This window comes from Chitinophaga dinghuensis (assembly GCF_003259435.1).
Lineage (GTDB): Bacteria > Bacteroidota > Bacteroidia > Chitinophagales > Chitinophagaceae > Chitinophaga > Chitinophaga dinghuensis.
Map to the genome: position 1 here is coordinate 461,374 of NZ_QLMA01000004.1, position 57,671 is coordinate 519,044.

The following is a 57,671-nucleotide window of genomic DNA, read 5'->3' on the forward strand; positions in this document are numbered from 1 at the left end:
TATGTAGTAACACCTGATTTTTCTTCAGCACGATGAGCGGCGGCAGATTGCGGAGGTCCGCTACTTCTTTAATCACGGTACCCGGCAGGTTTTTATCCAGGAAACACTTTACATATAAAGGAATCTGCTTGTTTTGCAGCGGCTTGATCGTTTTAGGGTGGATGACCTGCGCGCCATAGAATGCCATTTCAATCACCTCGCCATAACTGATCTCCGGAATATTCACGGTATTCTTAAAAAGCTTGGGATCAGCATTTTTCAGACCTTCCACATCTTTCCAGATGGTCTGGCTTTCCGCATTCAGCATATTCGCAAAAACAGCTGCGGAATAGTCACTCCCTTCTCTGCCCAGGGTAACGCTTTCATTCTGATCGGTAGCGCCAATAAAGCCCTGTGCGATGATAATACCGGTTTCATTGAACATAGGCATTACCTTCTCTGTCACCTGACGCTGGGTATATGCCCAGTCAATATTACCATCCCTGAAGTTATCATCTGTACGGAAAATGTCTCTGACATCCAGCCAGGTATTGTGAATACCTACGGTATTGAAATAGGCGCTCACAATGGCAGTACTGAGCAATTCGCCCATACTTACCAGCTGATCGTAGTAATAATCATATGCCCGCATAGGTTTCTCGCCGAGGGTCCATTCTGCTTCAGTGAAGAACTGCTGGAGCTGTACAAACAGAGGATTTTCCCGGGTGCCCAGCAATAATTCCGCTATTTGTATGTGCTGCTGCTCAATGTTATAAAGCAACTGTGCAGCGATTTCCCGCTTCCGCAGATAAAAGTTCTGTGCAACTTTTTCCAGCTCATTGGTCGTTTTACCCATGGCAGAAATAACGATCAACAGCTTGTCATCTGGGTAAGACTGTATAATCTGCCCTACCTGGCGAATACGTTCAACACTTTCTAAACTTGCGCCTCCGAACTTGAAAACCTTCATATGATAGTTTAAATTCTATTAAAAAAATATTCGGCAAAGTAAGGCAAGTTTAGAATTGTTTTAAAATCTGTTTACAGAGAAATGACAGTTTCATTAAAATAAAATCCATTTGCTGTAAATTCGCCCGGAAACATAGTTAGTAGCGTTATGAATCACAAGGAAAGAGTAATGACCTTGGATGAGTTCACCATCCAGGAATTACGAAATTATCCCGGTGCAACCGGTCAGCTCTCCGGTTTATTGCGAGATATAGGTCTCGCTGCCAAAAGGGTGAATGTGGAAGTAAACAAAGCCGGAATAGCGGATATTCTCGGCGAAGTAGGAAAAACCAATGTCCAGGGCGAATCTGTGAAGAAGCTGGACGAATTTGCGAACGATCAGTTTATTGCTTCTCTCAGAACCAGCATTTACTGCTGTGGCGTGGCCTCCGAAGAGGAAGAGAACTTCATCGCATTCACAGACGAACACTCCAGGAAATCCAAATATGTTGTTTTAATGGACCCCCTCGATGGCTCCAGCAACATTGATGTAAACGTTTCCATCGGTACTATTTTCTCCGTTTACCGCCGTTTATCACCGGAAGGAGAGGAATGTAACCTGGAAGACTTCCTGCAACCTGGTACGCAGCAAATCGCTGCTGGTTATATCATCTACGGTTCTTCTACCATGATGGTATATGCCACCCGTCGTAGCGTGCAGGGCTTTACACTGGACCCTTCCATCGGAGAGTTCTGCCTGTCCCACCCAAATCTGAAATGTCCTCCTGAAAGCGATATTTTCTCTGTAAACATGGGGTATTATCACCTCTATGATGAGAATATCAGGCATTCTATTGACCATTTTATGGCCCGCAATGAAAACGACCGCATCTATCGCCATCGTTTTGTTGGCTGTATGGTGGCGGAGATTCATCGTACGCTGATCCAGGGCGGTATCTTTATGTATCCGGCCTTTGGCAAGTGGAAAGCAGGACGTCTGCGCCTTTGCTATGAATGTAATCCGATGTCTTTCCTCATGGAGAAAGCCGGTGGCGTAGCGATGGCCAATGGCCGCCAGCGCCTGCTGGAGCTGAAACCTGTTCAGTTACACCAGCGTGTGCCAATCTTCATTGGGTCCAAAAACATGGTGGATACCTGGCAGGATATTGTCAATAAAAAGTAGCACAACTTTTACCGTATATTAATGCATCTGAAAGACCCGTTTCTGCTCATCAGAGACGGGTTTTTCTTTATATTTAGGGAATATATGCCAACACGTCTTCCATATGATCCCGCTGATCCCTTCCTGGTAGAAACCTGGCTGAAAGGCTGGGCTATTGCTCGTGGTACCATGGGGCCTGTGCCGGATCAGGGTGGATTCCGCATTGATGTTGGCTGGCCGGATCAACTGGTCCGATATGTTTTTCCGCAGCTATGCGCCGGATGGCAAGACCTCCAGCACACCATAGACCAACCATACATTTTTCTGAAAGTCTGCGCCACACCGGAGCAAATTCGTCCTTTACTACTGCCCCCATGGGAAATTTGTCCTCCCGGTTTTATGATGAGGAAAATATGGGGCGACCGCCAGGCCGCTGTTCAATTGCCCTCCTCCTATTATATGGAAACCACTCCAGGAGCCACTCCTAAAGCAAGGATCTTCACTTCGTCCGGCGAACTGGCCGCTCTGGGCAGCATTGCTATGGTAGGGGAGTATGCCATTTTTGACCGTATAGCCACCGAACCAGCCCATCAACGCAAAGGCCTGGGCTCCGCGGTCATGACAGCCCTTAGTAACATGGTAATACAGCAGGGCGCTACCACAGGATTACTGGTTGCCACCACCCAGGGAAAAGCGCTGTATTCCACCTTAAACTGGGAATTATATGCGCCCTATACCACCATTGTAATACCAGCTGCAGACCGATAACTACGTGTCTCCCAAAAAAAATATCAGACAAACACATACATTTCTGCGCAAAAAATAAACCTTGGCATAATTTTTTAGTCAGTGCTATAAACACATTAATCATTTTTTATTATTAACCATTATTTTTATGTTCGTTTTGAAAGGCCGCAGTATTCTTACATTTCTGGTAGTCCTCTTTAGCGCTTTCCAGGTAAGCGCATGTTCTCACGCTACCACCCGTCAGGCCTCCGACGAGGGCGGCAATACGATGGAGGAACAAATCCTCTATTACACCAACCGTTTCAGGGCTTCCAAAGGATTAAAACCATTACAGCTGGATAGCTATTGCAGTCAGCAGGCGGCGCGTCATAGTCGCGATATGGCGGATGGCAGTACCGGCTTCGGTCATGAAGGCTTCGAAGACCGTGTGGCGAACATTTCTAAAAAAATGGGACGTGTAGGATCTGCCGCTGAAAACGTGGCCTATGGCACCCTCAGCGCAGAAGCAGTGGTAGACGGATGGATTAAAAGTCCGGGCCACCGCAAAAACATGCTGGGAGATTACAATCTGATAGGCATCGGCTCCGCCAGAAGTGGCCGCATCACCTTTTTTACCCAGGTATTCATCAAGAAATAAAATATTTATTTCGGCTTACACATCTGATAAAGGCAAGTCTGTACAGACTTGCCTTTATCTTTTCCTAATTAATGTCTAATTTGGCGGCATGGAAAAGAAGAAAATCATCGAGGTCAGCAACCTGGTGAAAAAATACGGAGAGTTTACCGCAGTGAAAGGGCTCAGTTTTGAGGTGTATGAAGGTGAAATCTTCGGCCTGCTCGGTCCCAACGGCGCAGGAAAATCTACTACACTTGAAATCATCGAAACCCTCCGGGAAAAAACCAGCGGCACCGTAAATGTAGACGGCTTCGACCTGGATCAATCCCCTGGAGAAATCAAAAAAATCATAGGCGTACAACTCCAAAGCTCCGGCTATTATCCCAACCTGAAATTGACGGAACTCATTGAAATGTTCGGCGGATTGTACAACCAACCGGTGGACCCTATCCAGCTGCTGGGTATGTTCAATCTCTCCGACAAAGCCAACGCTAAATATAAAGAGCTTTCTGGCGGCCAGAAACAACGTTTCTCCATCGCTACCACGCTCATCAATAAACCGCGCATCATCTTCCTGGATGAACCCACCACCGGCCTGGACCCTCAAGCGAGAAGAAGTCTGTGGGACCTGATCCTGGAGGTACGCGCACAAGGCACTACTGTGGTAATCACCACTCACTACATGGATGAAGCAGAATTCCTCTGCGATCGCTGCGCCATCGTAGACAGCGGTAATATCATTGCGCTGGCTTCCCCGGATGCATTGATAGACCAGCTGGTATCACAAGGGTTTGAGCGTAAAAAGGAAGTGAAAAAAGCAAACCTGGAAGATGTATTCATTCATCTGACAGGAAAAGAATTACGAGAAGACTAATTAACATACCGTAATGGAAGCACTGCAATACCCCATCGGCCGCTTTCAGGCGAAAGTGGATTATACGCCGGATGAATTAAACGGCTTTATCAATGATATCCGTTATCTGCCCGCTCTGTTGGAAACAGTGATACAAAACATGGATGAAGCGCAGCTGCAAACGCCCTACAGACCTGATGGCTGGACAGTGGCACAACTTGTCCATCATGTGGCTGATAGTCACCTCAACGCCTATACGCGTTTGAAACTGGCACTCACCGAAGATGTTCCAACGATCAAAGTATACGAGGAAAAAGCATGGGCAGAACTGCCGGATGTCTTCACCGTACCTACTAACGTATCTGTCACCTTATTACATGCGCTCCATGCCCGCTGGGTGGCTTGTCTGAAAGCTATTACGCCGGAGCAGTGGGAGCGTACGTTCTATCATCCGGAACATAAGAAAGAATTCAACATTAAAACGATTACCGCAATGTATGCCTGGCACGGCCTGCATCATGTGGCGCACATTACTGCGTTGAAGGAAAGAATGAACTGGGAATAATTTATGGCAATGAATAACATGGATTGGAAATTACTGTCATCAGAATACCTGCATAGGGATACCTGGCTGACAGCCAGAAAGGATGTTTGTGAAACTCCGGACGGACGAATCGTTGAACCGTACTATGTCCTGGAATATAACGACTGGGTAAACGGCCTTGCACTCACAGAAGACGGCCAGGCGATTATGATCCGCCAGTACCGTCACGGCGTGCGTAAAACCATCATTGAGATACCGGCAGGTACCATGGATGATACCGATCCTTCTCCTGCTTTTGCGATGGAAAGGGAACTGATGGAAGAAACAGGGTATAGCTTCAAGGAAATTATCCCGTTAGGTAGCGTTTCCGCTAATCCAGGTTCTACTAATAACCTCACCCATATGTTCCTGGCAACTGGCGGCGTAAAGGTGAGAGAACAGCAATTGGATCACAATGAGCAAATAGAAGTAGTGCTCATGTCTATGGAAGAACTGCAGCAACTAATCAAAGACAATCAGCTGCTGCAAAGTCTGCATGTAACCTGTGTATTTTATGCATTAATGCACCTGAACAGGTTACAAATGAAATAGCTATAACGCTTCTGCTACGATAAAGCAACTGCCGCAAACGAGGATCATATCATCTTTCTCTGCATGTTGTTTCGCGGCTTGCAGTGCATGTTGTACAGTAGGATAGGCCTTGCCGTCCAAACCATGTGCTGCAGCCATTTCTGTGAGCGTCACCTCATCCAATGCCCTTGGCAGCTGGGCTTTACAGAAATAATAGTGTGCATTGCCGGGAAATAAAGGCAGCACTTTCTCCACCTCTTTATCTTTCACAAAGCCGGTAACAATATGCAGACTGGTATAGGTCATATGTCGCAATTGCTGCATAATTTCGATGATGCCAGCTTCATTATGCCCTACGTCCAGTACTGTCAGAGGATGTTGATTCACCACTTCCCATCTGCCACGCAAACCTGTTAATCGTTTTACATGTGCGAGGGCCGTGCTGATATGCTCTTCCGTGATTTGCCAGCCTCGTTGTTGCATGATCTGTACAACCGACAAAACGCCCATTACATTTTTCTCCTGGTACTGACCATTCAGATCCAGTTTATAATGACGGGTTTCTTGCTTTCGTATATTCAGTAACGTTAAATCCAGATGGGTATTAGTGATCTTTGTCCCGTTGGCGGCCCCCATCCATTCTTCATCTGCAAAGTGCAGTGGCGCACCTGTTGCAGCGGCTTTCTGGATAAAAACATCTTTGGTTTCTGATTGCCTTTCGCTGATCACAGCAGGAATGCCTGCTTTTATAATACCCGCTTTTTCTCCTGCAATAAGCGGTAAGGTATCGCCCAGCAGATTTTTATGATCGTAGCTGATATTGGTGATCAATGACGCTTCCGGGGTGATCACGTTGGTACTGTCTATCCGGCCGCCTAAACCTACTTCAATAATAGCAATATCCACCTGCTCCGTTGCAAAATGCTCAAAGGCCATGGCTACGGTCAGCTCAAAGAAGGAAGGATTGATTTTTTCAATTTCCGGCTTCATGCGCTCCGTAAAATCAATGACAAATTGCTCGCTGACCATTTGTCCGTTGATTTTGATACGCTCCCGGAAATCCAGCAGATGCGGGGACGTATATAATCCTGTTTTATAACCTGCCTGCTGGAAGATGGCTGCCAGCATATGGCTGGAAGAACCTTTACCATTAGTGCCGGCAACATGAATGGATTTGAATTTTTTATGTGGATTGTCTATCGCCTCCAGCAAGGCTATCGTGTTGTCCAGGTCTTTCCTAAAGGCACTTTCGCCTACCTTGGTAAACATAGGTAACCGCTGAAAGAGGAAGTCCAATGTCTCTTGATACTTTTGCATGACTCATTAATCTCAGGCGAAGATAAAAATTCCTGCAATTACAAGCGCATACCTTAATTGCTATTGGCCGGACAGCGGGTTTGTCTTTTCCGCATATGGAATATACCGCCGCCATTCGCATCGCTCTTCTTAAATATCGGGATGTATCGCAGGGCAACATATGCGTCTGCATGATCCAGGCGACGTCGGAAGAGGTTGGTGAACAGGGAATAAGAACCCAGCATCAAAGGGCCAATGCGGATACCTGCGCCTACATCCGCCTGCCCGTTGTGATTTAGGACAATAGGCATGGCTGCCCCAAAGTACTCCACTTCGTAACGGGGAGTAACCTGTATCTGGGTCATGCCATAGGTTTTGTAAATATTATGCTTGCCGCCATTCATGGCAATATCCGCATTGGCAGATACAAAGAAGCGGTCGTCTATATTGTAATCGCCCATCAGATGCAGCATGGTTGGCAGTGCCATCCTGAAATCGCTGGCAGAAGCTACTGGCGTGAAAGCCTTATTCAATTGGGCAGCATACTGCTTCAGGCTTTGATTTTTCTTGTAAGTTAAGTCTTTGGGATCTATATGATCTGTTTGCAGCAGGAGGTCGGTATTTGAAGGGGCTTTGTTGTAACCAATGCTACCGATGTCGGTAATGGAAACGCCTACACGAAATTGATAAGCATCTGAAGAGGGATTCCAGTGGTCGCCTACATAATCTCCGAAACCGTCATTATCCGGGCGGTATTCATAAATTAGTCCCAGATCAGCTCCAAAGCCGGAATTACGGCCAATTTTAAGGTTACTGATAGTAGGTTTAGCCCAATGGTCCAGATTTTCAGAGTAGCCATATCGCATGGTACCTTTACTAATGCTACCGTCCCGGGTGGAGTTAAACTGAAAAGTAGTATTGTCTACAGAAGCATACCCCGCTGCTATTCCGCTGAGGTATTTTAAGGTGATACCTCCTTTCCAGACGCCGCCATAGCTGTTGCGCAATATGCGCGCATAGCTGAAGCCGAATTCATTCCAAATGTTGGAGGCTACGGCAGCATGTTCAATGGTGTAGTTATTGCCTTTATAGTTTGGATTCGGAAAATTATCGCCAAAGAAGTTAGCGAGGGGAGTAGGGAGATTACCGCCGTTGCTACTACTACGGATACGCCAGATAAAGGATACGGTCTGTTTCTCATCGATAGAATACATGAGGGAGGGCATCATGATTTCTGCCATTTCCCATCCGTTTTGCTTCCTTCTGGCCGCCGTATCCAGGAAAAAATCCTGATTCTTGCGGAGAGTGTCATATGCGCTTGAAAAGATAGCTTTTTTAGTAAGGCTCATGTAGGTATTTCCTGCTTTGGCATCTGCGCCAAAAATATTCAGGTCCCATTTATAGCGGGTGGCGGCAGCGCTGGCAGGGTTGTACATGATGCCGTAAACGCCGGCATAATTACTCTGATGGAAGCCTGTAAAAGTCTGCGCTGTGGCTGCAGCAGTACATGCGAGCGCAGTGACTGTGCTCAATAAGATACGGTTAATAATCTTCATTTGCTGGCAAAAAGTAGGTAAAACAGGTGTTTTCGATTGCACAGTTCGACTGTGCATTTGTGCTCAAAGTTTTCACAGGTGTTAGTTGTTTAGGACAGTACAAGACATACTGGTTGGAATCAGGTATATTGCTTATCCTTCTTCCTCATACTTCACATCACAATATTTGGTATACGCTATTCAGCTTTGAAATAGAACCGGATCAGCCCGAACTGAACTTCAGGCGCATCTGGGCTGGCATTGTATTTTATCTGCGTAGCAGCGCGTTTGGCAATGGCAATGAGATTATCATTGCTGATAGTAGAACCGCTCATACTATAGCTGGCAGCGATCACATTTCCTTGTTGGTCTACTTTTATACTGATGGCTACATAGCCGGATTCGTTGCTGTCGTAGGTGACGGAAGGTCTGCCGATCAGACTGCGTCCTTTGAGATTGAAATCAGATCTGCCGCCGCCGAGGCCGCCACCGCCCGTATAGCCTTTGGCGTTAGGGTCTCCGTTTATCTGGCCACGGTCGCCGGGTTTGCCGGTATTTCCTTCGCCGGTGGAGCTGTTGGAGCCATTGGCGCCGTTGCCACTATGTGCGGAATTATTATTGGTGATACCACCAAACACTGCTTTCGGTTTTGGAGCAGGTGCTGGGGGCGCTGGTTTCGGAGGCGTTTCAACTGCCGGTTTTTTCGCTGGCTTTTTTTCCGGTTTAGGTTCCAGTTTTTTAGGCAATTCCTTTGGAGGCTTCACCACTGGTTTTTCCGGTTTTTTTACTTCAGGGGCGTCTGCATCATTATCAGTAGCGATATCCTGCGGAGGAGCTTCATCTGTTTTCGCCGGTTCCTGGGTTTCTGTGGGAGCTGGCGTTGGCGCCTCTGCTGCCGGAGGATTTGGATCAAGCGGTTGTACATCGCCCATACCATCATCGGAGGTACCGAGATTTACTTCCATACCCAAATCTTGATTGGGTAACGGAGGCGGCGCAGAGAATCCTGCAAACAACAATGCAACTAACAGCAACGCATGTACGCCGATAGTCACTCCTAAAGCCTTAATATTCTTCTTCTTATTATCTTCCTGCATGTTGTCTGCTGCTTGATCTTCAATCAAAGTTAATAATTACCGGATAAGTTCCACCATTATCCGTTATTAAATTTTATCTTTACAACCTGCTTATGAATCCCGTACAAAAAACTTTGAGTCTTTATCGAAATGCCTACTCAGGGCTTTCCCCGGCGACTTGGTGGTTATCGTTAATCCTGCTGATCAACAGAAGTGGCACCATGGTCATTCCTTTCATGACGGTGTATCTTACCCAGCATTTACATTTTACCATCGGACAGGCAGGTATTGTAATGGCCTGTTTCGGTTCGGGTGCAATTGTGGGCGCTTCACTCGGCGGTTGGCTGTCAGATAAAATCGGATTTTATCAGGTCCAGTTCTGGAGTCTTTTTTCTAACGGTTTATTATTCATTTTATTGGGCCAGATGCATACATTTCCACAGATTTGTATCTGCGTCTTCGCATTGAGTTCTGTAGGCGATGCCTTCCGACCGGCCAACAGTATTGCCATTGCGGCGTATAGCAAACCAGAAAACAGAACCAGATCCTATTCTCTGAATCGCCTGGCAGTAAACCTGGGATGGTCTGTAGGTCCTGCTATCGGTGGTATCCTGGCCAGTTTCAGCTATGATTTGCTGTTCTGGGCAGACGGCGCCACCTGTATCACTGCGGCTATTCTCATGCGCGTATTCCTGCCTCCAGTACCGGCTCCCGCCAAAAGTCATGCCGATAAATCCAGTACCAAAGATGGTGTATGGAAAGACAAGATCTATATATGGTTCCTGGGCTTCGCCATGCTAAGCGCCATTTGCCTGTTCCAGTTTTCCAGTATTGTCCCGCTCTACTTCAAAGAGGTGCTGCATTTGGAAGAATGGGCCATCGGTCTGAATATGTCTGTTAACGGTATCATGATCGCTGTTATTGAAATGGTGATGATCTATCATCTGGATGGTCGAATGCCCAACCTGCTCTTCATTGTTCGTGGAGCCCTCGTGGTTTGCCTGGCGTATATCTTCCTGTCGGCCATGCCCGCATTTTGGATAGTGGCATCTGTATTCATGGTGATCATCACTTTTGGGGAGATGCTTACCCTGCCGTTTATGAACAGCTTCTGGATAGCCCGTAGTAAGGACCATAACCGCGGCCAGTATGCTGCGCTCTATACGATCTCTTATTCCGTCGCCAATATTGTTTCTCCTACCGCAGGCGCCTTTGTAGTAGGTCACCTGGGTTTCCGGATCTGGTGGGGACTCACCGCATTCGGTTGCGTGCTGGCTGCAACGGGCTTCTTCTTCCTCCAGAAAAAGCTGGATGCCGCTAAAAATTTATAAAACTCAAACGGCTGATATCGCTATCCATCACAAAAATTGTTAAACGATATACAAATATTGTCCCCGATTTGCTAAAATCTGGTAAAAAGTAGTAAAATTGGTAAATGAAAGTTATCCAATTTACAGTTCCGGTAGCTGATGAAGGCTCCGTAGTAGTACAGGAGGACATCTTACCATACTTTTACCACTACCTGCACCGCCACAAGGAGGCGCAGATTACCCTCATTATCCGTGGCGAGGGTACGCTTATCACCGGGAACTATACGCAGCCGTTTAAGGCAGGAGAGGTCTATGTAATTGGCGCCAATCAGCCCCATATGTTTAAAGGGGATGCCAAATACTTCGAGAACCTGAAAGAGAAGAATATTCACGCCATACATATTTTCTTTGACCACGAACACGCTCTCCAGGGATTACTGAGACTTCCAGAAATGGAAGGCATCCGTAAATTCCTCCAGCATTCCAGGAATAGTTTGCAGCTACCCGCGATGTACGAAGAACGTTTCGGACCAGATATTGTCCGGATTTCAAAACTGACAGGAGCAGAACGCCTGCTGGCTTTTGTGCAGTTGTTACTGCAGATGACGAAACAGGTGAAGGAGTGGAAGTCTTTGTCTACCGGGTTCTCCCGCCATGCTTACAGTGAATCCGAAGGGCTTCGGATGAATGATATCTACCAATATACCCTGGAGCATTACGCGGAAAATATTACGCTGGGGAAAATTGCGAATGTAGCGCACCTCACTACCTATGCATTCTGCAAATATTTTAAGAAACATACCCGCAAAACATACCTGGAATTCCTGAATGAAATCAGGATCAATGCAGCCTGTAAGAAAATTATAGGAGGGGAATATGATAGCATCGCCTCAGTGGCTTATGCAACGGGGTATAACAATCCAATTACTTTTAACCGGGTATTCAGAAAGGTGACCGGGATGTCCCCATCATCCTATGCGCGCCAGTACCGATTTGGAGCTGAAAGCGCGCACAGGGACGGGTTATTGCTATCACTGGAAGAAGAATCCTAGTGAGCGAAATCTTCCATATAATCTCCGGTGATACGTTCCATCGGAGGATTGAAGTATCCGAATTTCACATTCGGGAACTCTTCATGTATCAGGTCCATCAATTGCTTGATACCCATACATTCGCCAGTTTCCGCAATATTCATACGACCCAGGTACCAGTCCGGATCAATATTGAAATTACGCCATTGGATCATGTTCAGGTCCGTTTCCTGGATGAGCTTACGTAATGCTTCATACTCAGCCTCTGTATCGGTCATACCTGGGAATACGAAATAGTTGATGGAAGTCCATCCGCCAAATTCGCGCACCACTTTCAGGCTTTCCACAATATCCTCGAATTTATAGTTATTCGGACGGTAATACGGCGTATAGTATTTGTCCTGGCAGGAGTTCATACTTACGCGAATACTGTTCAGACCCGCTTCACAGAGGGCTCTTACTGCATCTGGCTTACTACCGTTGGTGTTGATATTGATGCTGCCTTTTGGTGTGTGCTTACGAATTTCGATGATAGATTCACGGATTGTTTCCCACATCAGCAGGGGTTCACCTTCACAACCTTGTCCGAAACTTACGATTGGGAAAGGCGCTGATTCCAGGTGAGGAACCGTATACTCCACAATTTCTTCCGCTGTAGGCTTGAAACGCAGACGATCCTGTGTAGAAACGATGCTTTCTTCTTCCGGCTGGAAGGAGATACAGCCTACACAGTTAGCGTTACAGGCAGGGGAGGAAGGAATCGGGCATTCCCATCTGCCCATGAAATAGTTACGGGCAGCAGGACATTCATATGTCAGGGCGCAGTTTTCAGCAAGATGTTGTACCAGCCTGTTATGCGGGTAGGCAGCCATCAGCTGGTTTACGCCTTGTTTTACTTTTTTGGCATCGAAACCGCCACATTCCTGGCGAATATCCGCTTCAATACGGGTCGCAGGAACATAGAATTTACCATCCAGCCAACCTACTGCTGTGTAGCAGAAAAGTGGGAGGGTTGGGGCATCCGGCATAGTCTCGTAAGCAGCCAGGTAAAATCCGGTATGTGCCGGCGGAATAAAAGCCGCTACAGCCCAACCTTTTTCACAGAGTTCCATCTCTCCGGTTTCCGCGTTGAGACCAATTCCTCTGCGGCCTGGCAATTCATACAGGTTTCCGCCTTCAGGTAATTCGATCCATTCCTCTACGTCAATGGGATAGGCATCCCAGCCACTACGTCCAGCCACGTGCATAGACGTATCTTCGAAGATATTACCCTCTCCGTCGGAATAAAGTATGTAAGGTGATTGCTTTAATACCGCCATAAATGTTGTTGATTAATCAGTATCCTTATCAGATCCTGCTTTTGCAAAATGCGTTCAGTGCGTCTCTTTCTTCCGGCGCTGGCATTTCTACCAGTTCCAGCTGTAATACTTTGTTGGATTTAAAATCCAGCGTCAGCAGGTCATTACGCAAAATTACGTTATTCAGCTCGTTCCAGCCAATCACCTTTGGAGTGAAAGCTGTCGGAACAGTAATGCCCGTCTTGTCCAGCTGCATAAATGCCGGCTGAAATACCTTGTATTCCGACCAGGCAATATACCCCAGGCCTGCACCAATCACAATCAGCATGAAAGCGGCTGTGGGGGCCAGGTGGGAGAGGAAGTAGAGACTACCGGTCAGGCAAATGAATACCTGTACGATGCGCGCCATAATATTGGCTGCCGGGAAATTTTTAAACTTCCTGGCAGTAAAAGGAAATAGGAGACTGGCGAGCCCTACCAGGAAAAAGAAGGTAGCCAGAAACCAATTGGGCTGAGCTCCCCGGTAAATGCCAATGGCATTCACCAGGAACAGCACTCCCACTATGCCATGCATAACAGGCAGTAATTTCAACCTGTTATTGGCATTGGGATGTATAATACGCAGTTTGTACATGCAGTAGTATTTATTTGTTGGCGCTCACCAGGAGGTTGCAGAGTTTGAACAGTACGCGTGCGCCTACGTTAGCATCCCATTCGTCGTGGGAAGCGCTCACTTCGTTCAGGTCAAAACCAATCAACTGACGACCGCTGGCGATCACACGTTTGAAAAGGTAATAAACCTGTTCTGTTTCGAAACCACCGCTTACCGGCGTACCTGTGTGCGGACACAGTTTCGGATCAAGTCCGTCAATATCGAAGCTGATGTAAACCTGCTGTGGCAAAGTATCTACGATGCTATCACAGATAGATTTCCAGGTCTCGCCTTCGAATTGTCTTTCTTTAATATCCTTATCGAAGAAGGTAACCACTTTACCATTACTATCGTTGATGTAGTCTACTTCTTCTTCGCAATAATCACGAATACCTACCTGCACCAGTTTCTGTAACTGTGGAACTTCCGCCAGCGCATTGAACATGATAGAGGCATGTGAATATTTAAAACCTTCATAGCTGTCGCGCAGATCACAGTGTGCATCGATCTGGAGAATACCAAAATCGCCTTTATGCTCGCCGATAGCTTTAAAGAAGCCCAGAGGAGTACTGTGGTCACCGCCTATCAGGCCTACCAGTTTACCTTTAGAGAGGAGTTCGCGGGTTTGATTGTATACCCACTCGTTCATCGCTCTGGTGCCATTATTGACGTCTACCAGGGTCTTTTTCAGAAACTCATTTTCTGAAATATCACCACCTTCCATCAGGAATTTCAGATACAGCTCCGCTTCTTTACGCAGGTAATCACTACGCAACAGCAGGTGTTTGTCTGGTTCCCGCATAAAGAATCCCTGTTTCCAGCCGTCTTTTACGTCTGAATCGTAGAGGTCTACCTGCAGGGAAGCCCTGAAAATATGCTCCGGACCACGGGCAGTACCATTACTATAGGAGACAGTCACTTCCCAAGGTACTGGCAACAGTACCAGTCGAGCATCATCTTCCTGAAAAGGCAGCCCGAAAATGTTGTTTGACAACAGCCCAACTGAGTTCGGGTCAAATTGAGATAAATCAGCCATGATAAAATTCTAAATTCAAAATTCCGCGCAAAGATAATATATGTTTACTTACCGCCCCTTTTCATTAAAAAAGAATTGCCTTTTATATAAATTTTGACTTCCGAAGACCATTTTGCGTTAATTTTGCGGCATTATTTAGGATTAGATAAATACAGGTTTTTTGCAATGGGTTTGAAAGATAGACTGGTGGAGGGTTTTGCAGCTTGTATCACGACAATAGGGAAGATTATTTTCATATGAAAAAAACAAATATTATACTGCTGGTGGTTATTGCGGTGGCAATAGGGGTGATTATTACCATGGTGGGTGATTTCAGTACCTATGAAACATTCGCAACCGCCCGACAGAAAGAAGGGAAGGAGTTCCATGTGATCGGCACGCTAGATACGCTTCAGCATATGAGCTACGATCCACAGAAAGATGCCAACTTATTTAGTTTCTATGTAAAAGATAAAACCGGAGAAACTCGCCGGGTGGTGTTTTATGGCGCCAAACCTACTGACTTCGAAAAAGCGGAATCAATAGTACTCACTGGTAAAATGGAAGGACAGGAATTTCATTGCAACAAAATCCTGATGAAATGTCCATCCAAATATAAAAACGACCAGGTAGCAGTTGGCAATCAGACACTTTAATCTTTAGCTGTAGAAATCATGAAGTTTGTAGGGGAACATTTATTACTGGGACAACTCGGTCACTTCTTTGCCGTCCTGGCATTTGTAGCATCAATGGTAGCATCCGTATCCTACTATTGCGCCGTGGTAAATAAAGAAGAATCGGCAAAAGCATCCTGGAAAAAGGTAGGCAGATGGAGCTTTTTTATTCAATCCATAGCAGTACTGGCTATTTTCTGCTGCCTGTTCTATATTCTGTATAATCACTTTTTTGAATACAAATACGCATGGCGCAATACCTCCCGCGACCTGCCTGTTCAATATCTCTTTTCCAGCCTCTGGTCCGATCAGGAAGGTAGCTTCCTGCTGTGGAGCATCTGGAACAGCGTACTGGGTATTGTCCTCATCCGCACCAGCGGTAAATGGGAAACCCCGGTAATGACTGTTATTTCCATTTCTCAGCTGATGATGAGCAGTATGCTGCTCGGTATCTTTATCCTCGGTTATAAAGTAGGTAGCAACCCATTCATGCTCCTGCGCCAGGCAGAAGAAAACCAGGCAGCGCCTATTTTCCAGTCTGCCGAATATCTCAGCTTCATCAAAGACGGTAACGGGCTCAACCTGACCCTCCAGAACTACTGGATGGTGATTCACCCACCTGTACTGTTCCTGGGGTTTGCCTCTACCATCGTTCCGTTTGCCTTCGCTTTCGCAGGCATCTGGACCCGCGATTATACCGGCTGGACCAAACCAGTCCTGCCTTGGGGCCTGTTTGCTATCGCCATTCTTGGTCTTGGTATCATGATGGGCGCGGCATGGGCGTATGAGTCTCTCAACTTCGGTGGTTACTGGGCTTGGGACCCTGTAGAAAACGCATCCCTGGTGCCATGGCTTTGCATGGTAGCAGGCGTACATACCTGCCTGGCCTATAAATCTACTGGCCATGCACTGAAATCTACCGTATTTTTCTTCTTTATCTCTTTCATTACCATCCTGTATTCCACCTTCCTTACCAGAAGCGGTATCCTGGGTGATTCTTCTGTACACTCCTTCACCGATCTGGGTATGAGCGGCCAGCTCCTGATTTTCATGGCTGTATTCACCGTTCCTTCCATCTGGATCATGATTGCACGGAGGAAAGAGATTCCTACGGTAAACAAGGAAGAAAGCACTTATTCCCGCGAATTCTGGCTGTTTGTAGGCGCGCTGGTACTGCTGATCGCAGCTATCCAGATTACCTTCACCACCTCCATTCCGGTATGGAATAAACTGCTGGATATCACCGGTCTGAGAAATCTGCTCAAAATAGATCAGATGGCGCCTCCTTCTGATGTGATGTTCCATTACAATAAAATCCAGATCTGGCTGGCGATCATCGTGGGTATCCTCACTGCGCTGGTTCAGTTCATGAAATATAAGGATACGCCTCGCCGCGAGCTCACCCGCAAGCTGCTGCTGCCTACAGCTATTTCACTGGTGGCTACACTGGCAATTATCTTCGCTGGTGGCGTTCACTTTACTGAGTATGGCGCTGGTTTCCTGGCTGCGATTTACTTCATGCTGTTCGCCAGCATCTACGCAGTGGTAGGTAACTTCATGTATATTTTCATCGGCCTGAAAGGGAAAGTGAAATCAGCAGGCGCTTCTATCGCTCACGTTGGTTTTGGTATGGTGCTCCTGGGCGCATTACTCTCTTCTGCAAAGAAGGAAGTCATCTCCCTGGATAAAATGAAAATGCTGAGCCAGGACATCTTCCGTAAAGAAAGTAAACAGAATGCCCGCGAAAATATCATGTTGCCGCTGGGAGTACCTGTTGAAATGGGCGAATACCACGCTACTTATGTGGGCGATTCTTCCGCTACCGGAGATGCTAAAGTGTACTTCAAAGTAGATTATGAACGTAAGGATAAATCAGGTAAAATAGTAGAGCACTTCCGCCTCTATCCAAATGCATTTGTCAATACCAAAGAAAATGCACTGACTTCCAATCCTTCTTCCAGACATTACCTGGACAGAGATATCTTCACCTATATCACTGCTACACCGCCGCTGAAAGATAAAAATGCGCCTGCCGATGATTCTACCAAATATGTATCACATGAGGTAAAACCAGGTGACTCAATCTTCTTCTCCAAAGGATTCATGATCCTGAAAGACATCAACACCAAAGTGTCTAACAGAAATTATGAGGCGAAAGCCGGCGATCTGGCTGTAGGTGCAGACCTGGAAGTATTCACGCAGACAGATGATCATTTCAAACTGCAACCAGTATACCTGATCCGCGACAGCGCTTATCAGTACAGCATCGAAGATACCCTGGCGCCACTTGCCCTCCAGGTTCGCTTCAGCAAAATCCTGCCTGCCGAAAACAAAGTGCAGATTAAAGTGAAAGAAGCAGATTCCAACAGCGATTATATCATCATGAAAGCGATCGTTTTCCCATACATCAACGTATTGTGGTTAGGCGTTATCGTGATGATTGTAGGTACCTTTATCGCAATCGCTTACAGAGTGAAACTGAATAAAGGCGGCAAAACCGGCGCTGCAAAAGCAAAAGAGCCTGCCAAACAAAAAGTATAACGACATTCGTCATTAATAAATTTTTAAATGGTGTTCCACAATGTTGGGACACCATTTTTTTATGCGATTTTTAACCGTAATATTTTCCTAGATTTATAGTAATAAAATCCTCGGTTATGAAACGCAGGTTTCGTATATTCCTGATAGTGATATCCACCTTGGGCATTATTTATCTGCTGGGCCCCAAACCCTCCACACCAGCTTATGACCTGCACCTTCCCATCGTTCCGCTGCAACCGGACTCTTTAGATGCGTATATCCGTGCAGGTGAGGCCACTCAACCGGTGCGTCCGGATAACGAGGCCAGGATCGTTTGGGTAGATACGCCCCATAAGCGTACACCCTATGCAGTGGTATACCTGCATGGCTTCTCCGCCAGCCAGGAAGAGGGAAACCCCGTGCATCGGGATTTTGCAGAGAAGTTTGGATGTAATCTTTATCTGTCCCGACTCAATGCCCACGGCTTGCAATCGCCCAACCCTTTGTTGAATATGACTGCCGATGGGTTATGGGAAGACGCGAAGAAATCGCTGATGATAGGCCGCTCTCTGGGAGATAAAGTGATTCTGATGAGTACTTCCACTGGCGGCACGCTAGCGCTTAAATTGGCCGCAGAATACCCTAATGACGTGTATGCGTTGATTAATATGTCGCCCAATATCGCCATCAACGATAAATACGCCTTCCTGGCCAATGATCATTGGGGTTTGCAGCTTGCGCGACTCATCACCGGCGGCGATTTCCGCGAAGGCAAGGATACCAGCCAGGTGATGCATCAGTATTGGGATAACCGTTATCGCCTGGAAGCGGTCGTGCAACTGGAAGAACTGCTGGAAACCACCATGACCAAAAAGACATTTGAGCGGGTACACCAGCCTGTACTCAACCTGTACTATTACAAGGATGAGACACATCAGGACCCAACAGTGAAAGTATCCGCCATCCTGGAGATGTATAAAGAACTGGGTACGCCGGATAGCCTGAAAGCGGCCATCCCCGTGCCAGGAGCCGGCGCGCATGTATTAGGCTCCGTTTTAACCAGCAAGGCAGTTCCGGAAGTAACGAGGGATATCGACAGTTTCGCGATTCATGTCCTGAAAATGCAGCCGGTAAACTCCCTGTAAGAAATGTCAAATCTTTAATTAACTTGTGGTAACATTCCCATAGTAAGGAGCGTTTTAAAGCTTATGCGTCCGCTGAAAAAGGTAATTTTCTGCTTATCCCTGATACTGGCTTTTGCCACGTATGGCCGCCCGGTTTTCGCACAGGAAGCCCACGGAGCGGATACGGTTGCATTGCATGCCATCGTGGTAGGGAAAGACACGATTCCGGTAATCACGCTGGCCATTTTTGACGTGGTAGATAAGCTCCCCAGAAGACTGGCCAAAGAAAGGGAACGCTGGACAAGATTACGGAATGCCGTATATGTCACCTATCCCTATGCTAAGTCGGCCGCCCGCATCCTGAAGGATGTGAATGTGGAACTGGCCAAACTGCCGAATGGGCGCGCCAGAAAAGCCTATCTCGCCAGCAAAGAGAAGGAACTGAAAGCCCAGTTTGGAGATAAACTCACCAATCTCTCCGTTTACCAGGGGAAAGTCCTCATGAAGCTCATCAACCGGGAAACCGGCCAGAACTGCTACGAGATCATCAAAGAGCTGAAAGGAGGCTTCAATGCGCGCATTTGGCAAACAGTGGCCTTTTTCTTCGGGGGAAACCTGAAAAGTGATTACGACAAACAGGAAGATAAAGATATTGAAGACATCGTGCAGGAGCTGGAACTATACCAGCATTACCGTGCCTATAATTAAGAAAACGTACCTTCGCTGAATGAGATTCCGCTTATTAATACTCGCCGCTTTTTTGTTACCCACTGCCGTTTTCGCACAGGAAACTGGCAATGACGATCCCGTATATGTATTGGACAGCGTTAAGGTGACGCCCGGTATTATGACCGGCCTTACGCCAGATAATATTGGGTTGATGACCATTGCCAAAGGAAAGAAAGCAGTGCTGCTGTATGGCAGCCAGGCCGAGAATGGAGTCGTATACATAGAAACCAAGCCCTTTGCCCGTAAGCGCGTGAGCAATTTCCTCCGATCCGTGTCTCCCGCATACGATAGCTTACGAAAACAATATCCCTCCGATAGCGCCATCTGCTTTATAGTAAACGATAAAGTAGTACAGGCCAATGATGAAGCCCGGCTGTTTGTGGTAGACCGGAAATCCTTCATCAGCCTGAAAGTGCTGACTGCTAAAGAGTTGGAAGAGAAATATCATATCTCCGACAGGAAAGCAGGAGTAGCTATCACCAGCTCCGAAGATTGATCCGTATCTTTGCATCTCAATTTTTAGCGTATGAAACTGGATATACTCGCGATAGCGGTACACCCCGACGATGTGGAGTTGGGATGTGCCGGTACACTGATGATGCATGCAGCGAATGGAATGAAGACAGGCGTTGTTGACCTTACCCGCGGTGAATTGGGGACCCGTGGTACTCCCGAACTCCGGGAAAAGGAAGCCCAGGCAGCTGCAAAAATTATGGGCCTGGAAATACGGGAAAACCTGGGCCTGGCCGATGGCTTTTTCCGTAACGATACCATGGAACAAATGGCTATTATTGCAGCCATCCGCAAATACCGTCCGGAAATAGTACTGGCCAATGCTATTGACGACCGTCATCCGGATCATGGTCGCGCTGCCAAACTGATAGCAGACAGCTGCTTCCTGGCAGGACTGCGTAAAGTGTCCACCCAGCACGATGGCGTAGAACAAGATGCATGGCGTCCTAAACAAGTGTTTCATTTTATCCAGGACCGTTATATCGAGCCCGATTTTGTGTTAGACATCAGTCCGGTAATGGATCGCAAACTGGAAGCCATCAAAGCATTTACTTCCCAATTCCTGGCGCCAAAGGACAATGAACCCCAAACTTATATTTCCTCCTCCGGCTTCTTCGATAGCGTAGTATACCGCGCTAAAATGATGGGTAAAATGGTAGGAGTGGAGTTTGCAGAAGGATATACCACTTCCAAAAAGATAGGTATCCGCAATTTCGCAGATCTGATCAATAACGTTACCTGATGAGTCATATAGATGGCAGAGCGACTTTCATCTCCCGAAAAAATCCTTCCCGACTTTGTTGAGAAGGATTTTTTGTATTTTATCCCCTTATGAAAACACTTTCTCTACTGCTGGCCTGCTGCCTGTTTACCCTTGCAGGCCGTTCACAGCAAACCGATAAAAAGCTGACAGCCACTTTACAGCAATTACTCAAAGATTTTCATGGTCAGGCAGGCATTTATGTACATCATTTGCCTTCGGGAAAAGAAGTTTGTATCAATGCAGATACGATTTTTCCCACTGCCAGTATGATCAAAACGACCATTCAGGTGGGTATATTCAACAAAATTGCAAAAGGAGAACTGGATTATCATCAACAGTTGGTGTATCGGGATTCGCTGTTATATCCGGGACTGGATATCCTGGGATCGTTTAAAGATAGCCAGAAAATAGATCTGGATAAGGTAGTGATGCTGATGTTGACCATGAGCGATAATACGGCTAGTTTATGGCTGCAATCGCTTGCTGGTGGGGGCACAACGATTAACGCGTGGCTGGAAAGCAATGGCTTTAAGGTATTGCGCGTGAATTCCAGGACGGCAGGCAGGGAAGCAAATCGAAAGGAATTTGGCTGGGGACAAACATCTCCCCGGGAAATGGCCCGACTGATGGAGATGATTTATAAGGGAGAGGTGATAGATCCTGCGAGCAGTGAGCGGATGTACAGGAACCTGACGCGTAATTACTGGGATGCCCAGGGCATACTTCAGGTTCCTGAAAATATCAGAACTGCATCAAAAAATGGAGCAGTAGATGAATCGAGATCAGAGGTGATAATGGTCAACGCGCCCCATGGCGATTATGTGTATTGTATCGCCACAAAGAATAATGCAGATCAAAGCTGGAACAAGGATAATGAAGCCTGGCAGTTATTGCGGAAGGTGGGTTATGCGATTTGGCAGCATTATGAACCTAAGAGCAAATGGGAGCCTGACCCCAGTTTGGGGAAGTTTTGAACGGCACTAAGGGACCCGCTAAACATCAGATGAATAGATCTCTGGTTGCGTCAAATTCATCCTGTTTAATGATGCTGTTTTTAATAAACGGAATCAAAGCAAGTCCAACCGTTACGATCACAAGTAGTAAATATTTCTTTTTCATTTCCATGCTAGTTTAAATTGTGTCCGTTTATATAACTAAATAGTGTGCCAAAAAGTTACGGAAATACCATAAAAATGTGAGGAAGATGATTAAATAATTGGTTATACGCGCGGGTAGAGGGAAATAATGGGCCAGGGTGGGGAAAGTGGGCATATATAGAAAAACTCAATGCGGCATTTTAAAAATCTATTTGATTAATAATGAATGTAAAGTGATCTTTGCGGCGTCGAAAGAAAAAATATCGCAGGCAAACAAATCAAAAATCGAATATAGATATGAAAAATGTTATTTTATCCGTAGGGTCAGAGTTTCCCGAATTCAAAAAAACGGCTGTAGTTTCTATTGAGAAAGGTAAAGAATTTTATGAGCTGTCTTCAGAAGAACTGAAAAACTCTGGCAAATGGATGGTAATGTTCTGGTGGCCTAAGGACTTCACTTTTGTATGTCCAACTGAGATTGCTGAGTTCAACAAACATGCGCAGGATTTTGCAGACCGTGATGCGGTACTGATTGGTGCATCTACAGACAGTGAGTTTGTACATGCTGCATGGAGAAGAGATCACGAAGATCTGCGTGGACTGCAGTTTCCAATGCTGGCAGATACTTCCAAATCTCTGGCAGAAGAGCTCGGTATTCTGGAATCAAACGAAAAAGTAGCTTACCGTGCAACTTACATCGTAGATCCACAGGGTATTGTACGTTGGGTATCTCTGTATGATCTGTCTGTAGGTCGTTCAGTAAAAGAGGTACTGCGTGTACTGGATGCGCTGCAAACAGATGAGCTGTGTCCTTGCAACTGGCAGAAAGGCGAAGCTACGCTGACTGCTTAATTCCAATAACAGACTTACATTATTGATATCCGGGGAAATGGGGTTGACCTGTTTCCCCGGCTTTTAAACTGACTTATACAACATATGTTCGCAACAACAAATCAGGATACTGCTATTCAATTGTTAGAGACAGTGGGGTTAGCGGAGCTGCCGGTATCTGAAAAGTTACAGGCTTTGGTAAGTGCAGATGCGCGTTACCTGAAAGATCTGAAAATAAACGTTACAAATGCTTTGGGAGCCGCTACGCTCAGCAAGAAGGAAGCCTATCTGATAGGTCTGTCTGTTGCCGTAAACGAGAAGCATGAGGCTTTGCAGGCATCCTTCGGGAGGTTGGCGACAGCGGAAGGAGCAACAGAGAAAGAGATTGCTGAAGTATTGAGTTGTACTTCTCTGATGAATGCCAACAATATCTACTATCGTTTCAGGCATTTTGTCAATAAGGAGTTTTACACCACCACCTCTGCTGGTATTCGTATGAGTATTATGGCGAACCCGGTGTTGGGTAAAGAGTTCTTCGAATTACTGAGTTTGATGATATCTGCGTTGAATGGTTGTGAGATGTGTGTTACCAGCCATGAAGAGGCGGTAGTGAAGCATGGTACTGAACCACAGCGGGTTTTGGAGGCTGTAAGATTAGGAGCGGTACTGAAGAGTCTGATCGTATTGCTATAAAAAATATATAAATCGGGGGACAGATGGAAATCTGCTCCATATACAATTGATTATTAATCATTTGCAAAGCGAAATTCAGGATAAAAAAGTCTCATATAGACGTGTTTTTTTAAATTTGTTAATAAATTCATGTAATTATATTTGCTAAATCCATAAAAAATTTCGACTTTTGCATTCCTAAATTTTTAGAATCATGGCAAGAGTATGTCAGGTGACAGGAAAGAAGCCGATTACAGGTCACCATGTTTCCTTCTCCAATATTAAGACAAAGAGAAGGTTTCTGCCTAACCTGCAGAAAAAGCGTTTTTTCCTGGCGGAAGAAGACAAATGGATATCTTTGAAAGTATCTGCTGACGGTTTAAGAACCATCAACAAGAGAGGTTTGTATGCAGTAGTGAAGGAATTGCGTGCAGCTGGTCAGGAAATCTAATTCAAGGACTCACTTAATTTGTATACAAAATGGCAAAAAAAGGTAACAGAGTACAGGTAATCCTGGAATGCACTGAACACAAAAACTCAGGCGTTGCTGGCACTTCCCGTTACATCTCTGTAAAAAATAAGAAGAACACTCCTGAACGTCTGGAGCTGAAAAAGTACAATCCTATTCTGAGGAAAGTGACTGTACACAAAGAAATTAAATAGTTAATTGTTAGTGGTTAATGGCTGTAACGCAATCCAGCCATATAGCCATCGACCATAAAACATTTCAATACAATGGCAAAAGCAGTTTCAAAGAACTCGAAAGTAAAGGATGCTAAATCAGCAGCTGAAGCGAAAGTGTGGACTAAAGTGGTGAAAGCTGTGCGCTCTCCTAAAACAGGCGCTTATACTTTCAAAGAAGCTATCGTGCACAAAGATAAAGTGCAGGAGCATATCAACGCTAAGTAATTCGGCTTTACTAATATCATACTCAAAAGCTGTCCTTTTCCTAGGACAGCTTTTTGTGTTTGGTCGCACGCGAAAGTGGTTCACGCAAAGTCGCAGAGAAAAGCGCAAAGATGTAAAGGCGCCTGCGGCGCAGTGGAGCGGAGTTTTTTTGCTCGCAGAGCAGCATAAGCAGCAATGCAGCAAAGAAATTGTTGCGGAGATAGGCAATTGATTGTTTCTCGCAAAGGACGCAAAGGGCAAAGGGGCAAAGGATTATGTTTTGTTGTTTAGTTAAGACCGCAAATTTTTTTGGGTACTGTTTTGGAATCATATAGGATTATTGAAAGTATCGTGAGATAGTACTTTAATCCTTTGCGAGCTTCTAAAACAATACATAATAAACAAACAACAAAACATAATCCTTTACCCCTTTGCGCCCTTTGCGAGAAATAGCAAATGTCTGCTTTGCTGCTTATGCTGCTCTGCGAGCAAAAACCTTTCCACCTCTACTGTAAGCAATTCCCCAGAAAAGCCGTATTTTGCGGCCTGAATTTTGCAAAATGACCCAGCCTGCATTACAGGCTTACTATTACTAATATGAGCTTTTTCAAAAATCTATTTTCCAGGGAGAAAAAAGAGAGCCTTGATCAGGGCCTCCAGAAAACAAAGGAAAGCTTCCTGACCAAAATTGGACGTGCCATTGCTGGTAAGTCCACCGTGGATACCGAAGTACTGGATAACCTCGAAGATGCCCTCGTCTCCGCTGACGTAGGCGTTGATACTACCGTTAAAATCATCGACAGAATCGAGCAACGTGTTGCTAAGGATAAATATCTGGGAACCAGTGAGTTGAATAAGATGTTGCAAGAAGAAATTGCAGCAATCCTTGTGGATGCGCCCGATAGTGGGTTCCGTGATTTTGATGTTCCCGCAGATAAAAAGCCTTATGTGATTATGGTGGTTGGTGTGAATGGTGTTGGTAAGACAACCACCATTGGGAAACTGGCCTATAATTTCAAGAAAGCTGGAAAATCAGTACTCCTTGGTGCTGCTGATACCTTCCGTGCTGCCGCTGTGGACCAACTTACTATTTGGAGTGAGCGCGTAGGCGTACCTATTGTAAAACAGGCAATGGGTTCCGATCCGGGCGCTGTAGCTTTTGATACTGTACAAAGTGGCGCTGCCAGAAATGTAGATGTTATCATTATCGATACGGCTGGCCGTCTCCATAATAAACTGCACCTCATGGATGAGCTGACCAAAATCAAACGTGTGATGAAGAAAGTCATCCCGGATGCCCCTCATGAAGTATTGCTGGTACTGGATGGTTCTACCGGTCAGAATGCCGTAGAGCAAGCCAAACAGTTTACTGCCGCTACAGAAGTAACCTCTCTCGCTATTACCAAACTGGACGGTACAGCTAAAGGTGGTGTAGTACTGGCTATCGCTAACCAGTTCAAAATTCCGGTGAAGTATATTGGTATCGGGGAAAGAATGGAAGATTTACAAGTGTTCGACAAGCACGCTTTTGTAGACTCTCTGTTCAGTGTAAACGACTGATATTGAAAATGCTGTAAAGGTTTATTGATTTTTTAAATAGTTCTTACTTCCATTTTTACTTTAAATAGAAAGTTCTGACCGGTAAGCGAACAAATACATTAGATTTGCATTAATGTAATGATATAATTCCGCGCTTACCGGTTGGCTTAATATTCGCTACATAGATTCCTGACTTCCCTAGTCAACCAGTTTTGTTGCTGCGTAACCTGCCATTTGTTAAATTAGAGTAGTAGTTTTTGCACCCTTTAATAACAATTCGTAGTTATGAATATAAAAAGCATAGATCGAGTTGATAACATTACGCCAGAGGAATTCAAAAGAAACTATTATGAGCTCCGTATACCAGTTATTATTTCCGGGCTCAGCAAAGATTGGCCAGCCAAAGAGAAATGGACCTGGGACTATTTTAAGTCGATTGTAGGAGACAAGACAGTTGGCGTTTACAACAATACCAGGGCAGATGCCAATACCCCGGTCAACGGCGCTGATGACTACATCAAATTTGGCGACTACCTCGATCTCATCCAGAAAGGACCTATTGCCCTTCGTATTTTTCTCTTCAATATATTTCAGCATGCGCCACAGTTAACGAATGATTTCGTGTGGCCGGAATTTCTGACTAAAGGATTGCTGAAGAAGTACCCGATGCTCTTTGTGGGAGGAGCAGGCTCCGTTGCCCATATGCATTATGATATTGATCTCTCTCATATTTTTCATACCCAGTTTGTAGGTCGTAAAAGAGTATTGCTACTGGAGAATAAGCAGTCGCCCTACATTTACCGTATGCCATTTACAGTGGAGAGTGCCGCTAGTTTTGTCAACTGGCATGAAACCCTGGATACGGATGCTTTTCCGGCATTGAATTATGCCAGCGGTTACACCGCTATCCTGGAACATGGGGATACGCTCTTTATGCCTGGCGGTTACTGGCATCATATGGAATACCTGAATGCCGGCTTCGCGATGAGCTTACGGGCAATGGATCAGTCACTCGCCGGAAAATTAAACGGACTGTACCATATTGTAGGGCTGCGCGGTATGAATAATCTGCTGATCAAAATGGCTCCGAGATGGTGGTATCATAAGAAACGGGAACTGGCGAAAGGACGTGCCGACAAGCTAATGAAGGCTTTGCAGGTATAACAATTAAAATACATTTTTAAACGATTGCAAGCGTCTAATTTGCAGTCGTTTATCTTTAATTTCATAATTATCAATTCTTTTTGTTAACTTTGCACCTTCCTAATTCAACCCCCACTAAGGCTCAAAGTCACGTACAGTAAGTCTGCTGTTTTATTATGTTAGTGTCTGTGTGTCTTCGTGGCGGTAAGCGGAACAGAACAATTCTGACCCGCATGCTCTAAAACATTCGCCCTTGAAGACGAAAACTTTAAAGAAAGACAAGGTTAATATTATTACACTTGGTTGTTCCAAGAACATGGTTGATTCGGAAGTGTTGAGTGGTCAACTCGCTGCCAATGAAATCGACGTGGTGCATGAAAGCACCAAACGTGACCACAACATCGTGGTAGTCAATACCTGCGGTTTTATCGATAAAGCCAAAGAAGAATCCATTAACACTATTCTGGAACAAGTAGAACTCAAAGACCGTGGTAAGCTGGATAAAGTTTACGTTACTGGTTGTTTGAGTGAGCGCTACCGTGGCGATCTGGAGTCCGAAATTCCTGGCGTAGATGCCTGGTTCGGTACGATGGAATTGCCCTTGATGCTGAAGAAATTCGATGCAGATTATAAGGCAGAATTAGTAGGGGAGCGTCTGCTTAGTACTCCTACCCACTATGCCTACCTGAAAATTGCGGAAGGTTGTAACCGTACCTGCGCTTTCTGTGCGATTCCATTGATGCGTGGTCAGCACGTTTCCAAGCCAATTGAAGCATTGGTAGAGGAAACTAAGAAACTCGTGAATTCAGGTGTAAAAGAGATCATGCTCATTGCACAGGAACTGACCTACTATGGTCTGGATCTGTACAAAAAGCGTCGTCTTGGCGATCTGATGCGCGAACTGGCAGCGGTGGAAGGATTAGAGTGGATTCGTTTACATTATGCATATCCTACTAAATTTCCGATCGAAATTCTGGATGTGATGAACGAATCACCGAAGATCTGCAAATACCTGGATATGCCTTTACAGCATGCTTCCAATGGTATGTTGAAAGCCATGAAACGCCAGATTACCCGCGAAGAAATTGAGGAACTGGTACATGCCATCCGTGAAAAAGTACCTGGTATCGCCCTTCGTACTACGCTGATTGCAGGTTTCCCAGGTGAAACAGAAGAAGATGTAGAAGAACTGAAAAGCTTCCTCGAAAGAATGCGGTTCGATAGAGTAGGCGTGTTTACCTACAGCCATGAAGAAGGTACCAGTGCCTACGAACTGGAAGATAATATCCCGGCAGAAGAAAAAGAAAGACGTGCACAGGATATCATGGCCGTACAACAGGAAATTTCCCTCGAGAAAAACCAGGAAATGGTAGGGAAAGTTTTCAAAGTAATCGTAGATAAAAAAGAGTCTGGCAGGTATCTTGCCCGCACTGAATTTGACTCTGTGGAAGTAGATAATGAAGTGATCATCAATACCACCAAACGCCTCAAACCTGGCGACTTCGTGGAGGTTCGTATCACAAAGGCATTTGACTACGACCTGGAAGGAGAACTGGTGTAGACAACGCTTTTAGAAGAGCTTGCGTTGCCTCTTTGCCACAGGTAAAAGACCTGTGATAACAGCAAAAATATTTCAAAAGTCCCCTTACAATGGGGCCTAACTACAGCTCCCGACGGAGCTGGATCAATGTAAATCAATGACAACATTTGAATCACTGGGCTTAAAAGAGTCCATCTTAAAGGGAATTACAGATTTGGGCTTTGTTGCTCCAACCCCTATTCAGGAAAAAGCAATTCCCGCACTTTTGACAGGTGACCGCGATTTCGTAGGTCTTGCCCAGACGGGCACCGGTAAGACAGCCGCTTTTGGTCTGCCTTTACTCCAGCAAATTGATGTGGATCTGCGCAAACCTCAGGGTCTGGTATTATGTCCTACCCGCGAGCTCTGCCTGCAGATTACCAATGATCTGAAAAATTTCAGCAAATATCTCGGAGATGTAAATATCGTAGCCGTTTATGGCGGTTCCAGCATTGTACAACAACTGCGCGAACTGAAAAGAGGGGTACATATTGTGGTGGCTACTCCGGGCCGTCTTCTGGATATTATTGACCGTGGCGCTGTCAACTTCGACAATGTACGCTATGCTGTACTGGATGAAGCGGATGAAATGCTGAACATGGGCTTCCAGGAAGATATCAACAGTATTCTCTCTAACACCCCAGAAGAAAAAACAACCTGGTTGTTTTCCGCAACTATGCCGCAAGAAGTTCGCCGTATCGCCCAGAAATACATGGAAGATCCGTTTGAACTGACTGTAGGTAACAAAAACAGCGGTAACGCCAATATCGAACACGAATACTACGTGGTACGTCCACGCGAAAAATATGCAGCCCTGAAACGCCTGGTGGATTACAATCCAGATATCTTCGGTATCGTATTTACCCGTACCAAGATTGAATCCCAGGAAATTGCTGAATCCCTGATCAAGGATGGTTACAATGCAGATGCCCTGCACGGCGACCTTACCCAGCAACAGCGTGATAAAGTAATGAAACGTTTCCGCGAAAGAGCACTGCAGGTACTGGTAGCTACAGACGTTGCTGCCCGTGGTATCGACGTTGACAACGTAACACACGTTATCAACTACGAACTGCCTGATGACGTAGAGAACTACACTCACCGTTCCGGCCGTACTGCCAGAGCTGGTAAATCTGGTACCTCTATCGCTATCATCAGCAGCCGTGACATCGGTAAAATCCGTCAGATTGAGCGCGTAATTGGTAAGAAATTCACCAAAGGCGAAGTGCCAGATGGTTTCGCAGTATGTGAAAAACAACTGTTTGGTCTCGTACACAAAGTACACAACGTAACTGTGAACGAAGAACAAATTGAACCATACCTGGATCGTATCAACGAAGAATTTGCTAACATGAGCAAAGAAGAGTTGATCAAACGTTTCGCTTCCCTGGAATTCAACCAGTTCCTGGAATACTACCAGGATGCTGCAGATCTGAACGTAAAAGAAGAAAAACGTTTTGAAGAAAGACGTCGCGAAAATGGTAAATTCACCCGCCTGTTCATCAACCTCGGTTCCGTGGATGATTTCAACCGCGGCGATATGCTCCGCTACCTGTGCGATAACACTGGTCTGCGTGGTAATAAAATCGGCCGTATTGATCTGAAAGGCGTTTACTCCTTCTTCGAAGTAGAAAACGATGTGGTAGATAAAGTAACCAACGCGTTCAAGAAAGTAGAATACAACGGTCGCTCTGTAAGGATCGAAATGTCCCAGGATGGCGATAAGCGTCGTGGTGGCGGTGGCGGTGGCCGCAGAGAAGACGGACCTCGCAAACGCTGGCATGGCGGTAGTGAAGGTGGTGGCGGTGGCCGCGAGAAGAGAGAATACTCTTCCGGTGGCAGTCGCCCTCCGTTCAAACGTAAATTTAATTCCTGATTAGGTTCAGCATAAGTAAGTTATAAAGGCGCTCTCATAGAGCGCCTTTTTTTCTTCCTGGTGAAATTCTTTTTTTTGCTTTGAAAATTAAACTATCTTGTTAATCCAGATAATCATCAACCACGTAGTGCTATGACCGGAGATTCCTATAGCGTTAAACAGTCCGTTATACCCTTTTCCCTATTCACCACCGCCGATATTGCCCTGTTTCAGGCAGGCTCACATTACCGGCTATACGAAAAATTTGGTGCACACCCCACGACCTGTGATGGTATCCCAGGAACTTATTTTGCCGTTTGGGCGCCAGATGCAGCTTATGTAGCTGTAATGAGTGACTTCAACGACTGGGATAAATACAGTCATACCTTATTACCCCGTTGGGATAGTTCCGGCATTTGGGAAGGATTTATTCCCGATGTGGCCGCCGGAAATTTGTACAAGTATTTTATACGTTCCAACAGCGGGGAAGAGTTATTCAAAGGAGATCCATACGCCAATTATTGGGAAGTGCGGCCCAAAACCGCGTCCATTGTACATCCGCTGGATTATAAATGGAAAGACAAATCCTGGATGGAGCGACGAAAGGAACACAATTCCCTGAAAAAGCCCATCAGTGTATATGAGATGCATATGGGTTCCTGGCGTAGGCCGGACCCTGCCAATGAAGAAAAGTATTATTCCTACGGAGAGATTACCAAAATGTTGCTGCCGTATGTAAAGGAAATGGGTTTTACCCATGTGGAACTAATGCCGGTAATGGAACATCCTTTTGATGGTTCCTGGGGCTACCAGATTACCGGATATTATGCTCCTACTTCCCGTTATGGTACGCCGCAGGAGTTCATGGAAATGATCGATGCCTTTCACCAGGAAGGAATAGGTGTTATCCTGGACTGGGTGCCCTCTCATTTTCCTTATGATGCGCACGGATTATTCCGTTTTGATGGCTCGCATACTTATGAGTATGCAGACATGCGCAAAGGATATCATCCGGATTGGAACAGTTATATATTTAACTATGGCCGTAGTGAAGTACGTTCGTTTTTATTGAGCAATGCTATCTACTGGCTGGATAAATACCATGCCGATGGCTTACGCGTAGATGCCGTTGCCTCCATGATACATTTGGATTACAGTCGGGAAAGAGGTACCTGGGAGCCGAATGAATATGGCGGTAATGAGAACCTGGAAGCCATCAGTTTCGTGAAGAAACTGAATGAAACCGTGTATGCGCTGTATCCCGATGTACAAACAATTGCAGAGGAATCCACTTCTTTCTATGGCGTATCCCGACCTACATTTTTAGGCGGATTAGGTTTTGGTATGAAGTGGATGATGGGTTGGATGAATGATACGCTGGACTATTTCCACAAAGATCCTGTGCATCGGAAATGGTATCAGAATGATCTTACATTTAGTGTGGTATATGCTTTCAGTGAGAACTTCATGTTACCATTCAGTCACGATGAAGTAGTGCACGGAAAATCTCCTATGCTCTATAAAATGCCTGGCGATGAATGGCAGAAGTTTGCCAATCTGCGTTTGATGTACAGCTATATGTTTACGCATCCCGGCACGAAGTTATTGTTTATGGGAGATGAGTTTGGCCAGACATCAGAATGGAATTACAAGTCGGAGCTCGACTGGCATCTCCTCAAATTCAGGCCGCATGAGGCATTGAAGAATTATGTAAAAGCATTGAACCAGTTATATACCAGTACGCCCGCATTATATGAGCAACAGTTTGAAGGAGCCGGATTTGAGTGGATTACGGTAAATGATTATGATAATTGTGTGTTGGTATACCTGCGTAAAGGTGTGAAGCCGGAAGATCAGCTATTGGTGGCACTGAATATGACGCCTGTACCGAGGGAGCAATACCTGGTAGGCGTACCGATGGCGGGTACCTGGAAAGAAGTGTTGAACAGCGATGATCCGAAGTACTATGGTAGTGGCGTAGTGAATACGCTGGAACAGCCAAGTACGAAGCAAACTTATAACGGTAGAGACTATACGTTGACGTTAAGGCTGCCGCCTTTAGGGGCTGCCATCTTCCAATATTATCCTCCTAAATAAGGGAGACAAAATTATTTTCAATCGGGCTGTTCCTTGGAGCGGCCCGATTTTTTTTGTGTTCGCGTTAAACCCCGACAATGTTTAAGCATCTATAATGAAACGTTAAAATAAGGCTTGATAATTGTTGCAATAAGGAGAGATTGTCTGGCGTTTTTAGAATTGTAACAATCCGTTGATGAGCCATAATTGCCAATAGAAGATTTTTCAACCAAACTTTTGCATCCATAATTTCTTTATTGATTTAAAACCAGTTATTTATGAAGAATTCTCTCCGTAATGCGGGATCGTTATTGGCGGTAATTATTGCAGGGGCGGCACTATTCAGTGCTTGTAACAAAGATAATTCCGTTTCCAATCAGCCGATTCCGGCGAATCAACAAAAAGTAAGTCTTTACCTTGCAGATGACCCCGGCTTTTTTGACCAGATATTACTGGATATCAGGAAAGTAGAGGTATTGGTAGATACTTGCGGAAATGTCAGCAATGACAACTGGAACGACAAAGATCGTTGCGGTTGGGATGACCAGCTGGGCAAAAAAAGCGATAGCTGCCAGGTGTGGGATTCTCTGCCAATCAAAGCTGGCGTTTATGACCTGTTAACCCTGCGCAATGGCGCTGATACGCTGCTGGCTGGCGGTAATATCAGAAAAGGTACGATGGAAAGAATTCGTATCACCATTGGCAGCCAGAATTCTTTAGTAAAAAACGGTGTTACTTATCCGGTAGCATCTGTAACCGGACAAAGCAAAATCATTGTACGCGTAAGACATACAGAATGGGATCAGCTGTCTGCTGATAACATGCGTCTGTGGCTCGATTTCGATGTACAACGTTCTATCATCAAAACAAGAGATGGTAAATTCTTCCTGTCTCCTTACATCAATGTATTCACTATCCTGAAGATGGGCGCTGTTTATGGCCGTATCTTGCCTAAGGATGCATATCCAGTTGTGTCTGTTTATAACAGCAACAATGATACCCTGTATGCATTACCATGGGGAGATGGTTTCTTCAAGGTACGTGGTCTGAAACCAGGTAACTGGAATGTGTTTATTAACCCTGTTGCCACCTACAAGGATACTACTATCAGCAACGTAACAATCAGTGCTGGTAAAGAGACCAATTTGGGCGATATTAAGCTTAGTAAGAAATAGGTTGGTATAAAAAAGGAATAGCTTGGGCTGACCAAAAAGTCGATTCGGTACAATCATTCTACAACAGATTGCGTTATACTGAGTAATTGACTTTTTAGTCAGCCCTTGTTAATTATACATGTATTTTTTCTCTAACTTGTGAAAAACTTAATTATGCGTCAGTTACTGTTACTATGCCTGTTTCAATGTGTTGTTTGTCTGGGGATGGCCCAGGAGCGCTTGCAATACAAAGTACCCAAACATAACCAGAAGGATGAAAAAGGCCGGAAGCAGGGTTTGTGGATGGAAGATGTGGGAGAGCTGAGAGGAGAGCCTGGTTATACCTGGGAAGGCAATTACAAGAATGACCGTAAGGAAGGCATTTGGAAGAAAACCACTACCGCCGGTTTTCTGATAGCAGAAGAAACCTTTAAGAATAATGTACTGAATGGTTATTGCAAATATTATTTCGCGGATGGAAAGAAAAGTGCAGAAGGAATGTATGTATCCACAGAGATTCCAGGTCAGAAGGATACTATTCTGGTAGTGGACTTACAAACCGGAGTAGAGAAACCAGTGGAGATTGTACGGGAGGGTAATCCGGTAAGACAAGGCGTATGGAAGGTATATGATGAAGATTCAGGGCATATGGTAAAAGAATATTACCGCATGGGAGAACAGGTGTCTGCCGCAGAAATGGGGGAGACAGATTCTATTCCTGCGCCAGCTGCTCCTAAAGCTGCGCCGACGCATTTGCCCCACGAGAATGCAGGTTCCGGCAAGAAGAAGCATTGATGCTAAAATGAACAGGGAAAAAGACAAAATGAACAAAAAGATTTGTCCGTTTTAGCTTTTTTTATTGTACTTTCATTTTAGATAGATGATAACTATAATGTGACCCTGAGAATACGCATAATGTATTTCTTTATCTTATAATCCTATTTAAATTGTTTGTATGAAAAGCCTGAGCTTAAATCACGTTGAACGTAATTCCGAAATCAATCAGTACGAAGTCGTAACAGACAAAATGGAAATATTATTCCGGGCAGTATTTGTCTTTCTGATCTTTTGCGCCCTGATATCCATCTGTTTCCTGTCCATTTATTATTGATATACGTCTCCGAGCAATAAACATATACAATTCATCAAAAGCAAAAGCCCTCCATATGGAGGGCTTTTGCTTTTTTCTGCAATGAAAAAGACTTAACAGCTTTTGGACCATTGCAAAATGGATTTTTTTATTGAAACCCTTTACAGGATTGGATTCTAGTGGCCTGAAATAAATGAATAACGGCTAGTGTTGTTCATTTTGTTCATTCCTGGCGTTTTCAGCCTGTTCATTTTGTGATCAGCATTTGTCCTTTTACTTTTGCGCAACTAAAGTTGGCATAGGTTAGGACAAAGCACGCCAGATATCTATCTAAGGTGCCTTTATTTTATAATAATTTCCTCTACGCCTTTCTCCGTAACAAATTCCAGTACTTTCGTTTCCGGGTGTAACGTGAATGAGCTGATGGCCTGGCCATCTCCCAAAATCAGTTCCGGCGTAAACGGCAATCCATGGACCTTCACACGTACACGCGTATACGATGTTTCATAGTTCACATAGTATTGCTTTTTGAGCCAGAATTGCTTTGGAGTGGACTGTTGTTTATAGCGGATAATGTTATACTGACCGTTTTTATAACCATAATGGTCGCCGGCATCTTCATACAGCGTGCTTTTGGTGATGCTGTCGCTATACCAGGCCTCCAGGATGATTTCTTCCAGTTGATGTTCGCCGGTATATTGCATCACCGGATAGAACGGAATAACGGCGCCGGCTTTTACAAACAGTGGCATTTCATCCAGCGGCGTAGGCACGGTTACATGCTGGCCCCCCGTGTAGGTCTCGTCATTCCAATAGCTGTACCAGGTACCTTTAGGCAGATACACCTCTTTCTCCTTCATGCCGGCTTCATTCACGTAGCTGATCAGTAATGAATCGCCAAACATGAATTCGTGTGTGCAATCATGGGTTTCTTCCTCATGTTGGGCCACAAACGCCAGTGGGCGAATCATGGGCGTACCATTTTGTGCATATTGCCAGAAAGTAGTATAGAAATAAGGGAGCAGCTGGTAGCGCAGGGAGATGAATTTTTTCACGACCGCTTCATATTCTTCTCCAAAGCTCCAGGGTTCCTGGTTAAAGCCTGTTTCATTGCTGGCGCTGTGGGTACGCATCAGCGGATGGAAAGACGCCAGCTGGATCCAACGGGTATATAACTCTCCGTCGGGCTCTCCGATGAAGCCTCCAATATCGCTGCCCGTAAAAGAAATACCGGATACAGATAAGCGCTGGCACTGTACTGCGGCCAGCCAAAGGTGTTCCCAGCTGGAAACATTATCACCTGTCCATACGGAAGACCAGCGCTGAGCGCCAGAATAGCAAGAACGGGTAATCACAAACGGACGGTGCGGCATCAGGTACCGTTTAAGTCCGGCTGCAGTGGATTTACTCATCAGATGGCCGTATACATTATGCGCTTTACGGTGACTCACCTCTTCGCCATCATAGTCGTGGCGCACGTCTTCAGGGAAACTACCCATTTCGAATACGGCGGGTTCGTTCATATCATTCCAGACGCCCCGGACGCCTGTTTCAGCAAGGCCTTTGAAGAGTCCTGCCCACCAATCGCGCACTTCCGGATTCGTAAAATCAGGGAAAACGCATTTTCCCGGCCATACATCTCCTTCCATCAAAGCGCCATCGGCACGTTTACAGAAGTAATTATTTTTAATGCCTTCCTGGTAGATATTGTAATCCTGGTCTACTTTAATGCCCGGATCAATAATCACCACCACTTTAAAGCCTTCCGCAGCCAGATCTTTGATCATGGCTACGGGGTCTGGGAAGTATTCATTATTCCAGGTGAAGCAACGGAATCCGTCCATATAATCGATGTCCAGGTAGATAACATCGCAGGGAATCTGGCGTTGCCGGAATTCTGCGGCGATATCGCGGACTTTCTTTTCCGGATAGTAGCTCCAGCGACATTGGTGGTATCCTAAAGTCCAGATAGGAGGGAGTTCCGGCGTACCGGTAATGCGGGTATATTGTTCGGCCACTTCCATCAGGTCCGGGCCGTAGATAAAGTAATAATTCATTTCGCCGCCTCTTGCCCAGAAGCTGCATACATTATCTCTTTCTTTTCCGAAATCGAAGATGGTACGGAAGGTATTATCGAAGAAGATGCCGTACCCGATACCTTCGTGCAGACCGTAGTAAAATGGAATATTGCGGTACAGCGGGTCCGTGTCTTTCTGAAATCCATAAGCATCTGTACCATAATTCTCCAATCGTTTACCCCGAAGGTTCAGATCGGTGGGTTTATCGCCCAGGCCGTAGAAGACTTCCCCTTCCTGGATCAGCTTACTACAGTAAACAATTTTTCCGCCTTTTTGCAGGTAATGTTGCCAGTGAAAGCCCATTTCATCTTCATTGATAACTTTCCCGGTGAGGTCGGTAATGGTAACGCGCAGATTATCTCTGGCAATCAGCACTTTGATACAGTTGGTATAAATCTCAAAATTTTCCTCCCATTCTTTGATGCCAAATGCGATTGGAAATTCCTCCAGGGTATCGCTGGTAGCGTAGGAGAAATCGCGTTGGAAAGTGCCGTCGGAGGCGTATCTGAAGCGAATGATCTTATCAGAAATCACCCTTACTTCCAGGATGGTTTCTGAAGTATAGAATGAAAAGTAGTTGCCTTCTTTTTTCCATGACCGGATTGTATCCGGGTAGTGTTTCGCAGAATATTTGCTGGATGAGGTTTCGACTTGCATAATCTCTGTTTCAGTGAGCCGGGCAATGCCCGGGGGTAAATTATAAAAAAATCAGGGAATTCTCCATTTCTGCGTTGGAGATGTATATCATTACGTTTACGATGAAAAATATCCTGTTGGCAAAAAAGTATAAAAAATGAGCAAATATCTTACTAACTTAACTGCATCAAATGTACTTTTTGCTTTAACCTATTCCAGCGGTGCGCCTTTCCAGGAGCACCTTTTTGATTAACGGACGATTCATTTTCCCGTTGCTTTCTCCACTACTGCGATTTGTTTTCCTGCCAGGTATACTTTTTTTCCTTTGCGTGCTTTTGCAGCGGTATGATAACCAGTGGAAATCTCTTTCCAGGATTGTCCGCCATCGGTAGAAATAGCGGTTCCGCTGGTGCCAGTGCACAGCAGGGTACGGTTATCGATCCAGGCGGCGGCAGACTTATATCCCAAAGGGGGCGTGGTTGGGGCTGTCCAGGTTTTACCGCCATCGCGGGTGAGGAAACAGTTTTTCTCCGTCAGTTGATCGTTCATATAATCGCCACCTACAATGATCCCGTTGTATTGATCGCGGAAGGCTACAGAAAATGCGCCAGTGCTGCTTTGTCCTTGTATTAACGGTAACGGGTATACGCTCCAGCGATTATCTGTTACAGCCTGATGCAGGGTGCTGTTGCGGATGAATAATCTGGATACTTTACCGCCGGTGACGAAGAGCGCTTTTCCGGAAGGCATGGCTACCAGACTGCTGTTGCTTGCGGCGAAGATGGCTTCTCCTTCGCTGGCAACAGGTAGGGAGGACGTAGGGTCCATGGTCCAGGATCTGCCTCCGTTGCCGGTCCGGAGAATCGTGAACCGGGCCACGCCGGCGCTGTCTTTCATTGGATCGCCAATGGCGATACCTTGCTGATCGTTGAAGAATATTAATCCGTCAAAGAAGATATCTTTTGCGCCATTAATATAGACATTGCCCCAGTGTTGGCCGCCATCGAGGGTGAGATAGATAAGGGCGGGAGATGCGATACTCACGACTACCGCCTTCATACTGTCGAAGGCGTGGATGGAGCGGAAATCGCAGGAGTCGGCTACATGGAACCACTGCCAGTCTTTTCCGCCATTGGTAGTACGGCCCACCATTCCACCGGTACCGGAAGCCCAAACTACATTGTCATCTACCGCTTGTAGTCCGCGGATACTCTTGACCGGAGGCTTCTCGCAAAGGATTTTTACATTATATTGCTGTTGTGCCTTCCCAGCGAAAGAGAGGAGCAATAGTAATGGTAACAGGAGTAGATTTTGGGAAGTAAGGAGCAGCATAATGCGCCACTGTAAAGCATTAGGGAGATGGCGGGAACCATCAGGTCTGAAATATGACATAAGTTATAATATTTATTTCCAATCTGTTAAGCAGGAAGAAAATTACAAAATTGCTATAAAGTGTGGAGCAGATTTATATATTTGCATTAGCACCATAACCTGCTTAACTGTCATTAACACTAAAACCATCGTGCACTTACCGCGTAAATTGAAAATACTCTTCCTGATCTGCCTATGCCTATTACCGGTGAGTTTATTGCGCGCCCAGGAAAAGCCGTATATATTCGATAGTTACAGTGTCAACGAGGGACTGTCACAGAGTTCCGTATATGATATTGCCCAGGACGACCAGGGATTTATGTGGTTTGCCACCAGGGACGGTATCAACCGATTTGATGGGTACATATTCAATGAATATAGATATAAGCCTACTGTTCAAATTAAGCCTGAAGATGGGAGAGGAGAACTCGTGCCTCGTACTATCAATGGGAACAGGGCCGTCATCAACCGATTTGATTTAAGTGGCTACAAGGGATATTCTTTTTTCAAGGACAGCCGTAATCGATTGTTGCTGACGCATAATAATGGCGTTTGTATCTATGATAAATATAGTAATCGTTTTCGGGAGGTATTTCCGGATACCTTAAAAGCCAATATCAATACGGCTGAACGGGATGCGGCGTTTAAATTCCGGGTGCTGGGAGAGGATACTGCCAGTCACAGTTACTGGATCTGGCGTCCGATGAAAGGTATTTATGTAGTGGACCGGGATTCTTTCCGTACCAAGCGTATTATAGCCTATCCGCGACAGTTTCAGCAGGCTGGTATTGTACCTTCTGTAGCCTATAAAGACGGCGATCTGATCTGGATGAATTACCAGCCAGGTGAGATGCTGGCATTGAATATCCGGAATCTCCAGTTGCAGATATTCTGTTTGCCCGGGGTGGGAGCTCATCCGGTGATGAGGAGTCTGAATAAGGATTCCCTGATCATTGTAAGCGCCGGACATATTACTATTTTCAACAAGAAGCGCAATAAGTTCAGCGATCTGCCATTTGATGTACGTAATGAGCGGGGAGAGGCTTTTGTGCCGAAGGTAGTAGAGCTGGATCATGACGGTAATGCCTGGGTGGGCGGTAATGATGGCGTATTGATATACAGTATTGCAAGAAATGAGATTATCAGGCATATTGTTAGTTTCAATACGTTTGAGACACATTCTTTCAACGATGTTATATTCCTTTACCGGGATGCATCAGATAATATGTGGGTAGGCACGGATGGAGACGGCATCAAAAAATATTCCCCGCATAAAAAGGTATTTAATCTTTACAGGTCGCCTTACATCACGCATAATATGTGTATGTCCGTGTACAAGCACGACGACGGTAAACTATATGTAGGATTGCTTCGGGATGGACTGAATGTATATGAAGAAGGTGGGCGTTTTCTGGAGCGGATATCGAATGAAACATATCCGGGTAAGTTTCCGGGAAATGATTTAGCCGCTATTTGCCGGGAGGATTATGAGCATATCTGGCTCAGCTTTACCGGTATGCATATTGGGTTATTCAATGTAATCAACCGCAATTTTACGGATCTCACGAAATATGTGAAACAGCTGGGCTTGCCGGATGATCCGGTAAGACTACCCTTCCTTTTCAAGCGGCAGAATGGCGAAGTGTACTTTAATTATGGCCATTATCTGTTGATGTTCACGCAGGAGGGAGGCCGTTATAAAGTGAGTATGGTGCATGATTTCGGAGATGAGCTGCTCACGGCCTATTATGAAGACATGATGGGGAATGAGTACGTTGGTACAAGGTCTGCGGTGTTTGTACGTCATACGGGAAGCAGTAGGTGGAATAAAGTGATGTTGCCGGAAGGTACCATGGTGAAGTCGATCACCAAAAACTCTCACAAACAGGCCCTGGTAGCGGGCACCAAAGGGATATTTGTACTAAATGAGCAGGATCAGATTATTCAGCATTTCAATAGTTATGATAATCCTAAACTGATCAATGATTATATCTACGGCGTGTTGCTGGATGACAAGGATAAAGTATGGGTCAGTCATAACAAAGGTTTGTCGCAGATCAATATGGTGACGAATGAGATCACCTCTTTTAATCATGAAGACGGACTGCAGTCGAATGAATTCAATACCGGCGCATTTTACAAATCTGTGGACGGAGAGTTATTCTTTGGCGGTATCCGTGGGGTGAATGGCTTTTACCCTAAAAATTTCCGGAACAATCCTTATTATCCGAAAGTCGTGATACGGAGGATGGAGGTATTGGACAAGCCGTATGAATCGGATACGGTTGTATCCTTGCTGAAGAAGGTTGAACTGCCTTATAATCAGAATACTATTGCCATAGAGTTTGTGCCGCTGGAGTATACTAATCCGCCGAAGAACAAGGTGCAGTATAAGTTGGAGGGAGCGGATGAAGACTGGGTAGATGGAGGGACATTCCGAATGGCGCGTTATACTAATTTACATCCGGGAAAGTATACGTTTAAGGTACGGGCATCCAACAATGATGATATTTGGAATGCAACGCCGACGACGTTAGAGATATTGATCCGCATACCATTCTGGCAGTCTTTATGGTTTAGATTTTTATTACTGTTATTATTGCTGGGAATTGCGTATTATTTTTCTACCTTGTATCTTGACTATAAGATTCGTCATGAGAAGCTGAAGTTGGAGAAGGAGCAGGCGGTAGACCAGGAGCGTGCGCGTATCAGTAGTGATATGCATGATGACCTCGGTTCCGGGCTGTCTACTATCCGCTTGTTGAGTGAGATTGCAAAACGGAAAATACAGGATACGACGCAGACGCGTGAGATTGAGCGTATATCAGAAACGGCTGGAGAGATGGTCGATAAAATGAGTGAAATCATCTGGGCGATGAACTCGTCTAATGATTCGCTGGCTAATCTGATCGCTTACATGCGTAGTTTTGCGGCAGATTTCCTGGAGCATGCACATATAACGCATCAGTTTTACATTCCGGATGCGATACCGAATATTAAGCTGAGCGGAGGAACCAGAAGAAACATTTACCTGGCAGTCAAGGAGTCGCTGCACAATGTGGTCAAACACGCGAAGGCCACGGAGGTGATCATCGAAATTAAGATGAACAACAGGAATATGACCATCATGATCAAGGATAATGGTAAGGGATTTGATCAGGAGAAGGTAAGGCTTTTCGGTAACGGACTAAAGAATATACAGAAGAGAGCGATGGCTGTAGGGGGAAATGCAGAGATTACGTCCAACAATGGGACGATAGTTTTTCTCGATATCCCACTAAATTGACATACATTTGTTGCAAGTAACATTTAAGTGTTAGAATTACTAAAACATGACGGTATACTCAAAGAAGAAGTCCCAGGATAACATGGACATTATCTCTATTGCAATAGTAGAGGACAACCATGATATTCGCACGGCTATGGAATTGCTGATTAATGGTTCTGACGGATATGCCTGTGTTGGCACTTTCAATAATGCAGAAACCGCACTGGAACAAATCCCTCAATTATTGCCAAATGTGGTGTTGATGGATTTCAACCTGCCGGGTGGCATGAATGGTATTGAATGTATTGCACGGCTGAAGGCAGAGTATCAGGACATGCAGTTTATGATGCTGACGGTTTATGAGGATGATGACAAGATTTTCAATGCACTGGAGGCAGGCGCCAGTGGTTACATTCTGAAGAAAACCTCTCCTGGTGAGTTACTGGAAGCTATCCGTGATTTACATGAAGGAGGAAGTCCTATGAGTTCGCAGATTGCGAGAAGGGTAGTAGCCTTTTTCCAGAAACAGGCGAAGCCAAATCCCGCGTTGGAAGCGTTGACCACTCGTGAAAAGGAAATCCTGGATCAGTTATCCAAAGGATTTTTGTATAAAGAGATTGCCAGCAATCTGTTTATCAGTATCGAAACGGTGCGCAGACACGTACATAATATCTATGAAAAACTCCATGTACGCAGCAGAACTGATGCTGTGAACAAATACTATAACAGGTAATTTTTCCAGATAAAATGAATTTAAAAGAGGCTGTTCAACAATGATGGACAGCCTCTTTTTTTGTAATACGGATGCCTGGAAATGAAATCAGCTCTTCACATATCGGCGGATCAGGTGTGCGAGCAGTACCATCGCTGCAATCAACAGACAGGCACATTTGAAAAGTAGACCAGTTTTCATAGGATCGGGGGATGAATGGTGAAACATTATCAACCAGAGCCATGCTGAAAATCATTGGATCATAAATCGTAGGAGAGCCGGTTAAGCGGAAAAAAAATTTAACAGTACGTTATTTAGCGCATCATCTGCCAGGAATCAAATTTCCGGATCAGTCGGAGGAACTTGTTTCCTACATTGTTTTCCTGTTCTTTACGAATGTAGCGGGAAGCAACATAAGCGGCAGCAATGAGGCATACGGAGATGATCAGACATAATGTTTTCATAGGGTGCATAGGTTAGGATTTCTGTAAATATGGTGTCTTACGTAAATATAGTAATAAAAATAATATAATCCGGTTATATGGAGGTATTTTTTTATTTATCTATCTTATACTTGGGTTGATTCACTGAATCCATTATTTTTGCCTGTAATCCCATTTTGCTAAAAGATTTAGTAGAGCAGTTGGGTGGAATTGACAAAAAACAGCATAAGTATATAGGAAACTTTAATATATTATGGCAAATACGGATAAAACGGATAATAAGGATCTATTTGCTTCCTATACGGAAGACTCCATCAGGTCGCTGGACTGGCGGGAGCATATCCGCCTCCGGCCAGGGATGTACATCGGTAAGTTAGGAGATGGTTCCAGCATGGATGATGGTATATACATCCTGCTGAAAGAGGTAACGGATAACTGTATCGATGAGCATACCATGGGCTTTGGTAAACAGGTCGATATTAAGGTAACGGAGCACACCGTGTCTATCAGAGACTACGGACGTGGTATTCCGTTAGGGAAAGTGGTGGACGTGGTAAGTAAAATTAACACTGGTGCTAAATATGATAGTAAGGCCTTTCAGAAATCTGTAGGTTTGAACGGGGTGGGTACCAAAGCGGTAAATGCCTTGTCCAGTGCCTTCCGGGTGCAGTCTGTCCGTGATGGCCGACTGAAAGCCGCAGAATTTGAGAGAGGAGTGCTGGTAAAGGATCATAAGGAGACATCTACCACTGAAGGGAACGGTACCTTGGTGACTTTTACGCCTGATGAAACGGTATTTAAGAACTTCAGATATATTCCGGAATTCCTGGAGAACCAGATCTGGAATTATTGCTTCCTGAATGCAGGGTTGACCATCAACTTCAACGGTAAGAAATATCTTTCTAAAAACGGGCTGCTGGATTTGTTGCAGCGTAAAACGAATGAAGAGGATCTGCGTTATCCGATCATTCACCTGAAAGGGGAAGATATTGAAGTGGCCATTACCCACGAAAATCAATACGGGGAGGAATATTACTCTTTTGTAAACGGTCAGCATACTACCCAGGGCGGTACGCACCTGGCAGCTTTCAGAGAGGCTTTCGTAAAAACGGTGCGTGATTTCTATAAGAAGGATTATGACGCAACAGATATCAGAGCTTCTATCTGTGCTGCAGTTTCTGTACGTGTACAGGAACCAGTATTTGAATCCCAGACCAAAACCAAGCTGGGCTCTCTGACAGTATTTGAAGGCGGCCCTTCTATGAAGGCTTTTGTGTTGGACTTCCTGTCTAAGCATCTGGATGATTTTCTGCATCGTAATTCCGCTGTGGCAGATGCGTTGAAGAAACGTATTGAACAGAGTGAGAGAGAGCGTAAAGAGCTGGCAGGGATTAAGAAACTGGCCAACGAAAGGGCTAAGAAAGCAAACCTGCATAACCGTAAGCTGCGTGACTGCCGTTTCCACCTGAATGAAGAGTTTTCCGGAAAGGACAAGGCAGAAAATGAAACACGCCGACTGAATACCACCATCTTTATTACGGAGGGTGATTCTGCGAGTGGTTCCATCACGAAATCACGTAATGTTGAAACGCAGGCGGTATTTAGCTTACGTGGTAAACCACTGAACAGCTACGGGCTTACCAAGAAAATCGTATACGAAAACGAAGAGTTCAACTTATTGCAGCATGCGCTCAATATTGAAGAAGGATTGGAAGGGCTGCGTTACAATAACATTGTAGTAGCAACCGATGCCGATGTGGATGGTATGCACATTCGCTTGTTGATCCTCACCTTCTTCTTACAGTTCTTCCCGGATCTGGTGAAAAATGGGCACGTGTACATATTGGAAACGCCGCTGTTCCGTGTACGTAACAAACAGGAAACTATTTATTGCTATACAGAGGAAGAGAAGCAAAAGGCAGTGAAGAAGCTGGGTAGCAAGCCTGAAATAACCCGATTTAAAGGATTGGGTGAAATCTCACCGGAAGAATTCGGCAGATTTATCAGCGAAGACATGCGTATAGAGCCTATCATCTTATCGAAAGACATCCATATCCAGAAATTACTGGAATACTATATGGGTAAAAATACACAGGCAAGACAGGAGTTTATCATTAACAACCTGCGCTATGAAAAAGACCTGGTAGAAGAATAGTTTGTCAAGAAATTACGAGATCGTATGAGCTTAAAGCATATTGTGTTTGGTCAGCCATCCGTGGCAGTGCTGGCGGAAGCAGTGGGAATGGACGAGAAAATGCAGGGAGATATTCTTTGTTTCGAGGATGACCTCTCCGTAGGCCCGCTGTTTATCCTGGATACCAAGGATGGTCAGGCTTTACGCCAGCAATGGTGGCAGCAGCTGCAAGGCACTGGCCCGGCAGCAGTAGCACAGGAGATATTTGAGGAAGCGCCTGCTCCTGAACCGGAAGAGCCGGAACACTCAGAAGATGAGGCCCGCTTTCTTACCCTGAAAACACAGCTGAAAGAAGACCCCGAACTGGAAGTCTGGATTTGGGCCGGACAAAATGCCCGCGATGTAACCGGCTACTATTGGCTGGTCAGCAAATTATACGATTTCTCCGGACGCATTCATATTATCTACCTCAATAACCTTCCTTTCCTGAATGAAAAAGGAGCGGTATTTTATCCTACACATCTGCACCAGATTCTGCCCAAGGAATTCCTGAAAGCAAAAAAACTGGCAAGGCCCGTATCCCTGGCTGAATATGAGCTGGATGGAGACGAATGGCATCGCCTGATGAATGAGAATGCTGGCATTCGGCTGCTGGAAGGCGGTAAAAAACTCAAAGGAGAAACAGTTACTTTCTACGATAAAGACCTGCTGGCGCAAACTGGCAAAGAGTTTATCAAAGCCTGGCGTGTAGCCAATCAGGTGAGCGGCAAGCTGAAATATCCGGTAATGGATCTTTTCCTTGCCTGGCGACTGAAAGAGCTGGTGAAGGAAGGAAAGCTGGAAAGCAAAGGAGAACTGAAAACGGTTCGGGATTTTGAAGTAAAACAGCCAGGTGGAGAAACACCGGCATCACCAACAAACGAGGCTACCGCATAATATGATCAGTATTACACCAGTATCCCTGCAAGGCGCCGATGAAAGAGGCAGTAACTATTTGTGGGACTGTCAGCGTACCGGAGATTTTATGCTGTGTTACAGGAATGCCGGCAGCAGTAGCGGTCAGCATTACCACGAAGGGCACAGTGACAATAAGAATCAGGAAATCATGTACCTGTTTAGCGGAACTGCTGAAATTCACTGGTGTCCGTTGGATGGGGATGAAATTGTAGTGACAGAGATAACAGCGCCGGCAAGAGTGGAAATCCCTGTACGCATCTGGCACCAGCTCATAGCGGTGACAGACTGCTGTTTTATTGAACTGAACTCTATGGACGATGTACGAAAAGACAGTATTCGTGTATGGAGAGCGGATTTTGAAAAAATGATAAAAGTAAAATCGTAAGTGATATAATGGATATGGAAAATCAAACAACAGACGAATCTCTGCATAATGTCACGCATGTAGGCGGCATGTATGAGAGCTGGTTTCTGGATTATGCTTCCTATGTAATCCTGGAGCGCGCGGTTCCCAGCATTGAAGATGGGTTAAAACCCGTTCAGCGCCGTATCCTGCACGCTATGAAGGAAATGGATGATGGCCGCTTCAATAAAGTGGCTAACGTGATCGGACAAACGATGCAGTATCACCCCCATGGCGATGCATCCATCAGCGATGCCATTGTTAACCTGGGTCAGAAAGACCTCCTCATCGAAACTCAGGGTAACTGGGGAGACGTGAGAACAGGAGACGACGCGGCTGCCGCAAGGTATATTGAGGCCCGCCTGTCCAAATTTGCACTGGATGTAGCCTTCAACGGCAAAACTACCCAATGGCAGCTGAGCTATGATGGCCGTAAAAACGAGCCCCTCTCTCTGCCAATGAAATTCCCTCTCCTGTTGGCGCAGGGGGCGGAAGGTATCGCGGTAGGTTTGTCTACCAAAATATTACCACACAACTTCATCGAGCTGCTGGATGCAGCCGTTAAATACCTGAGAGGGAAGAAATTTGATCTGTACCCCGACTTCATGACCGGCGGTATGGTGGACGTGGCGAACTACAACGATGGTAAACGCGGAGGAAAGGTAAGAGTACGTGCACATATTGAAGAGAAAGATAAAAAGACCCTCCTGGTAAAGGATGTACCTTATGGTATCACCACCACTCAGTTGATGGAGTCTATCGTAAAGGCCAACGACAGCGGTAAAATCAAAATCCGTAAAGTGGTAGATAATACCGCCAAAGACGTGGAAATTGAAGTGCAGCTGGCGCCTGGTATCTCTCCGGATATCACCATCGATGCGTTGTATGCGTTTACGGACTGTGAGATTTCCATCTCTCCAAACGCCTGCGTAATTGTAGATGATAAGCCATTATTCCTCACGGCTTCCGACTTGCTGAAATCTTCGGTTGACTTTACCAAAGACCTGCTGAAACAGGAACTGGAAATCAAACTGGGTGAGCTGGAAGATAAATGGCACTATACCTCCCTGGAGAAAATATTCTTTGAGAAAGGGATCTACAAGGAACTGGAGCAAAAGCATAAAGACTGGGAAGCCGTTCTTACTGCGATTGATAAAGGATTCAGTCCCTATAAGAAAAACCTCAAACGAGAAATCACCCGTGAAGATATTCTTAAACTAACGGAGAAGCCTGTACGCAGAATTTACCGTCTGGATATCAACGAACTCACCGAGCAAATCAAAGGTATTGAGGGAGAAATCAAGCAGGTGAAACATGATCTGGCTAACCTGACAGATTATACCATCACTTACTACGAAGGTTTGTTGAAGAAGTATGGTAAAGGAAAAGAGCGTCTTACCGAAATCAAAACCTTTGATACCATTCAGGTGCAACAGGTAGCGATTGCCAATACGAAACTGTACGTAAACCGTGCAGATGGTTTCATCGGTACTTCCCTGAAAAAAGATGAATTCGTAGCAGATTGTTCTGACCTGGATAATATCATTGTTTTCCTGAAAGATGGTAAAATGATGGTGACTAAGGTAGCCGATAAAACCTTTGTAGGTAAGGATATTATTCATGTGGATGTGTTCCGCAAAAATGATGAACGTACTACCTACAATATGATTTATGTGGAAGGTAAAACTGGCGTCAGCTATGCCAAACGTTTTAACGTTACTGGCGTAACCCGCGATAAAGTGTATGACCTGGCGCATAAGGGAGAGAAGAACTCCAAAGTACATTACTTCTCTGCCAACCCTAATGGGGAAGCGGAAGTGGTAACCATCAAGCTCAGTCCTAACTGCTCTGCCAGAAACAAGGAGTTTGATCTGTATTTTGAAACCATTGCGATCAAAGGACGTAACTCTATGGGTAATCAGGTAACAAAATACCCTATCCGTGGTGTGAAATTCAAGGAGAAAGGCGTCTCCACGCTGGCAGGCCAGAAAATCTGGTATGATCCGGAAACAGGCCGTCTGAATACCGAAGAACGCGGCGTATATATTGGCAGTTTTGAAGGAGAAGATAAAATCTTCGTCGCCTTTAAAAACGGTACTTACGAACTGACTAACTACGAACTGACCAACCGCTACGAATCCAACGATGTGGTTTACATCGAGAAATTCAGCGCGGATAAAGTGGTTACCGCTATCTACTTTGACGCAGATAAAAAGCAGTTCAATGTGAAGCGTTTCCGAATAGAAACACAGACATTGAATAATAAATTCTCCTTCATTAAGGAAGGCGCTAACAACTACCTGGAAATGGTAACTACCCATACACAACCGGTAGTACTCCTGAAAACAGGTAAAAAACGTAGTCCTGAAGAAGAAGAAATCAACCTGGCAGAATTCATTGAAGTAACCGGCTGGAAAACAGTAGGAACAAGGATTGCCGGAGATGATTTAATCAGTGCAGAATTGTTGTCGGAAGATGAAGATCCAGATCCGGAAGATGACAGTAATGTACAGGGAGAATTGTTCTAAGTTACAATTACTTCTATATAAAGAAACAGGCCGTCTTTACTTAGTAGAGACGGCCTGTTTTTATTTTTGTTTGGTCTTTTTATTGCCAGTTGGCTGTTTCGGAGTTGCGTCCTGGTTATAATCCTCTATACTTTTCGGATTCATCATGTTTTTCTTTTTGACATCCATCGGTTGTGGAACCGGAGCTCCTTTACCCAATGGGATGGCATCATGGAATATCTTTTCTACATGTGTCCATTTACCCATCATCCATTTGAAGCCTTCATAATCCATATCTGACACCAGGGTGAATTTCTTCTCTGGTTCATTACTTTCAGAAATCAGGTGATCGAAAACGATCATATCCATCTCCTTGTTGTAATTCAAACTGATACTGCTTTCTTTCTTGTATTCCAGGATAAACCTGTTTTTTGTAGGTTGTTTTATGCTATCCTGGCTGTAGCTGAAGAATGGGCCACCAAAAACGGGTTGTCCGTTTTTGAAGGTCAGCATTTCTGCGATTTTCTTCTGGCTGCGTGGATTATTGGCATCCCATCCGAAGAGGGTATAGTATTCCTGGTTGAAGTAGTGTCTTTGTTCAATATGGTAATACAGACATCCATACCAGTATTTGTTGTCCGTGATAGTATCCGTATTGGTAATATAATCGGAGGCATCAAAGAGCGGGAAGAGCTTTAGTTGTCCATCCGCCGTATTCATCTGGATGGCGCCATAGTGGCGATAGAAGCCGTTTTCCCTTTCCAATGCCCAGGTGAAGATACGGAAGGTACTGTCCTTCGGATATTGAATGGAGATGGTCCGCAGCGAGTCGAATGCGTACTTGAAAGAGTATTTATTCTTCAATGCCCGCACCAGGGTGGGAATGAAGGCATCGCAGGCTTGCTGACGGCCATCATCGCCTTTCCCACGGAAGATCTCCTGACTGAGCTGTTGCAGGGTGTCCTGGGAATGTCGCAGCCGGGCTTTCGTGGCGGCGTCCGGAACCTGGGCTACAGCTTGCAGGAAAGGGCAGGAAAGGAGGATAAACAGAAATATTTTTTTTACCATACTTATTATACGGTTACAGGGCGAAATTATTGTTCTGTTGACGGAAGGCTGCTGGCAAAATCGAGCAGAGAACTACATCTTTGATCGATTAATGGATGCGGAAGCTGAATATCGGGGAGAGTGGAGGGAATGAAAACTGTTTTCATTCCCAGGTTCCGGCCGAATTGCATATCGCCCAATGTATTTCCAACCATGATTGCCTGACTGAAATCGATCTCTGGGAAGTCCTCTTTTGCACGGGAAGCCATTCCTGTCTGTGGTTTACGACAAGGACTATCATTATTTACATCCGGGCAATAGTAAATTTTATCTATTCTGCCCCCATGCTGGCGGATTTCCGTGAGCATATGGGAGTGGATATCTTCTAAACCGGTAGGCGTGAGCAGGCCGCGTCCGATGCAACGTTGGTTGGTCACAATGACGATACGGTCAAAATGATGGTGGAGGAGGCCAAGGGCTTGCAGAACGCCATCGCTGAAGCGGAACATATCCCATTGCAGGACGTATCCGCCTTTAATTTCGTCGTTGATGACACCGTCCCTGTCCAGAAATAAGGTCATGATATATACTAACGTTAATGGTTATACGGCAGGTATCTGGCGGCAGCCTGATAATCTTCCGGTATACCGATATCGATAAAATAAGTATCGCTGATAAAGCCATACAGTTGTTGACTGGCTGCCATTGGCTCCAGTACCTCTTTTTCGAAAGAGAACTTTTCTGGTAATTGGAGGCCTTTCAGGTAAGAAGCGCTGGTAAGGTATACGCCGCCATTGATGAGTCCAGCTTCCATGAATTGTTTTTCCTGGAAAGCAGTGATCAGAGCGTTGTCATCCAGAGTAACAGTGCCATAGCGGTCAAACTGTACCATTGGTTTGAGGGCCAGTGAAAGTTGGCTATGATGTGCCTGGTGAAACGTATCAAAGGCCATGAAGTTTACATCGAAATAGGTATCGCCGTTGACGATGAAGACGTTATTGCCTTCCACTTTTCCGAGTGCGTATACGATACCGCCGCCGGTGCCCAGTGGTTCGGGTTCTATGGCGAAGGAAATACGCAGCGGCAATTTCTGGGAATTACACCAGTCTATCACCTGTTCGGATTTATAGCCGAGAGATAGAATAGCATGAGTAATTCCTTGTTGGTGCAGATAATGCAGCAGGTAGTAGAGAAATGGCTGATCTCCAACAGGCGCCATGCATTTTGGTTTATCGGCCACTACACTGCGAAGGCGGGTGCCGAGGCCACCCGCCAGTACGATACATTCTGTTGTCATCAGGAGAACAGGTTGTTTTCTACTATTTCACAGATGATATGTCCGGTTGTAATATGGGCTTCCTGGATACGTGGGGTATCGGTGGAAGGCATATTCAGCAGGTAATCGCTGTCTGCTTTCATTTTTCCGCCTGTCTGGCCAGTCATACTCACGATGATCATGCCTTGTTCTTTGGCCACTTTCATAGCTTCCAGGATATTGCCGGAGTTACCGGAGGTGGAAATACAAACCAGTACATCGCCTTTGCGACCGATGCCGCGCAGGATGCGGGCATATACCTGATCGTAACCGTAATCGTTGCCCACAGCGGTCATGTAAGAAGAGTTGCAATGCAATGCTTCTGCATAGAGTGGGGCACGATCCTTATAGAATCTGCCGGAAAATTCGGCGGCGAGATGTTGCGCATCAGCGGCACTGCCTCCGTTTCCACAGAAAAGTATTTTATGGTCTTCGCGGAGGCTGTTGGTAATGACATCCGCCACTTGCTGTATAGTTGCCAGCAGTTGTTCATCCTGTGCGATCGCTTCCTTTACGGCAATACTTGCCTTCAGTCTGTTAACAATTTCTTGCTTCATCGGGTAAAGTTAAATTAGATGCTCCAGGTTTGAACACCATTATTGGTAAAATGATAACGTTTAACATCTCCGCCGAATTTACCTAAAGCGTCGACTACTGCGAAGCGGGTATTTTTCGGGCAATAGAAGATCATAAAGCCGCCACCGCCTGCACCGGAAATTTTTCCACCACTGGCGCCGGCTTTGCGGGCTGCTTCGTAGATCTCATCCAGTTGAGGATTGGAGATGCCTTTAGCCATTTTTTTCTTGTATTGGAAGCCATAGTCCAGGATTTCCCCGATTTTATCGATGGAACCGCGGAGCAGCGCTTCTTTCATCATCACAGATTGCTCTTTGAGATGATGCATGGCATCAATGGAATCGTCTTTCTTTTCGTTTACATTTTTCTGTTGTTCAGATATAATGCTGGAGGAGAGGCGACTGGTAGACGTATAGAACAGGACCAGGTTATTTTCCAGTTCGTGGAGATACATGTCTTTGATCCGGAGGGGATTCACGATTACTTTATCGCCGGCATAGAATTCCATGAAGTTTACGCCGCCAAAGGTGGCTGCGTACTGGTCTTGTTTACCGCCGGCTTGTTTCAGGTCTTCTCTTTCTATGGAGTAGGCCAGATGAGCCATGTCATATTCGCCGAGGGGGAGCTTCAGCCATTCCGCGAAGGCGCCGAGTACGGCCACTACCAGTGTAGAGGAGGTACCAAGACCGGAGCCAGGAGGGGCATCCACATAGGTGGTCAGTCTGAACCCTGAAGGCAGCTGGCCATAGTCTTTATACAAGCGGTTTACCACTCCTTTGAGGATATCCAGCTGACCATCGAGGGGCAGGGGATATACGGCATCATAGGAGAGGGATTCTCTTCTGTCTGCAGATTCAAAAATCACTTTATTCTCTGTCAGCGGTTCGATGGAAGCGCGGGCATATAGAGAAATGGTGGCATTGAGGATAGCGCCGCCGTATAAGTCGGAATAAGGACTTACGTCGGTGCCGCCACCGGCAAGGCCTATACGTAGAGGAGCTTTACTTCTGTAAATCACGCCTTTGTTTTGGTTTAGATATCTTAAGAAATGTTGTCGGCTAATTTATGAATTTCTGTGGCCAGGCGATGCCAGGAATACTTTAATTTTTCCTGTTGCAGGGCTGCTATCATATCGGCTTCGCGGTTATCCACGAAATATTTTTCGATGGCAGTGGCGATGCTTTGCGGATCGGGTTCGCATTGGAATCCTACTACGCCGTCTGGAACCATTTCGGTTAATCCGCCTACATTGGTTACCACCATTGGTTTATCAAAGTGATAGGCGATCTGTGAGATACCGCTCTGAGTAGCGCTTTTATAAGGCTGTACTACTAAGTCGGCCGCACAGAAATAGTTTTTCACCTCATCGTTCGGAATGAATTCGGTATGCATGATGGCGCGGTCGCCCAGTTGCAATTCCTCCAGGAGTTGCTGATAAGGGGCAGCGTTTTCATAAAATTCACCGGCAACGATGGCGTGTACGTCCAGTTGTTTCATGCGCTCATCAGCCATGGCTTTGAGGAGCAGATCCAGGCCTTTGTAGGCGCGGATAAGGCCGAAGAACAGGATGTATTTTTTCCCAGGTTGCAGTTTTAAATTGGCTCTTGCAGCCTCTTTAGAGACGTGTTCCCCATAGTTATCGTAGATAGGATGGGGAATGAGGGAGGCTGGTTTATTGGGCTCAAATACGCGGAGATCGTTGAGTACAGATTGACTCATGGCGATAAATGCATCCACGGGTTTGAGGAAATATTTGGTGAAGGCAACATCTCCGGGGCGTTTTTCGTGGGGTACCACGTTGTCCAGTATGGAGATGACCTTGGTATGTTTTTTCTTTTTGCCGAGGCGGAGCAAACTGCCAAAAGCGGGACCCATGATAGGGAGCCAGAATTTAACGAGGATGATATCCGGGTTCATTTTGCGGATAGCGCGGCCTGCTTTGAGCCAGTTCAGTGGGTTGACGGAATTGACGAGGCGTTTGATGCGCAGGTGTGCAGGGGCCGGGTCTGTAGAGTACTGGCTTTTGCCTGGGAAAAGGAACTTCGGGTATTGGACGGTGAAGGTGAATATTTCCACGTCATGGCCTTCCTTTTGCAGTTCTTCTGCCAGTCTTTCGTTATAAGCAGCCAGCCCACCCCGGAAGGGGTAGGCTGTGCCGATGATTAGTATTTTCTTTCTTTGCGTCATTAGAGCGTATTGTCCATTCTTTCTTCAACCAGGTAACTGTTACGTTCGGTGGCATTGCGTGTCACCAGTTCGCCGATGAAACCTGTGAGGAATAATTGAGAACCTATAATCATTGCCAGCAGTGCCAGGAAGAAGATAGGTCTGTCGGTCATATTGTATTTATCGTAGAAGATTTTCGCTAAGCTGAGATATCCGGCGATTACAAAACCCAACAGGAAAAAGAGGGAACCTAGTGCGCCGAAAAAGTGCATGGGTCTTTTTCCGAATTTGCCGATAAACATGATGGTAGCGAGGTCGAGGAAGCCGTTGATAAAGCGTTCCAGGCCAAATTTGCTGGTGCCGTATTTGCGGGCTCTGTGTTCTACTACTTTTTCACCGATGTTACGGAAGCCGTTCCATTTGGCGATGACAGGGATATACCGGTGCATTTCGCCGTATACTTCTATGGACTTTACTACCTTCCTGCGATAGGATTTAAGACCGCAGTTCATATCGTGCAGTTTAACGCCGCTCATGCGGGTAGTAGTGTAGTTATAGAGTTTGGAGGGCAGGTTTTTGGTAAAAGCGTTATCGTAGCGTTTCTTTTTCCAACCGCTGACGAGGTCGTAACCCTCTTCGATGATCATGCTATAGAGTTCCGGAATTTCATCCGGGCTATCTTGCAGGTCAGCGTCCATGGTAATGACAACGTCTCCCTGGGCAGCCGCGAAGCCTTCATTGAGGGCGGCGGATTTGCCATAATTGCGTTGAAATTTGATGCCTTTGATGTGTGGGTTTTCAGTTCCAATCTGTTGAATGACCTGCCAGGAGTTGTCTGTGCTGCCATCGTCGATCATCCATACTTCATAGGTGAAACGGTGTTCACGCATGACGCGGTCGATCCAGGCGGCCAGCTCTGGCAGTGATTCTTCTTCGTTTTTTAAAGGAACGATTACGGATATGTTCAAACTCATTGATAATTTCTCCTTGATAATATTTTCTTAGCGCTAGGCTTTTTGTCCTTTAGGCGCTGCACCGGCGCCAATCAATGAAGCGATTACGCCTACAATCATGTACGTGAACAGAATACCGCCGATCAAAAATACATAATACATTTTTTGGGTCAGTTGTATGGCTGTCTGGATCTGATCTTCCGTCATTTTACCGTCTGCTTCCATTTTCTTACGAGCGATTTCAAATGCCTGTTCTTTCATGTCTGGGAAGATCAGCAGCATAACAAATGTGAGGACGATAGAGATAACGGTAATAACCGCGGTGGTTTTGAAACCATTGGCGAAGATGCTTCCGAAAGTCTGTCCCGGATTTTTCTTTGCGAAATCCAGGCAAGACAGAATAACGCCTCCTGCCAAAATAATAATGGTTAACCAGCTGGTCCAGGATTCAGTATTTAATTTTGCAAAATACAATACCAAACCCATTACAAACAGGATAAGGGCAGTAACAACGCCGAACGGAATGTGGTTTTTGTTTGACATAGCAACAATTTGTTTTTATGGATGTAGGAATATAAGAACCAGGTTTATTTTGCTACTTGCCCATTATTTACCACAGCTACGGCTCTTCCTTTGAGGGCAGCTCCAATATACGCTGAATTTTTGGACCTGGAAGCAATATCTGCTTCGGTGAAAATCCATTCTTCATCTGGGTTGAATACCGTGAGGTTTGCTACAGCGCCTTCCTGGAGGGAAGGTTGTTGCAGGCCGAATATTTTACGAGGATGGTCTGTCAGCATGGCCAGCAAATGATCCAGTGCGACTTCCGGCAGATGTTTGCGGAGTACGCCGAAGGTGCTTTCCAGGCCAATCATACCATTTTTTGCATATTCAAACTCCAATACTTTGGCATCCCAGTCCTGTGGCAGGTGATGGGTGGCAAAGCAATCGATAATACCATTTTTTACGGCATCCTGTAATGCTTTCACATCGTCGGCGCCTCTGAGAGGAGGGTTTACTTTCAGATTGGTGTCGTAGTTGATCAGGCTGGCATCTGTGAGCGACAGGTGATAAGGCGTTACAGAGCAGGTTATTTTGATGCCTTGCGCTTTAGCGGCGGCAATCATTTCAACAGATTTGCGGGTAGTAATGCCGGTTATATGGAGATGCGAGTCTGTATATTTTGCCAGTTCTATATCGCGTTGTACGATCAGTTCTTCTGCCAGGGCGGGTTTGCCAGGCATACCCAGTTGGGTGGAGTAAATACCTTCGTTCATCAGGCCATGTGCAGAAACGCTTTGATCATCCGGTAACTGGATCAGGGTACCGTTGAATGCTTTGATGTACTGCAGCGCTTTCAGGAGGAGGCCAGGCGATTGAATAGGTTTCCAGCCATCAGAGAAGGCTACTGCGCCAGCTTGTTTCATTTCATACATTTCGGCGAGTCCGGCGCCTTCCAGGTTTTTGGTAGCGGCGCCTATAGGCAGTACGTTTACCGCACTGTGGCGTGTTTTACTGATGACATATTCTACCTGTGCTTTGGTATGAAGGGCAGGCTGGGTGTTGGGAACAACCATTACGGTTGTATAACCGCCTTTTGCTGCTGCCTGGACACCGCTGTAAAGGTCTTCTTTATGTTCCTGGCCTGGGTCAGAGAAATGGGAGAAAATATCCATCCATCCTGCTGAAACATGCAGGTTTTCACCTGAAATAACAGTAGCATGGCTATCTTCCAGGTGGTCCGCCACTTGCTGGATAATGCCGTTATGAATGGAAATGTCTTTTTGCTGCCCGTGGAAAGGAGAGGAAGGCGCTAAAATTTTGACGTTTTTGAGTAATATGTGCATCTGTAAGTCTGTTCTAATAAATCGAAACCGATCCAAAAATACCGCAGCAAATGTAGTATAAAACTGTTAATGAAAGAGGGGAGTCCGCACATTTAAGCAGCTTTGTTCAGGTTGGTATGGTTCTTGGAAATGCTGGGGTAGCAGATCAAAATAACAACAGCGATGGACTATATTCAAAACCTCATCAGCCGGATATGCGACCGATCAGATCAGCTCCAGGAAACTCAGACAATCAGCTGGCAGGCGCTCCGGGAGGCCGAACAGCTGGCCAATCATGCCTACATTCCCGTCCTGTATCAGTACATTGAACACGAGGACGACAAGGAAAGAAGGAGAGCAGCTTTGTATATCATAGCGCAGCTGTCCCGCAATACAAATG

At 45.5% G+C, this 57,671-nt stretch carries 54 protein-coding genes (2 of these 54 only partly in view); 34 read left to right on the top strand and 20 right to left on the bottom strand.

Annotated elements, in window-relative coordinates:
- Nucleotides 1–949, bottom strand: the 5' portion of a protein-coding gene (locus CLV59_RS14000; protein WP_111592666.1) for an aspartate kinase. Its footprint begins 320 nt before the window's first position; only the first 949 of its 1,269 coding nucleotides appear in the window; its start codon is at nucleotides 947–949; its stop codon lies beyond the left edge, outside the window.
- Nucleotides 950–1,096: 147 nt separating this feature from the next.
- On the opposite strand from CLV59_RS14000, the gene fbp reads away from it, so the two are divergent.
- The 6 genes from fbp (at nucleotide 1,097) to CLV59_RS14030 (ending at nucleotide 5,440) form a co-directional block, all read left to right on the top strand.
- Entirely contained in the window at nucleotides 1,097–2,110 is a 1,014-nt protein-coding gene (gene fbp, locus CLV59_RS14005) for a class 1 fructose-bisphosphatase (RefSeq protein WP_111592667.1), read from the top strand.
- A gap of 84 nt (nucleotides 2,111–2,194) precedes the next feature.
- The gene (locus tag CLV59_RS14010) at nucleotides 2,195–2,857 is read left to right on the top strand and encodes a GNAT family N-acetyltransferase (RefSeq protein ID WP_170137750.1); all 663 of its coding nucleotides are present in this window, start codon (nucleotides 2,195–2,197) and stop codon (nucleotides 2,855–2,857) included.
- Nucleotides 2,858–2,984: 127 nt separating this feature from the next.
- On the top strand, nucleotides 2,985–3,473 hold the full coding sequence (locus CLV59_RS14015) for a CAP domain-containing protein (protein ID WP_211323858.1): 489 nt from the start codon (nucleotides 2,985–2,987) through the stop codon (nucleotides 3,471–3,473).
- A gap of 88 nt (nucleotides 3,474–3,561) precedes the next feature.
- Nucleotides 3,562–4,326, top strand: a complete 765-nt coding sequence (locus CLV59_RS14020) for an ABC transporter ATP-binding protein (RefSeq protein ID WP_111592669.1) — start codon at nucleotides 3,562–3,564, stop codon at nucleotides 4,324–4,326.
- A gap of 13 nt (nucleotides 4,327–4,339) precedes the next feature.
- Nucleotides 4,340–4,870, top strand: a complete 531-nt coding sequence (locus CLV59_RS14025) for a YfiT family bacillithiol transferase (protein ID WP_111592670.1) — start codon at nucleotides 4,340–4,342, stop codon at nucleotides 4,868–4,870.
- A gap of 9 nt (nucleotides 4,871–4,879) precedes the next feature.
- Nucleotides 4,880–5,440 carry an NUDIX hydrolase gene (locus CLV59_RS14030; protein WP_111592671.1) on the top strand — a complete coding sequence of 187 codons (561 nt, stop codon included), beginning with the start codon at nucleotides 4,880–4,882 and terminating at the stop codon, nucleotides 5,438–5,440.
- Here CLV59_RS14030 and CLV59_RS14035 read toward each other — a convergent pair whose 3' ends face one another.
- From CLV59_RS14035 to CLV59_RS14045, 3 genes are all read right to left on the bottom strand, one after another.
- Nucleotides 5,441–6,736, bottom strand: a complete 1,296-nt coding sequence (locus tag CLV59_RS14035) for a bifunctional folylpolyglutamate synthase/dihydrofolate synthase (RefSeq protein ID WP_170137751.1) — start codon at nucleotides 6,734–6,736, stop codon at nucleotides 5,441–5,443.
- Nucleotides 6,737–6,789: 53 nt separating this feature from the next.
- Nucleotides 6,790–8,328 carry a DUF5723 family protein gene (locus CLV59_RS14040; protein ID WP_146616197.1) on the bottom strand — a complete coding sequence of 513 codons (1,539 nt, stop codon included), beginning with the start codon at nucleotides 8,326–8,328 and terminating at the stop codon, nucleotides 6,790–6,792.
- A 119-nt stretch (nucleotides 8,329–8,447) separates the two neighbouring features.
- A complete protein-coding gene (locus CLV59_RS14045; RefSeq protein ID WP_111592673.1) occupies nucleotides 8,448–9,374 on the bottom strand; it encodes a hypothetical protein in 927 nt (308 codons plus the stop codon).
- A gap of 65 nt (nucleotides 9,375–9,439) precedes the next feature.
- Here CLV59_RS14045 and CLV59_RS14050 point away from each other — a divergent pair, with 65 nt between their 5' ends.
- Together CLV59_RS14050 and CLV59_RS14055 are read left to right on the top strand one after the other, a co-directional pair.
- On the top strand, nucleotides 9,440–10,657 hold the full coding sequence (locus CLV59_RS14050) for an MDR family MFS transporter (RefSeq protein WP_111592674.1): 1,218 nt from the start codon (nucleotides 9,440–9,442) through the stop codon (nucleotides 10,655–10,657).
- A gap of 104 nt (nucleotides 10,658–10,761) precedes the next feature.
- Nucleotides 10,762–11,688: an AraC family transcriptional regulator gene (locus tag CLV59_RS14055; protein WP_111592675.1), complete on the top strand. Its 927-nt coding sequence runs from the start codon at nucleotides 10,762–10,764 to the stop codon at nucleotides 11,686–11,688.
- Here CLV59_RS14055 and CLV59_RS14060 read toward each other — a convergent pair.
- Genes CLV59_RS14060 through CLV59_RS14070 form a run of 3 tightly spaced genes read right to left on the bottom strand, consistent with a single transcriptional unit; the run spans nucleotide 11,685 to nucleotide 14,653 of the window.
- A complete protein-coding gene (locus CLV59_RS14060) occupies nucleotides 11,685–12,986 on the bottom strand; it encodes a radical SAM protein (protein WP_111592676.1) in 1,302 nt (433 codons plus the stop codon). The two genes, CLV59_RS14055 and CLV59_RS14060, sit on opposite strands and share 4 nt — an antisense overlap.
- Nucleotides 12,987–13,014: 28 nt before the next feature.
- Nucleotides 13,015–13,599, bottom strand: a complete 585-nt coding sequence (locus tag CLV59_RS14065) for a hypothetical protein (RefSeq protein WP_111592677.1) — start codon at nucleotides 13,597–13,599, stop codon at nucleotides 13,015–13,017.
- A 10-nt stretch (nucleotides 13,600–13,609) separates the two neighbouring features.
- Entirely contained in the window at nucleotides 13,610–14,653 is a 1,044-nt protein-coding gene (locus tag CLV59_RS14070) for an agmatinase family protein (RefSeq protein WP_111592678.1), read from the bottom strand.
- Between the two features lie 236 nt (nucleotides 14,654–14,889).
- Here CLV59_RS14070 and CLV59_RS14075 point away from each other — a divergent pair, with 236 nt between their 5' ends.
- The 12 genes from CLV59_RS14075 to CLV59_RS14130 all read left to right on the top strand — a co-directional run bounded on the left by CLV59_RS14075 (nucleotide 14,890) and on the right by CLV59_RS14130 (nucleotide 24,464).
- Nucleotides 14,890–15,288 carry a cytochrome c maturation protein CcmE domain-containing protein gene (locus CLV59_RS14075; RefSeq protein WP_111592679.1) on the top strand — a complete coding sequence of 133 codons (399 nt, stop codon included), beginning with the start codon at nucleotides 14,890–14,892 and terminating at the stop codon, nucleotides 15,286–15,288.
- Nucleotides 15,289–15,306: 18 nt separating this feature from the next.
- Nucleotides 15,307–17,847 carry a cytochrome c biogenesis protein CcsA gene (gene ccsA, locus CLV59_RS14080; RefSeq protein WP_111592680.1) on the top strand — a complete coding sequence of 847 codons (2,541 nt, stop codon included), beginning with the start codon at nucleotides 15,307–15,309 and terminating at the stop codon, nucleotides 17,845–17,847.
- A 116-nt stretch (nucleotides 17,848–17,963) separates the two neighbouring features.
- Nucleotides 17,964–18,971: an alpha/beta hydrolase gene (locus CLV59_RS14085; protein WP_111592681.1), complete on the top strand. Its 1,008-nt coding sequence runs from the start codon at nucleotides 17,964–17,966 to the stop codon at nucleotides 18,969–18,971.
- A 63-nt stretch (nucleotides 18,972–19,034) separates the two neighbouring features.
- On the top strand, nucleotides 19,035–19,658 hold the full coding sequence (locus CLV59_RS14090; protein ID WP_111592682.1) for a DUF4294 domain-containing protein: 624 nt from the start codon (nucleotides 19,035–19,037) through the stop codon (nucleotides 19,656–19,658).
- 19 nt (nucleotides 19,659–19,677) lie between these two features.
- A complete protein-coding gene (locus tag CLV59_RS14095) occupies nucleotides 19,678–20,175 on the top strand; it encodes a hypothetical protein (protein ID WP_111592683.1) in 498 nt (165 codons plus the stop codon).
- Between the two features lie 30 nt (nucleotides 20,176–20,205).
- A complete protein-coding gene (gene bshB1 / locus CLV59_RS14100) occupies nucleotides 20,206–20,934 on the top strand; it encodes a bacillithiol biosynthesis deacetylase BshB1 (RefSeq protein ID WP_111592684.1) in 729 nt (242 codons plus the stop codon).
- 89 nt (nucleotides 20,935–21,023) lie between these two features.
- Nucleotides 21,024–21,929, top strand: coding sequence for a serine hydrolase (locus tag CLV59_RS14105; protein ID WP_111592685.1), 906 nt, complete (start codon nucleotides 21,024–21,026; stop codon nucleotides 21,927–21,929).
- Between the two features lie 420 nt (nucleotides 21,930–22,349).
- On the top strand, nucleotides 22,350–22,904 hold the full coding sequence (locus tag CLV59_RS14110) for a peroxiredoxin (protein ID WP_073086202.1): 555 nt from the start codon (nucleotides 22,350–22,352) through the stop codon (nucleotides 22,902–22,904).
- A gap of 84 nt (nucleotides 22,905–22,988) precedes the next feature.
- Nucleotides 22,989–23,576, top strand: coding sequence for a carboxymuconolactone decarboxylase family protein (locus CLV59_RS14115; RefSeq protein WP_111592686.1), 588 nt, complete (start codon nucleotides 22,989–22,991; stop codon nucleotides 23,574–23,576).
- A gap of 193 nt (nucleotides 23,577–23,769) precedes the next feature.
- On the top strand, nucleotides 23,770–24,006 hold the full coding sequence (rpmB, locus tag CLV59_RS14120; RefSeq protein ID WP_073086206.1) for a 50S ribosomal protein L28: 237 nt from the start codon (nucleotides 23,770–23,772) through the stop codon (nucleotides 24,004–24,006).
- 29 nt (nucleotides 24,007–24,035) lie between these two features.
- Nucleotides 24,036–24,218: a 50S ribosomal protein L33 gene (gene rpmG / locus CLV59_RS14125; RefSeq protein ID WP_111592687.1), complete on the top strand. Its 183-nt coding sequence runs from the start codon at nucleotides 24,036–24,038 to the stop codon at nucleotides 24,216–24,218.
- Nucleotides 24,219–24,290: 72 nt separating this feature from the next.
- Entirely contained in the window at nucleotides 24,291–24,464 is a 174-nt protein-coding gene (locus tag CLV59_RS14130) for a DUF4295 family protein (protein ID WP_111592688.1), read from the top strand.
- 40 nt (nucleotides 24,465–24,504) lie between these two features.
- Here CLV59_RS14130 and CLV59_RS14135 read toward each other — a convergent pair whose 3' ends face one another.
- Complete coding sequence (locus tag CLV59_RS14135; RefSeq protein WP_111592689.1) at nucleotides 24,505–24,774, bottom strand: hypothetical protein; 270 nt, start codon at nucleotides 24,772–24,774, stop codon at nucleotides 24,505–24,507.
- 266 nt (nucleotides 24,775–25,040) lie between these two features.
- On the opposite strand from CLV59_RS14135, the gene ftsY reads away from it, so the two are divergent.
- The 7 genes from ftsY to CLV59_RS14170 all read left to right on the top strand — a co-directional run bounded on the left by ftsY (nucleotide 25,041) and on the right by CLV59_RS14170 (nucleotide 34,584).
- Nucleotides 25,041–26,003: a signal recognition particle-docking protein FtsY gene (gene ftsY, locus CLV59_RS14140; RefSeq protein ID WP_111592690.1), complete on the top strand. Its 963-nt coding sequence runs from the start codon at nucleotides 25,041–25,043 to the stop codon at nucleotides 26,001–26,003.
- Nucleotides 26,004–26,267: 264 nt separating this feature from the next.
- Nucleotides 26,268–27,146, top strand: coding sequence for a cupin-like domain-containing protein (locus tag CLV59_RS14145; RefSeq protein WP_111592691.1), 879 nt, complete (start codon nucleotides 26,268–26,270; stop codon nucleotides 27,144–27,146).
- Nucleotides 27,147–27,378: 232 nt separating this feature from the next.
- On the top strand, nucleotides 27,379–28,686 hold the full coding sequence (rimO, locus tag CLV59_RS14150) for a 30S ribosomal protein S12 methylthiotransferase RimO (protein ID WP_111592692.1): 1,308 nt from the start codon (nucleotides 27,379–27,381) through the stop codon (nucleotides 28,684–28,686).
- A 136-nt stretch (nucleotides 28,687–28,822) separates the two neighbouring features.
- Nucleotides 28,823–30,580 carry a DEAD/DEAH box helicase gene (locus tag CLV59_RS14155; RefSeq protein WP_111592693.1) on the top strand — a complete coding sequence of 586 codons (1,758 nt, stop codon included), beginning with the start codon at nucleotides 28,823–28,825 and terminating at the stop codon, nucleotides 30,578–30,580.
- Between the two features lie 132 nt (nucleotides 30,581–30,712).
- A complete protein-coding gene (gene glgB / locus CLV59_RS14160; protein WP_111592694.1) occupies nucleotides 30,713–32,656 on the top strand; it encodes a 1,4-alpha-glucan branching protein GlgB in 1,944 nt (647 codons plus the stop codon).
- Nucleotides 32,657–32,913: 257 nt separating this feature from the next.
- Nucleotides 32,914–33,810 carry a DUF4382 domain-containing protein gene (locus CLV59_RS14165; protein ID WP_111592695.1) on the top strand — a complete coding sequence of 299 codons (897 nt, stop codon included), beginning with the start codon at nucleotides 32,914–32,916 and terminating at the stop codon, nucleotides 33,808–33,810.
- A gap of 153 nt (nucleotides 33,811–33,963) precedes the next feature.
- On the top strand, nucleotides 33,964–34,584 hold the full coding sequence (locus tag CLV59_RS14170; RefSeq protein WP_111592696.1) for a toxin-antitoxin system YwqK family antitoxin: 621 nt from the start codon (nucleotides 33,964–33,966) through the stop codon (nucleotides 34,582–34,584).
- A 636-nt stretch (nucleotides 34,585–35,220) separates the two neighbouring features.
- Here the strand turns inward: CLV59_RS14170 and CLV59_RS14175 are convergent.
- Nucleotides 35,221–37,614: a glycoside hydrolase family 31 protein gene (locus tag CLV59_RS14175; RefSeq protein ID WP_111592697.1), complete on the bottom strand. Its 2,394-nt coding sequence runs from the start codon at nucleotides 37,612–37,614 to the stop codon at nucleotides 35,221–35,223.
- 240 nt (nucleotides 37,615–37,854) lie between these two features.
- Nucleotides 37,855–38,985, bottom strand: coding sequence for a WD40/YVTN/BNR-like repeat-containing protein (locus CLV59_RS14180; protein WP_111592920.1), 1,131 nt, complete (start codon nucleotides 38,983–38,985; stop codon nucleotides 37,855–37,857).
- Nucleotides 38,986–39,133: 148 nt separating this feature from the next.
- Between CLV59_RS14180 and CLV59_RS14185 the strand changes: the two genes are divergently transcribed.
- Both CLV59_RS14185 and CLV59_RS14190 read left to right on the top strand, forming a co-directional pair.
- Entirely contained in the window at nucleotides 39,134–42,250 is a 3,117-nt protein-coding gene (locus CLV59_RS14185) for a sensor histidine kinase (protein ID WP_170137752.1), read from the top strand.
- Nucleotides 42,251–42,296: 46 nt separating this feature from the next.
- Nucleotides 42,297–42,965 carry a response regulator transcription factor gene (locus tag CLV59_RS14190; RefSeq protein WP_111592699.1) on the top strand — a complete coding sequence of 223 codons (669 nt, stop codon included), beginning with the start codon at nucleotides 42,297–42,299 and terminating at the stop codon, nucleotides 42,963–42,965.
- A 293-nt stretch (nucleotides 42,966–43,258) separates the two neighbouring features.
- On the opposite strand, the gene CLV59_RS28915 is transcribed toward CLV59_RS14190, so the two are convergent.
- Entirely contained in the window at nucleotides 43,259–43,408 is a 150-nt protein-coding gene (locus CLV59_RS28915; protein ID WP_170137753.1) for a hypothetical protein, read from the bottom strand.
- A gap of 232 nt (nucleotides 43,409–43,640) precedes the next feature.
- Here CLV59_RS28915 and CLV59_RS14195 point away from each other — a divergent pair, with 232 nt between their 5' ends.
- From CLV59_RS14195 to CLV59_RS14210, 4 genes are read left to right on the top strand one after another with little or no spacing between them, the layout of a single operon-like run.
- Nucleotides 43,641–45,542, top strand: coding sequence for a DNA topoisomerase IV subunit B (locus CLV59_RS14195; protein WP_111592700.1), 1,902 nt, complete (start codon nucleotides 43,641–43,643; stop codon nucleotides 45,540–45,542).
- A gap of 24 nt (nucleotides 45,543–45,566) precedes the next feature.
- Complete coding sequence (locus tag CLV59_RS14200) at nucleotides 45,567–46,457, top strand: DUF1835 domain-containing protein (RefSeq protein WP_111592701.1); 891 nt, start codon at nucleotides 45,567–45,569, stop codon at nucleotides 46,455–46,457.
- Nucleotide 46,458: 1 nt separating this feature from the next.
- On the top strand, nucleotides 46,459–46,863 hold the full coding sequence (locus tag CLV59_RS14205) for a hypothetical protein (RefSeq protein ID WP_111592702.1): 405 nt from the start codon (nucleotides 46,459–46,461) through the stop codon (nucleotides 46,861–46,863).
- 14 nt (nucleotides 46,864–46,877) lie between these two features.
- Nucleotides 46,878–49,409, top strand: a complete 2,532-nt coding sequence (locus CLV59_RS14210) for a DNA gyrase/topoisomerase IV subunit A (protein ID WP_111592921.1) — start codon at nucleotides 46,878–46,880, stop codon at nucleotides 49,407–49,409.
- 60 nt (nucleotides 49,410–49,469) lie between these two features.
- Here CLV59_RS14210 and CLV59_RS14215 read toward each other — a convergent pair whose 3' ends face one another.
- Genes CLV59_RS14215 through CLV59_RS14255 form a run of 9 tightly spaced genes read right to left on the bottom strand, consistent with a single transcriptional unit; the run spans nucleotide 49,470 to nucleotide 57,292 of the window.
- Nucleotides 49,470–50,456, bottom strand: coding sequence for a hypothetical protein (locus CLV59_RS14215; RefSeq protein ID WP_111592703.1), 987 nt, complete (start codon nucleotides 50,454–50,456; stop codon nucleotides 49,470–49,472).
- A 26-nt stretch (nucleotides 50,457–50,482) separates the two neighbouring features.
- On the bottom strand, nucleotides 50,483–51,016 hold the full coding sequence (locus CLV59_RS14220; RefSeq protein WP_111592704.1) for a D-glycero-alpha-D-manno-heptose-1,7-bisphosphate 7-phosphatase: 534 nt from the start codon (nucleotides 51,014–51,016) through the stop codon (nucleotides 50,483–50,485).
- Nucleotides 51,017–51,030: 14 nt separating this feature from the next.
- A complete protein-coding gene (locus CLV59_RS14225; protein ID WP_111592705.1) occupies nucleotides 51,031–51,732 on the bottom strand; it encodes a nucleotidyltransferase family protein in 702 nt (233 codons plus the stop codon).
- Nucleotides 51,732–52,307, bottom strand: a complete 576-nt coding sequence (locus tag CLV59_RS14230; RefSeq protein WP_111592706.1) for a D-sedoheptulose-7-phosphate isomerase — start codon at nucleotides 52,305–52,307, stop codon at nucleotides 51,732–51,734. The genes CLV59_RS14225 and CLV59_RS14230 overlap by 1 nt, the downstream gene beginning before the upstream one ends.
- A 14-nt stretch (nucleotides 52,308–52,321) precedes the next feature.
- Entirely contained in the window at nucleotides 52,322–53,344 is a 1,023-nt protein-coding gene (locus CLV59_RS14235; RefSeq protein WP_111592707.1) for a GHMP family kinase ATP-binding protein, read from the bottom strand.
- A 23-nt stretch (nucleotides 53,345–53,367) separates the two neighbouring features.
- The gene (locus CLV59_RS14240; protein WP_111592708.1) at nucleotides 53,368–54,513 is read right to left on the bottom strand and encodes a glycosyltransferase; all 1,146 of its coding nucleotides are present in this window, start codon (nucleotides 54,511–54,513) and stop codon (nucleotides 53,368–53,370) included.
- Nucleotides 54,513–55,460 (bottom strand): glycosyltransferase family 2 protein, encoded by a 948-nt coding sequence (locus tag CLV59_RS14245; RefSeq protein ID WP_111592922.1) that lies wholly within the window; start codon nucleotides 55,458–55,460, stop codon nucleotides 54,513–54,515. The genes CLV59_RS14240 and CLV59_RS14245 overlap by 1 nt, the downstream gene beginning before the upstream one ends.
- 39 nt (nucleotides 55,461–55,499) lie before the next feature.
- Nucleotides 55,500–55,988, bottom strand: coding sequence for a DUF4199 domain-containing protein (locus tag CLV59_RS14250; RefSeq protein WP_111592709.1), 489 nt, complete (start codon nucleotides 55,986–55,988; stop codon nucleotides 55,500–55,502).
- Between the two features lie 44 nt (nucleotides 55,989–56,032).
- Entirely contained in the window at nucleotides 56,033–57,292 is a 1,260-nt protein-coding gene (locus CLV59_RS14255) for a dihydroorotase (protein ID WP_111592710.1), read from the bottom strand.
- A gap of 162 nt (nucleotides 57,293–57,454) precedes the next feature.
- On the opposite strand from CLV59_RS14255, the gene CLV59_RS14260 reads away from it, so the two are divergent.
- Nucleotides 57,455–57,671 carry the 5' end (the start) of a HEAT repeat domain-containing protein gene (locus CLV59_RS14260; RefSeq protein WP_111592711.1) on the top strand. Its footprint extends 734 nt past the window's final position, so only the first 217 of its 951 coding nucleotides appear in the window; it begins with the start codon at nucleotides 57,455–57,457; the stop codon falls past the right edge of the window.

What these genes read in the sequence shown, in the direction of transcription:
- fbp (WP_111592667.1), top strand. Translation starts at nt 1,097, where the DNA reads ATGAATCACAAGGAAAGAGTAATGACCTTGGATGAGTTCACCATCCAG.
- CLV59_RS14010 (WP_170137750.1), top strand. Translation starts at nt 2,195, where the DNA reads ATGCCAACACGTCTTCCATATGATCCCGCTGATCCCTTCCTGGTAGAA.
- CLV59_RS14015 (WP_211323858.1), top strand. Translation starts at nt 2,985, where the DNA reads ATGTTCGTTTTGAAAGGCCGCAGTATTCTTACATTTCTGGTAGTCCTC.
- CLV59_RS14020 (WP_111592669.1), top strand. Translation starts at nt 3,562, where the DNA reads ATGGAAAAGAAGAAAATCATCGAGGTCAGCAACCTGGTGAAAAAATAC.
- CLV59_RS14025 (WP_111592670.1), top strand. Translation starts at nt 4,340, where the DNA reads ATGGAAGCACTGCAATACCCCATCGGCCGCTTTCAGGCGAAAGTGGAT.
- CLV59_RS14030 (WP_111592671.1), top strand. Translation starts at nt 4,880, where the DNA reads ATGAATAACATGGATTGGAAATTACTGTCATCAGAATACCTGCATAGG.
- CLV59_RS14035 (WP_170137751.1), bottom strand. Translation starts at nt 6,736, where the DNA reads ATGCAAAAGTATCAAGAGACATTGGACTTCCTCTTTCAGCGGTTACCT.
- CLV59_RS14040 (WP_146616197.1), bottom strand. Translation starts at nt 8,328, where the DNA reads ATGCACAGTCGAACTGTGCAATCGAAAACACCTGTTTTACCTACTTTT.
- CLV59_RS14050 (WP_111592674.1), top strand. Translation starts at nt 9,440, where the DNA reads ATGAATCCCGTACAAAAAACTTTGAGTCTTTATCGAAATGCCTACTCA.
- CLV59_RS14055 (WP_111592675.1), top strand. Translation starts at nt 10,762, where the DNA reads ATGAAAGTTATCCAATTTACAGTTCCGGTAGCTGATGAAGGCTCCGTA.
- CLV59_RS14060 (WP_111592676.1), bottom strand. Translation starts at nt 12,986, where the DNA reads ATGGCGGTATTAAAGCAATCACCTTACATACTTTATTCCGACGGAGAG.
- CLV59_RS14065 (WP_111592677.1), bottom strand. Translation starts at nt 13,599, where the DNA reads ATGTACAAACTGCGTATTATACATCCCAATGCCAATAACAGGTTGAAA.
- CLV59_RS14070 (WP_111592678.1), bottom strand. Translation starts at nt 14,653, where the DNA reads ATGGCTGATTTATCTCAATTTGACCCGAACTCAGTTGGGCTGTTGTCA.
- CLV59_RS14075 (WP_111592679.1), top strand. Translation starts at nt 14,890, where the DNA reads ATGAAAAAAACAAATATTATACTGCTGGTGGTTATTGCGGTGGCAATA.
- ccsA (WP_111592680.1), top strand. Translation starts at nt 15,307, where the DNA reads ATGAAGTTTGTAGGGGAACATTTATTACTGGGACAACTCGGTCACTTC.
- CLV59_RS14085 (WP_111592681.1), top strand. Translation starts at nt 17,964, where the DNA reads ATGAAACGCAGGTTTCGTATATTCCTGATAGTGATATCCACCTTGGGC.
- CLV59_RS14090 (WP_111592682.1), top strand. Translation starts at nt 19,035, where the DNA reads ATGCGTCCGCTGAAAAAGGTAATTTTCTGCTTATCCCTGATACTGGCT.
- CLV59_RS14095 (WP_111592683.1), top strand. Translation starts at nt 19,678, where the DNA reads ATGAGATTCCGCTTATTAATACTCGCCGCTTTTTTGTTACCCACTGCC.
- bshB1 (WP_111592684.1), top strand. Translation starts at nt 20,206, where the DNA reads ATGAAACTGGATATACTCGCGATAGCGGTACACCCCGACGATGTGGAG.
- CLV59_RS14105 (WP_111592685.1), top strand. Translation starts at nt 21,024, where the DNA reads ATGAAAACACTTTCTCTACTGCTGGCCTGCTGCCTGTTTACCCTTGCA.
- CLV59_RS14110 (WP_073086202.1), top strand. Translation starts at nt 22,350, where the DNA reads ATGAAAAATGTTATTTTATCCGTAGGGTCAGAGTTTCCCGAATTCAAA.
- CLV59_RS14115 (WP_111592686.1), top strand. Translation starts at nt 22,989, where the DNA reads ATGTTCGCAACAACAAATCAGGATACTGCTATTCAATTGTTAGAGACA.
- rpmB (WP_073086206.1), top strand. Translation starts at nt 23,770, where the DNA reads ATGGCAAGAGTATGTCAGGTGACAGGAAAGAAGCCGATTACAGGTCAC.
- rpmG (WP_111592687.1), top strand. Translation starts at nt 24,036, where the DNA reads ATGGCAAAAAAAGGTAACAGAGTACAGGTAATCCTGGAATGCACTGAA.
- CLV59_RS14130 (WP_111592688.1), top strand. Translation starts at nt 24,291, where the DNA reads ATGGCAAAAGCAGTTTCAAAGAACTCGAAAGTAAAGGATGCTAAATCA.
- CLV59_RS14135 (WP_111592689.1), bottom strand. Translation starts at nt 24,774, where the DNA reads ATGATTCCAAAACAGTACCCAAAAAAATTTGCGGTCTTAACTAAACAA.
- ftsY (WP_111592690.1), top strand. Translation starts at nt 25,041, where the DNA reads ATGAGCTTTTTCAAAAATCTATTTTCCAGGGAGAAAAAAGAGAGCCTT.
- CLV59_RS14145 (WP_111592691.1), top strand. Translation starts at nt 26,268, where the DNA reads ATGAATATAAAAAGCATAGATCGAGTTGATAACATTACGCCAGAGGAA.
- CLV59_RS14155 (WP_111592693.1), top strand. Translation starts at nt 28,823, where the DNA reads ATGACAACATTTGAATCACTGGGCTTAAAAGAGTCCATCTTAAAGGGA.
- glgB (WP_111592694.1), top strand. Translation starts at nt 30,713, where the DNA reads ATGACCGGAGATTCCTATAGCGTTAAACAGTCCGTTATACCCTTTTCC.
- CLV59_RS14165 (WP_111592695.1), top strand. Translation starts at nt 32,914, where the DNA reads ATGAAGAATTCTCTCCGTAATGCGGGATCGTTATTGGCGGTAATTATT.
- CLV59_RS14170 (WP_111592696.1), top strand. Translation starts at nt 33,964, where the DNA reads ATGCGTCAGTTACTGTTACTATGCCTGTTTCAATGTGTTGTTTGTCTG.
- CLV59_RS14175 (WP_111592697.1), bottom strand. Translation starts at nt 37,614, where the DNA reads ATGCAAGTCGAAACCTCATCCAGCAAATATTCTGCGAAACACTACCCG.
- CLV59_RS14180 (WP_111592920.1), bottom strand. Translation starts at nt 38,985, where the DNA reads ATGTCATATTTCAGACCTGATGGTTCCCGCCATCTCCCTAATGCTTTA.
- CLV59_RS14190 (WP_111592699.1), top strand. Translation starts at nt 42,297, where the DNA reads ATGACGGTATACTCAAAGAAGAAGTCCCAGGATAACATGGACATTATC.
- CLV59_RS28915 (WP_170137753.1), bottom strand. Translation starts at nt 43,408, where the DNA reads ATGAAAACATTATGTCTGATCATCTCCGTATGCCTCATTGCTGCCGCT.
- CLV59_RS14195 (WP_111592700.1), top strand. Translation starts at nt 43,641, where the DNA reads ATGGCAAATACGGATAAAACGGATAATAAGGATCTATTTGCTTCCTAT.
- CLV59_RS14200 (WP_111592701.1), top strand. Translation starts at nt 45,567, where the DNA reads ATGAGCTTAAAGCATATTGTGTTTGGTCAGCCATCCGTGGCAGTGCTG.
- CLV59_RS14205 (WP_111592702.1), top strand. Translation starts at nt 46,459, where the DNA reads ATGATCAGTATTACACCAGTATCCCTGCAAGGCGCCGATGAAAGAGGC.
- CLV59_RS14210 (WP_111592921.1), top strand. Translation starts at nt 46,878, where the DNA reads ATGGAAAATCAAACAACAGACGAATCTCTGCATAATGTCACGCATGTA.
- CLV59_RS14215 (WP_111592703.1), bottom strand. Translation starts at nt 50,456, where the DNA reads ATGGTAAAAAAAATATTTCTGTTTATCCTCCTTTCCTGCCCTTTCCTG.
- CLV59_RS14220 (WP_111592704.1), bottom strand. Translation starts at nt 51,016, where the DNA reads ATGACCTTATTTCTGGACAGGGACGGTGTCATCAACGACGAAATTAAA.
- CLV59_RS14225 (WP_111592705.1), bottom strand. Translation starts at nt 51,732, where the DNA reads ATGACAACAGAATGTATCGTACTGGCGGGTGGCCTCGGCACCCGCCTT.
- CLV59_RS14230 (WP_111592706.1), bottom strand. Translation starts at nt 52,307, where the DNA reads ATGAAGCAAGAAATTGTTAACAGACTGAAGGCAAGTATTGCCGTAAAG.
- CLV59_RS14240 (WP_111592708.1), bottom strand. Translation starts at nt 54,513, where the DNA reads ATGACGCAAAGAAAGAAAATACTAATCATCGGCACAGCCTACCCCTTC.
- CLV59_RS14250 (WP_111592709.1), bottom strand. Translation starts at nt 55,988, where the DNA reads ATGTCAAACAAAAACCACATTCCGTTCGGCGTTGTTACTGCCCTTATC.
- CLV59_RS14255 (WP_111592710.1), bottom strand. Translation starts at nt 57,292, where the DNA reads ATGCACATATTACTCAAAAACGTCAAAATTTTAGCGCCTTCCTCTCCT.